General features: G+C 63.4%; 54 protein-coding genes (1 of these 54 running past the window's edge). 24 read left to right on the top strand and 30 right to left on the bottom strand.

The annotated features are described in order from the left end of the window. The first annotated feature begins 73 nt into the window (after positions 1–73). Genes BMX99_RS10060 through BMX99_RS10075 form a run of 4 tightly spaced genes read left to right on the top strand, consistent with a single transcriptional unit; the run spans position 74 to position 4,325 of the window. Positions 74–1,438, top strand: a complete 1,365-nt coding sequence (locus BMX99_RS10060; protein WP_093450778.1) for a glutamine synthetase family protein — start codon at positions 74–76, stop codon at positions 1,436–1,438. A 1-nt stretch (position 1,439) separates the two neighbouring features. Continuing rightward, positions 1,440–1,808: a VOC family protein gene (locus BMX99_RS10065; RefSeq protein WP_093450781.1), complete on the top strand. Its 369-nt coding sequence runs from the start codon at positions 1,440–1,442 to the stop codon at positions 1,806–1,808. Beyond that, positions 1,801–3,183 (top strand): aldehyde dehydrogenase family protein, encoded by a 1,383-nt coding sequence (locus tag BMX99_RS10070; RefSeq protein WP_093450783.1) that lies wholly within the window; start codon positions 1,801–1,803, stop codon positions 3,181–3,183. Before BMX99_RS10065 ends, BMX99_RS10070 begins: the two co-directional genes overlap by 8 nt. Continuing rightward, complete coding sequence (locus BMX99_RS10075) at positions 3,180–4,325, top strand: iron-containing alcohol dehydrogenase (RefSeq protein ID WP_093450785.1); 1,146 nt, start codon at positions 3,180–3,182, stop codon at positions 4,323–4,325. Before BMX99_RS10070 ends, BMX99_RS10075 begins: the two co-directional genes overlap by 4 nt. Positions 4,326–4,715: 390 nt before the next feature. Here BMX99_RS10075 and BMX99_RS10080 read toward each other — a convergent pair whose 3' ends face one another. Together BMX99_RS10080 and BMX99_RS10085 are read right to left on the bottom strand one after the other, a co-directional pair. Then, positions 4,716–5,474: an SDR family NAD(P)-dependent oxidoreductase gene (locus tag BMX99_RS10080; RefSeq protein WP_093450788.1), complete on the bottom strand. Its 759-nt coding sequence runs from the start codon at positions 5,472–5,474 to the stop codon at positions 4,716–4,718. Then, positions 5,474–7,312, bottom strand: coding sequence for a feruloyl-CoA synthase (locus BMX99_RS10085; protein WP_093450790.1), 1,839 nt, complete (start codon positions 7,310–7,312; stop codon positions 5,474–5,476). The genes BMX99_RS10080 and BMX99_RS10085 overlap by 1 nt, the downstream gene beginning before the upstream one ends. A gap of 88 nt (positions 7,313–7,400) precedes the next feature. Here BMX99_RS10085 and BMX99_RS10090 point away from each other — a divergent pair, with 88 nt between their 5' ends. From BMX99_RS10090 to BMX99_RS10105, 4 genes are all read left to right on the top strand, one after another. Continuing rightward, positions 7,401–8,195, top strand: a complete 795-nt coding sequence (locus tag BMX99_RS10090; protein ID WP_093450793.1) for a crotonase/enoyl-CoA hydratase family protein — start codon at positions 7,401–7,403, stop codon at positions 8,193–8,195. Beyond that, a complete protein-coding gene (locus tag BMX99_RS10095; protein WP_093450796.1) occupies positions 8,192–8,671 on the top strand; it encodes a MarR family winged helix-turn-helix transcriptional regulator in 480 nt (159 codons plus the stop codon). Before BMX99_RS10090 ends, BMX99_RS10095 begins: the two co-directional genes overlap by 4 nt. Positions 8,672–8,702: 31 nt before the next feature. Next, positions 8,703–9,584 (top strand): amidohydrolase family protein, encoded by an 882-nt coding sequence (locus tag BMX99_RS10100; protein WP_093450799.1) that lies wholly within the window; start codon positions 8,703–8,705, stop codon positions 9,582–9,584. 267 nt (positions 9,585–9,851) lie between these two features. Then, positions 9,852–10,247, top strand: coding sequence for a hypothetical protein (locus BMX99_RS10105; protein ID WP_093450802.1), 396 nt, complete (start codon positions 9,852–9,854; stop codon positions 10,245–10,247). Between the two features lie 73 nt (positions 10,248–10,320). Here the strand turns inward: BMX99_RS10105 and acuI are convergent, their stop codons facing one another. Beyond that, complete coding sequence (gene acuI, locus BMX99_RS10110) at positions 10,321–11,316, bottom strand: acrylyl-CoA reductase (NADPH) (RefSeq protein WP_093450805.1); 996 nt, start codon at positions 11,314–11,316, stop codon at positions 10,321–10,323. 81 nt (positions 11,317–11,397) lie between these two features. After that, positions 11,398–11,847, bottom strand: a complete 450-nt coding sequence (locus BMX99_RS10115) for a MarR family winged helix-turn-helix transcriptional regulator (protein WP_093450808.1) — start codon at positions 11,845–11,847, stop codon at positions 11,398–11,400. A gap of 106 nt (positions 11,848–11,953) precedes the next feature. Between BMX99_RS10115 and BMX99_RS10120 the strand changes: the two genes are divergently transcribed. Then, positions 11,954–13,816 carry an FAD-dependent monooxygenase gene (locus BMX99_RS10120; RefSeq protein WP_093450811.1) on the top strand — a complete coding sequence of 621 codons (1,863 nt, stop codon included), beginning with the start codon at positions 11,954–11,956 and terminating at the stop codon, positions 13,814–13,816. 22 nt (positions 13,817–13,838) lie between these two features. Here the strand turns inward: BMX99_RS10120 and BMX99_RS10125 are convergent, their stop codons facing one another. Continuing rightward, entirely contained in the window at positions 13,839–14,324 is a 486-nt protein-coding gene (locus tag BMX99_RS10125) for a MarR family winged helix-turn-helix transcriptional regulator (protein ID WP_244525513.1), read from the bottom strand. Between the two features lie 653 nt (positions 14,325–14,977). Here BMX99_RS10125 and BMX99_RS10130 point away from each other — a divergent pair. The 4 genes from BMX99_RS10130 to BMX99_RS10145 all read left to right on the top strand — a co-directional run bounded on the left by BMX99_RS10130 (position 14,978) and on the right by BMX99_RS10145 (position 21,128). Then, positions 14,978–16,723, top strand: coding sequence for an acyl-CoA dehydrogenase family protein (locus tag BMX99_RS10130; protein WP_093451327.1), 1,746 nt, complete (start codon positions 14,978–14,980; stop codon positions 16,721–16,723). Next, positions 16,720–17,937 (top strand): CaiB/BaiF CoA transferase family protein, encoded by a 1,218-nt coding sequence (locus BMX99_RS10135; RefSeq protein ID WP_093450815.1) that lies wholly within the window; start codon positions 16,720–16,722, stop codon positions 17,935–17,937. Before BMX99_RS10130 ends, BMX99_RS10135 begins: the two co-directional genes overlap by 4 nt. A 59-nt stretch (positions 17,938–17,996) precedes the next feature. Next, positions 17,997–19,142 carry a TAXI family TRAP transporter solute-binding subunit gene (locus BMX99_RS10140; protein WP_093450817.1) on the top strand — a complete coding sequence of 382 codons (1,146 nt, stop codon included), beginning with the start codon at positions 17,997–17,999 and terminating at the stop codon, positions 19,140–19,142. A gap of 66 nt (positions 19,143–19,208) precedes the next feature. Further along, complete coding sequence (locus tag BMX99_RS10145) at positions 19,209–21,128, top strand: TRAP transporter permease (protein WP_093450820.1); 1,920 nt, start codon at positions 19,209–19,211, stop codon at positions 21,126–21,128. 66 nt (positions 21,129–21,194) lie between these two features. Here the strand turns inward: BMX99_RS10145 and BMX99_RS10150 are convergent, their stop codons facing one another. After that, positions 21,195–22,118, bottom strand: a complete 924-nt coding sequence (locus tag BMX99_RS10150; protein WP_093450824.1) for a LysR family transcriptional regulator — start codon at positions 22,116–22,118, stop codon at positions 21,195–21,197. A gap of 175 nt (positions 22,119–22,293) precedes the next feature. Here BMX99_RS10150 and BMX99_RS10155 point away from each other — a divergent pair, with 175 nt between their 5' ends. Continuing rightward, positions 22,294–23,244, top strand: coding sequence for a LysR family transcriptional regulator (locus BMX99_RS10155; RefSeq protein ID WP_093450827.1), 951 nt, complete (start codon positions 22,294–22,296; stop codon positions 23,242–23,244). Between the two features lie 56 nt (positions 23,245–23,300). On the opposite strand, the gene BMX99_RS10160 is transcribed toward BMX99_RS10155, so the two are convergent. The 3 genes from BMX99_RS10160 to BMX99_RS10170 are packed head-to-tail and all read right to left on the bottom strand — an operon-like array spanning position 23,301 to position 26,549. Then, the gene (locus BMX99_RS10160; RefSeq protein ID WP_093450830.1) at positions 23,301–24,137 is read right to left on the bottom strand and encodes an HTD2 family dehydratase; all 837 of its coding nucleotides are present in this window, start codon (positions 24,135–24,137) and stop codon (positions 23,301–23,303) included. Positions 24,138–24,197: 60 nt separating this feature from the next. Beyond that, on the bottom strand, positions 24,198–25,364 hold the full coding sequence (locus BMX99_RS10165; RefSeq protein WP_093450833.1) for an acyl-CoA dehydrogenase family protein: 1,167 nt from the start codon (positions 25,362–25,364) through the stop codon (positions 24,198–24,200). Positions 25,365–25,409: 45 nt separating this feature from the next. Next, a complete protein-coding gene (locus BMX99_RS10170; RefSeq protein WP_093450835.1) occupies positions 25,410–26,549 on the bottom strand; it encodes a CaiB/BaiF CoA transferase family protein in 1,140 nt (379 codons plus the stop codon). A gap of 267 nt (positions 26,550–26,816) precedes the next feature. On the opposite strand from BMX99_RS10170, the gene BMX99_RS10175 reads away from it, so the two are divergent. Together BMX99_RS10175 and BMX99_RS10180 are read left to right on the top strand one after the other, a co-directional pair. Further along, entirely contained in the window at positions 26,817–27,626 is an 810-nt protein-coding gene (locus BMX99_RS10175) for an HpcH/HpaI aldolase/citrate lyase family protein (protein WP_093450838.1), read from the top strand. Beyond that, positions 27,623–28,951, top strand: a complete 1,329-nt coding sequence (locus tag BMX99_RS10180; RefSeq protein ID WP_093450841.1) for an MmgE/PrpD family protein — start codon at positions 27,623–27,625, stop codon at positions 28,949–28,951. The genes BMX99_RS10175 and BMX99_RS10180 overlap by 4 nt, the downstream gene beginning before the upstream one ends. A 3-nt stretch (positions 28,952–28,954) precedes the next feature. On the opposite strand, the gene BMX99_RS10185 is transcribed toward BMX99_RS10180, so the two are convergent. Continuing rightward, positions 28,955–30,358 (bottom strand): aminotransferase class V-fold PLP-dependent enzyme, encoded by a 1,404-nt coding sequence (locus BMX99_RS10185; protein WP_093450845.1) that lies wholly within the window; start codon positions 30,356–30,358, stop codon positions 28,955–28,957. A 103-nt stretch (positions 30,359–30,461) separates the two neighbouring features. On the opposite strand from BMX99_RS10185, the gene BMX99_RS10190 reads away from it, so the two are divergent. Continuing rightward, complete coding sequence (locus tag BMX99_RS10190; RefSeq protein WP_093450850.1) at positions 30,462–30,923, top strand: Lrp/AsnC family transcriptional regulator; 462 nt, start codon at positions 30,462–30,464, stop codon at positions 30,921–30,923. 21 nt (positions 30,924–30,944) lie between these two features. Here the strand turns inward: BMX99_RS10190 and BMX99_RS10195 are convergent, their stop codons facing one another. After that, positions 30,945–31,664, bottom strand: coding sequence for an SDR family NAD(P)-dependent oxidoreductase (locus BMX99_RS10195; RefSeq protein WP_093450855.1), 720 nt, complete (start codon positions 31,662–31,664; stop codon positions 30,945–30,947). Positions 31,665–31,703: 39 nt separating this feature from the next. Beyond that, complete coding sequence (locus BMX99_RS10200; protein ID WP_093450861.1) at positions 31,704–32,318, bottom strand: 2-hydroxychromene-2-carboxylate isomerase; 615 nt, start codon at positions 32,316–32,318, stop codon at positions 31,704–31,706. Positions 32,319–32,564: 246 nt separating this feature from the next. Here BMX99_RS10200 and BMX99_RS10205 point away from each other — a divergent pair, with 246 nt between their 5' ends. Together BMX99_RS10205 and BMX99_RS10210 are read left to right on the top strand one after the other, a co-directional pair. Then, positions 32,565–33,056: a winged helix-turn-helix transcriptional regulator gene (locus BMX99_RS10205; RefSeq protein WP_093450864.1), complete on the top strand. Its 492-nt coding sequence runs from the start codon at positions 32,565–32,567 to the stop codon at positions 33,054–33,056. A gap of 120 nt (positions 33,057–33,176) precedes the next feature. Further along, a complete protein-coding gene (locus BMX99_RS10210; RefSeq protein ID WP_093450867.1) occupies positions 33,177–33,653 on the top strand; it encodes a MarR family winged helix-turn-helix transcriptional regulator in 477 nt (158 codons plus the stop codon). A gap of 81 nt (positions 33,654–33,734) precedes the next feature. Here the strand turns inward: BMX99_RS10210 and BMX99_RS10215 are convergent, their stop codons facing one another. The 5 genes from BMX99_RS10215 to BMX99_RS10235 form a co-directional block, all read right to left on the bottom strand. Then, positions 33,735–35,696, bottom strand: a complete 1,962-nt coding sequence (locus BMX99_RS10215; protein WP_170848701.1) for a TonB-dependent receptor plug domain-containing protein — start codon at positions 35,694–35,696, stop codon at positions 33,735–33,737. 185 nt (positions 35,697–35,881) lie between these two features. Beyond that, the gene (locus BMX99_RS10220) at positions 35,882–36,649 is read right to left on the bottom strand and encodes an ABC transporter ATP-binding protein (RefSeq protein ID WP_093450871.1); all 768 of its coding nucleotides are present in this window, start codon (positions 36,647–36,649) and stop codon (positions 35,882–35,884) included. After that, positions 36,649–38,625, bottom strand: coding sequence for a Fe(3+)-hydroxamate ABC transporter permease FhuB (gene fhuB, locus BMX99_RS10225; RefSeq protein WP_280140392.1), 1,977 nt, complete (start codon positions 38,623–38,625; stop codon positions 36,649–36,651). The genes BMX99_RS10220 and fhuB overlap by 1 nt, the downstream gene beginning before the upstream one ends. Continuing rightward, positions 38,622–39,533, bottom strand: a complete 912-nt coding sequence (locus BMX99_RS10230; RefSeq protein ID WP_409371773.1) for an ABC transporter substrate-binding protein — start codon at positions 39,531–39,533, stop codon at positions 38,622–38,624. The genes fhuB and BMX99_RS10230 overlap by 4 nt, the downstream gene beginning before the upstream one ends. Next, positions 39,527–41,638, bottom strand: coding sequence for a TonB-dependent siderophore receptor (locus tag BMX99_RS10235; protein ID WP_093450873.1), 2,112 nt, complete (start codon positions 41,636–41,638; stop codon positions 39,527–39,529). The genes BMX99_RS10230 and BMX99_RS10235 overlap by 7 nt, the downstream gene beginning before the upstream one ends. 403 nt (positions 41,639–42,041) lie before the next feature. On the opposite strand from BMX99_RS10235, the gene BMX99_RS10240 reads away from it, so the two are divergent. Further along, entirely contained in the window at positions 42,042–43,751 is a 1,710-nt protein-coding gene (locus tag BMX99_RS10240; RefSeq protein ID WP_093450875.1) for an ABC transporter ATP-binding protein, read from the top strand. A gap of 744 nt (positions 43,752–44,495) precedes the next feature. On the opposite strand, the gene BMX99_RS10245 is transcribed toward BMX99_RS10240, so the two are convergent. Continuing rightward, a complete protein-coding gene (locus tag BMX99_RS10245) occupies positions 44,496–45,245 on the bottom strand; it encodes a sulfite exporter TauE/SafE family protein (protein WP_093451336.1) in 750 nt (249 codons plus the stop codon). 118 nt (positions 45,246–45,363) lie between these two features. Here BMX99_RS10245 and BMX99_RS10250 point away from each other — a divergent pair, with 118 nt between their 5' ends. Beyond that, entirely contained in the window at positions 45,364–46,035 is a 672-nt protein-coding gene (locus BMX99_RS10250; RefSeq protein ID WP_244525515.1) for a FadR/GntR family transcriptional regulator, read from the top strand. On the opposite strand, the gene BMX99_RS10255 is transcribed toward BMX99_RS10250, so the two are convergent. After that, complete coding sequence (locus tag BMX99_RS10255; protein ID WP_244525516.1) at positions 46,032–46,979, bottom strand: DMT family transporter; 948 nt, start codon at positions 46,977–46,979, stop codon at positions 46,032–46,034. The two genes, BMX99_RS10250 and BMX99_RS10255, sit on opposite strands and share 4 nt — an antisense overlap. A gap of 142 nt (positions 46,980–47,121) precedes the next feature. Further along, the gene (locus BMX99_RS10260; RefSeq protein WP_093450877.1) at positions 47,122–47,532 is read right to left on the bottom strand and encodes an Rrf2 family transcriptional regulator; all 411 of its coding nucleotides are present in this window, start codon (positions 47,530–47,532) and stop codon (positions 47,122–47,124) included. 121 nt (positions 47,533–47,653) lie between these two features. Between BMX99_RS10260 and BMX99_RS10265 the strand changes: the two genes are divergently transcribed. Continuing rightward, on the top strand, positions 47,654–48,355 hold the full coding sequence (locus BMX99_RS10265; RefSeq protein WP_093450880.1) for a 5-formyltetrahydrofolate cyclo-ligase: 702 nt from the start codon (positions 47,654–47,656) through the stop codon (positions 48,353–48,355). Beyond that, the gene (locus tag BMX99_RS10270; RefSeq protein ID WP_212632860.1) at positions 48,348–48,776 is read left to right on the top strand and encodes a PAS domain-containing protein; all 429 of its coding nucleotides are present in this window, start codon (positions 48,348–48,350) and stop codon (positions 48,774–48,776) included. The genes BMX99_RS10265 and BMX99_RS10270 overlap by 8 nt, the downstream gene beginning before the upstream one ends. Positions 48,777–48,925: 149 nt before the next feature. Here the strand turns inward: BMX99_RS10270 and BMX99_RS10275 are convergent, their stop codons facing one another. The 9 genes from BMX99_RS10275 to BMX99_RS10310 all read right to left on the bottom strand — a co-directional run bounded on the left by BMX99_RS10275 (position 48,926) and on the right by BMX99_RS10310 (position 54,479). Continuing rightward, positions 48,926–49,807: a DUF2189 domain-containing protein gene (locus BMX99_RS10275; RefSeq protein WP_212632861.1), complete on the bottom strand. Its 882-nt coding sequence runs from the start codon at positions 49,805–49,807 to the stop codon at positions 48,926–48,928. Beyond that, entirely contained in the window at positions 49,801–49,974 is a 174-nt protein-coding gene (locus BMX99_RS19670) for a hypothetical protein (protein ID WP_170848702.1), read from the bottom strand. Before BMX99_RS19670 ends, BMX99_RS10275 begins: the two co-directional genes overlap by 7 nt. Beyond that, positions 49,964–50,845, bottom strand: a complete 882-nt coding sequence (gene ccoP, locus BMX99_RS10280; protein ID WP_093450884.1) for a cytochrome-c oxidase, cbb3-type subunit III — start codon at positions 50,843–50,845, stop codon at positions 49,964–49,966. The genes BMX99_RS19670 and ccoP overlap by 11 nt, the downstream gene beginning before the upstream one ends. Continuing rightward, complete coding sequence (locus BMX99_RS10285; RefSeq protein ID WP_093450887.1) at positions 50,836–51,006, bottom strand: cbb3-type cytochrome c oxidase subunit 3; 171 nt, start codon at positions 51,004–51,006, stop codon at positions 50,836–50,838. Before BMX99_RS10285 ends, ccoP begins: the two co-directional genes overlap by 10 nt. 4 nt (positions 51,007–51,010) lie before the next feature. Next, positions 51,011–51,787, bottom strand: coding sequence for a cytochrome-c oxidase, cbb3-type subunit II (gene ccoO / locus BMX99_RS10290; protein ID WP_244525517.1), 777 nt, complete (start codon positions 51,785–51,787; stop codon positions 51,011–51,013). Positions 51,788–51,791: 4 nt separating this feature from the next. Beyond that, a complete protein-coding gene (gene ccoN, locus BMX99_RS10295; protein ID WP_093450889.1) occupies positions 51,792–53,444 on the bottom strand; it encodes a cytochrome-c oxidase, cbb3-type subunit I in 1,653 nt (550 codons plus the stop codon). A 1-nt stretch (position 53,445) separates the two neighbouring features. Then, positions 53,446–53,628, bottom strand: a complete 183-nt coding sequence (ccoS, locus tag BMX99_RS10300; protein ID WP_093450891.1) for a cbb3-type cytochrome oxidase assembly protein CcoS — start codon at positions 53,626–53,628, stop codon at positions 53,446–53,448. Between the two features lie 64 nt (positions 53,629–53,692). Next, positions 53,693–54,112, bottom strand: coding sequence for a DUF488 domain-containing protein (locus BMX99_RS10305; protein ID WP_322788139.1), 420 nt, complete (start codon positions 54,110–54,112; stop codon positions 53,693–53,695). Next, entirely contained in the window at positions 54,063–54,479 is a 417-nt protein-coding gene (locus tag BMX99_RS10310; RefSeq protein ID WP_093450896.1) for a group III truncated hemoglobin, read from the bottom strand. Before BMX99_RS10310 ends, BMX99_RS10305 begins: the two co-directional genes overlap by 50 nt. A 189-nt stretch (positions 54,480–54,668) precedes the next feature. Here BMX99_RS10310 and BMX99_RS10315 point away from each other — a divergent pair, with 189 nt between their 5' ends. Then, the gene (locus BMX99_RS10315) at positions 54,669–54,938 is read left to right on the top strand and encodes a DUF6522 family protein (RefSeq protein ID WP_093450898.1); all 270 of its coding nucleotides are present in this window, start codon (positions 54,669–54,671) and stop codon (positions 54,936–54,938) included. A gap of 611 nt (positions 54,939–55,549) precedes the next feature. On the opposite strand, the gene BMX99_RS10320 is transcribed toward BMX99_RS10315, so the two are convergent. Continuing rightward, positions 55,550–55,763 carry the 3' end of a mechanosensitive ion channel family protein gene (locus BMX99_RS10320; protein WP_244525518.1) on the bottom strand. It continues 806 nt past the right edge of the window, so 214 of the gene's 1,020 nt are visible here — the last part of the coding sequence; its start codon lies off the right edge, out of view; it ends in the stop codon at positions 55,550–55,552.

Raw genomic sequence — 55,763 nt, forward strand, 5'->3', positions numbered from 1 at the left:
GCGCGGGCCCTCCTAACGAAACAGCAAGGTGGCCTTTCGGGGCCACCTTGGCGCGTGAAACAAGGGGAAAGACATGCCGGGCAACCTGACATTCGAAACGCTCAAGGAAATGGCCGCGACCGGGGAAATCGACACCGTTCTGGTGGCCCTGGTGGATATGCAGGGCCGCCTGATGGGCAAACGCTTCCACGTGTCGAACTTCATCGAACATTCGGTCGAGGAAACCCATTGCTGCAACTACCTGCTGGCCACCGACCTGGTGATGTCCACGCCCAAGGGGTACAAGGCGACCTCGTGGGAGTCGGGCTATGGCGACTATACGCTGAAGCCTGACCTGTCGACGCTGCGTCTGGTTCCCTGGTTGGAAGGTACCGCGCTGGTGCTGGGCGATCTGGAAGATCACCACACCCATGCCCCCGTCGCCCATTCGCCGCGCGAGATGCTGAAACGCCAGATCGCGCGGCTGAAGGATCTGGGCTTTGACGCCATGATGGCGACCGAGCTGGAGTTCTTCCTGTTCGAGAAAGATTACCGGACCCTGCAGAAGGAAGGCTACCAGGAGCTGGTGCCGCTGTCGGGTCACAACGAAGATTACAACCTGTTCCAGACCACCAAGGAAGAGGGCATGATGCGCCCGCTGCGCAATCATTTGGTCGGTGCCGGCATCCCGGTCGAGAACACCAAGGGCGAGGCCGAGCTGGGCCAGCAGGAGTTGAACATCCGCTACGCCGAAGCGATGGACTGCGCCGACAACCACACGATCGCCAAGCATGCGACCAAGGAAATCGCCTGGGCCAACGGCATCTCGGCCTCGTTCCTGGCGAAATGGGCGTCGGACAAGGTCGGGTCGTCCAGCCACGTGCACATGTCGCTGTGGAAGGGGGCGGAGGCCGCGTTCTTCGACAAGAATGACGAACACGGCATGTCCCCGGTGATGAAGAACTTCTGCGCGGGTCTGATCAAATACGCCCGCGACTACACCTTCTTCCTGGCCCCTTACGTCAACAGCTATAAACGCTTTGCCAAGGGCACCTTTGCGCCGACGAAATCGGTCTGGTCCGTCGACAACCGCACCGCCGCCTTCCGTCTGTGTGGCGAAGGCACCAAGGGCGTGCGCATGGAATGCCGGATCGGCGGGTCGGATCTGAACCCCTACCTGGCACAGGCCGCGCTTCTGGCCGCCGGGATCAAGGGCATCGAAGAGGGGCTGGAACTGGCCCCGCCGACCCGCGGCGATGTCTACGACGCCGAGAACGTCGAAGAAATCCCGACGTCCCTGCGCGAGGCGACCGAGACGCTGAAGAATTCGGCCCTGCTGCGCGAGGCCTTTGGCGATTTCGTCGTGGATCACTATGTCCGCTGCGCCGAATGGGAGCAGGAGGAATACGACCGCATCGTCACCGACTGGGAAATCGAACGCGGGTTCGAACGGGCCTGATATGATCGAACGTATCGACCACCTCGTCCTCACCGTGCGGGACATTGAGGCCTCGGTTGCCTTCTACACCCGCGTGCTGGGGGTCGAGGCCGTGACATTTGCCGGGGGGCGGCGCGCGCTGGCCTTCGGCAATCAGAAGATCAACCTGCAGACCCTGGGCCAGGAACAGCGTAATCACGCCTGTATCGGGTCGGGGGATCTGTGTCTGATCACCAACTGGCCGGTTCAGGACGTGCTTGACCGGCTGGCACAGGAAAACATCGCCGTGGTGGAAGGGCCGGTTGCGAAATCGGGCGCTCTAGGTCCCATCACCTCGGTCTATTTCAATGACCCCGATGGCAATCTGATCGAAGTGAGCCGCTATGACTGACATGTTGCAATGTATCTCTCCGATTGACGGTAGCGTCTTTGCGGAACGCCCTGTCCTGACGCTGGACGAAGGCAAGGCCGCCGCCGCCCGCGCGCGTGACGCGCAGGCCGCCTGGGCCGCGCGCCCCCTGCAGGAGCGGATCGACCTGGTGATGGCCGGTGTCGCCGCCGTCGGCGCGATGAACGACGAAATCGTGCCCGAACTGGCGCATATGATGGGCCGCCCGGTGAAATTCGGCGGTGAATTCGGCGGCTTCAACGAACGCGCCAGCCATATGGCCAAGATCGCCGCCGACAGCCTTGCCGATATCGAGGTGGGCGAGGATGAAACCTTCCGCCGCTATATCCGCCGCGTGCCCTGGGGTGTCGTCTTTGTTGTCGCGCCCTGGAATTATCCCTACATGACCGCCATCAACACGGTCGCCCCGGCGCTGATCGCGGGCAATACCGTGGTGCTGAAACACGCGACCCAGACGCTGCTGGTCGGCGAACGCATGGCAAAGGCTTTCCATTCCGCCGGTGTCCCCGAGGATGTGTTCCAGAACGTCTTCCTGTCGCATGACACGACGAACGAACTGCTCAAGGCGCGCGCCTTCGATTTCGTCAACTTCACCGGATCGGTCGGTGGCGGCCAGGCGATGGAACGCGCGGCGGCGGGCACCTTTGTGCCGGTCTCGACCGAATTGGGCGGCAAGGACCCGGGCTATGTGATGGAGGACGCGGATCTGGACGCGGCGGTCAATACGCTGATGGACGGGGCGCTGTTCAACTCGGGCCAGTGCTGCTGCGGGATCGAACGGATCTACGTGCACGAAAGCCTCTATGACGCCTTTGTGGAAAAGGCCGTCGCCTGGGCGAAAACGTTGAAATTGGGCAATCCGCTGAACGGGGAAACCACCCTGGGCCCCATGGCGCATGTGCGATTTGCACAACTTGTGCGCGACCAGATCGACGCCGCAGTCGCCGCAGGGGCCGTGGCGCATATCCCGACGGACCCGGCCGATGACGGCGGGGCCTATCTGACGCCGCAGGTGCTGACCAATGTGACCCACGACATGGAAGTCATGCGCGAGGAAAGCTTTGGCCCCGTGGTCGGCATCATGAAGGTGTCTTCCGATGACGAGGCCGTGGCGCTGATGAATGACAGCCACTACGGGTTGACCGCGTCGCTCTGGACAGCGGATATCGACCGTGCGGCGGCGATCGGGGACCGGATCGAAACCGGGACCGTCTTCCTCAACCGGGCCGATTACCTGGATCCCGGCTTGTGCTGGACCGGCTGCAAGGATACCGGGCGCGGCGGCGGGCTGTCGGTGATCGGCTATCACAACCTGACCCGTCCGAAATCCTACCACATGAAGAAGGTGACATCATGAGCCTGACCGCCAACTGGTCCTATCCCACGGCCATCCGCTTTGGCGCCGGCCGCATCGCCGAACTGCCCGAGGCCTGCATCGCCGCAGGCATGAAGAACCCCCTGCTGGTGACCGACAAGGGTCTGAAAAGCATGGAGATCACCACCAAGGCGCTGGACATCCTGGACAGTGCCGGCCTGGGGCGTGGCCTTTTTGCCGAGGTCGACCCCAACCCGTCAGAGGTCAACCTGGAGGCCGGGCTGAAGGTCTACCGCGAAGGCGGCCATGACGGTGTCATCGCCTTTGGCGGCGGCTCGGGTCTGGATCTGGGCAAGATGGTCGCCTTCATGGCGGGTCAGTCGCGCCCGGTCTGGGATTTCGAGGATATCGGCGATTGGTGGACCCGCGCCGACCCCGAAGGCATCGCGCCGATCATCGCCGTGCCGACCACCGCCGGCACCGGATCCGAAGTGGGCCGCGCCAGCGTCATCACCAATTCCGAAACCCATGTGAAAAAGATCATCTTCCATCCCAAGGTGCTGCCGACGGTGGTGATCTGCGACCCCGAGCTGACGGTTGGCATGCCCAAGCATATCACCGCCGGCACCGGCCTTGACGCCTTTGCCCATTGCGTCGAGGCGTTTTCCTCGCCGCATTACCACCCGATGAGCCAGGGCATCGCGCTCGAGGGCATGCGCTTGGTCATCGACAACCTGCCGCGCGCCTATGACGACGGCACGGATATCGAGGCGCGGGCGAACATGATGTCCGCCGCCGCCATGGGCGCGACCGCCTTCCAGAAGGGCCTGGGCGCGATCCACGCGATGAGCCACCCGATTGGCGCGGTCTACAACACGCACCACGGCACCACCAACGCGGTCTGCATGCCCGCCGTTCTGGACCTGAACGCGCCGCTGATCCGCGACAGGTTCGACCGGGCCGGGGAATACCTGGGCATTTCCGGCGGCTTCGACGGGTTCCGCAGCTTCGTCGATGATTTCAACGCGCGCTTCCAGATCCCCAAGGGGCTGGGCGAGATGGGCGTTCAGGCTGACCGCATCGACGACCTGGTCGCCATGGCGCTTGAGGATCCGTCCTGCGGCGGCAACCCCGTCGAACTGACGACCGAGAACCTGACGGCGCTGTTCAAAGCGGCGATGTAAGGGGTTTTTGGTTTTCTGATTTCAGGCGGCGCGGGCATGTCCCGCGCCGTTTTTGTTTGCGTTGAGTTTTTCCCGGCCCGGCGGCACGCCGGGCAGCGCCGTCCCGCCCCCCTGGGGCGGCGCTTTTGCGCCCCATGGCTCCGCCCGTGATCAGGCGAAATCGTCCATTGGACGATTTCCGAGAAGCCAGATCACCCCCGCGGGGCGGCGCTGCCCTATGAGAGCAATATCACCGACACCAAGTCATTTTTGCTTCTAAGCATCACTGACATGGCGATTTATCACGCAATTGGACTGGCATGCGCTCACGAAACTGAACTCTCAGGCAAAGAAAAACCGCCCACCCGAGGCTCCGGGCAGGCGGCACAAGAGACACGAAAAACCAGGCCCTTACTTTGGCGCCATACGGATCGCACCATCCAGACGGATGACCTCTCCGTTCATGTATTGCGTCTCGATCAGGAACTTCGCGGCATTGGCGAAATCCGCCGGATCGCCCAGACGCGAGGGGTAGGGGACCTGGTGGCCCAGGCTTTCCTGCACATCCTCGGGCAAAGATGCCAGAAGCGGCGTCTTGAAGATCCCCGGTGCAATCGTGTTCACCCGGATGCCCGACCGCGCAAGTTCCCGCGCCATGGGCAGGGTCATGCCGACGATGCCGCCTTTGGATGCCGAATAGGCCGTCTGGCCGATCTGCCCGTCAAAGGCCGCAACGGATGCGGTGTTGACGATGGCCCCGCGCGCCAGATCCTCGATGGGATCCTTTTCGATCATCTTCGCGGCGGCCAGGCGGGCGACGTTGAACGTGCCGATCAGGTTGACCTTGATCACCGTCTCGAAGTTGGCCAGCGGCATGGGGCCATTCTTGCCAACCATCTTTTCCGGCGGGCCGATGCCGGCGCAGTTCACCACGATGCGCAGCGGGGCCAGGGCGTCGGCGGTGTCGACGGCCTTCTGCACGTCGTCCTCGGATGTGACGTCACCTGCGGCGGCCGCGCCGCCCAGTTCCTGCGCCATGGCCTCGGCGGCGTCAGCGTTCCGGTCCAGCACGGTGACCTTCGCACCGTTTTCAGCCAGCATGCGGGCGACCGCCTGGCCAAGCCCGGATCCGCCACCGGTGACCAGCGCACCATGTCCTTGAATTTTCATCAGCTTTCCTCCCTCTTCGGCGTGATGACATCCACGTCACCCGCCGTGTACAACCTTTCGACCAGATCCGCACGGTGGCGCAGCACCGCACGCTGGTTGACCGAACCCTTGTCCGTCACCTCGCCCTTGTCCAGATCCAGCGGCTGGTCCATCAGAAGAACCGCCGTCACCCGCCCCGAGGAGCCGCCCGCGCTGGCCGCATGGGCCGCCAGCTTCTCGGCCACGGCCTCGTGCACTGCCGGGTGACGGGTCAGCTGATCGGCAGGGGTGTCGGGGGCCAGCAGGGCCAGGCGCGCCATGTCGGGCACCAGCAGCGCGGTCAGCCGTTCACGGTTTTCGCCCGCGATCACCGCGTTCGAGGCCAGCCCGCCCATCTGGTCCACCAGCTTGGCACGCAGGGCCCCGACGGCGACCCAGGTGCCGGTCTGAAGTTTGAAGTTCTCGGCGATGCGGCCGTCGAAGACGAAGCCCTTCCAGGGGTTGCCCTCTTCCGCGAAGCGCAGCGCGTCGCCCAGCATGTAGAATCCTTCGTCGTCAAAGGCCTTGGCGGTCATTTCGGCGTTGCGCCAGTAGCCGGGCGTGACGTTCGGCCCCTTGATCCGCACCTCGAGCTTGCCCTCGGCCGGGACCAGTTTCATGACCACGCCCTGAGAGGGGATGCCCACATTGCCCGGCCCCTCCTGCGGGTCGGTGCAATACAGCGAAAAGGGGGCCGTCTCGGTCGAGCCGAGGCCGGTGGACATCAGCACCTTGTGGCCGACGGTCTGTTCGGCCAGATCCTCGATCCGGGTCCAGGTGTGCTGGGCCAGACCGGCACCGGCGTACATCATGTGCTTGAGATTGCGAAAGAAGCTTTCCCGCAATTGGTCGTCGGTCTCCATCGCGCGGACCAGGGCGTCATAGCCCGCTGGCACGGTCAGGTGCCAGTTGGGAGAGACCTCTCGCAGGTTGCGGATCGTTTCGGCCATGCCGCCCGGCGTCGGCTTGCCGTGATCGATGTAATAGGTGCCGCCGTTATACAGCACCATGTTGAAGACTTTGTTGCCGGCGGCGGTATGGCTCCAGGGCAGCCAGTTGACGACCACGGGCGGCTCGTCCCGCAGGAAGGCGTAGCAATCGGCAACGATTTCCTGATTCGAGGCCAGCATCCGGTTGGTCTGGGTCACCGCCTTGGGCGTGCCGGTGGTGCCAGAGGTGAACAGGAACTTGACCACGCTGTCCGGGCCTGTCGCCGCATGGGCCGCATCCACGTCGCGCGGGGTGGCGGTTGCGTCCGCCCACAGGGTCGTCGGACGGCCCGCCACCTGGCCTTCGGTGGTGAGGACGATGATGTCTTCGGGCAGGGCCTTCAGGATCGCATCCTCAAAGTGGCCAGCCTTTTGCGCAAAGACCGCTCCGGGGGTGATCTGCTGGGCGATGCCGGTCAGCTTGGCATAGTCCGAGGCGACCAGCGAATAGGCCGGGGAAATCGCCGCCGAGGGGATGCCAACATATTGCGCGGCCATGGCAATCACCGCGTGTTCGATGCTGTTCTCCGACAGGATCATCAGCGGCCGTTCCACCGTCAGCCCCTGATCCAGCAGCCATTGCCCGCGTGTCCGCACCTGTGCCGCCAGATCCGCGTAGGTGACCCGCCGCCAATCGTCGCCGTCCCGTTCCGCCATCCATGTGGTGTCGGGCGTCTGCGCGGCCCAATGGTCGATGCGGTCGGTCATACGTGCGGGGTAGTCGGCGATCGGGTCTTCGCGCCAGATCAGCCAGGACCCGTCCGGGCGCTCCTCCCACGCCAGCTGGGGGTCCCACAACTTGGCCTGACGGTAGCCTTCTGCATGTGCCATCCTGGGTCTCCTCCCTCTGCGCCCGAGAATTTCGTTTACAAGGAAACAATTTTCTGGGAAACAATCAATGCGAAAAATGAGGGAAGCCATGTCCGACAGTGAATCCGACAAAGACATCGTCCTTTACGACCTGGATGGAGAGGTCGCGGTCATCACGCTGAACCGGCCCGAGAAACGCAATGCCGTCAGCGACCGGGTGATCAAGGCCCTGGCTGCCGCCGTGGACCGCGCCCAGGAAGAAGCCAAGGCCGCCGTGATCTGCGGCAATGGCAAGCATTTCTGCGCCGGTCTGGACCTGGCGGAACATGTCAAACGCTCTCCGATCGAGGGGGTGCACCATTCGCGCAGCTGGCACGCCGTCTTTGACCGGATCGAAGCGGGCAAGATCCCCTTCTTCAGCGCCCTGCACGGGGCCGTCGTGGGTGGCGGGCTTGAACTGGCGGCGGCGACGCATATTCGGGTGGCTGATGCGACGACCTTCTTCGCGCTGCCCGAAGGCACGCGCGGTATTTTCGTCGGCGGTGGTGCCTCGGTTCGCGTCGGGCGGCTGTGCGGCGTGGCGCGGATGACAGACATGATGCTGACCGGGCGCACCGTCTCGGCCGAGCAGGGGGAGCATTGGAACCTGTGCCAATACGTCGTCGGCGAAGGCGAGGCGAAGGCATTTGCCATCGACCTGGCGCGCAAGGCGGCGCAGAATGCCGAGATGTCGAATTATTCCATCATCCACGCGCTGCCGCGGGTCGGGGACATGTCGCGCGCCGACGGGCTGTTCCTGGAAAGCTTCGTCGCTTCGATGGCCGCCTCCTCTCCGGAAGCCGAGGAGCGCCTGAATGCCTTCCTCAACAAAAGCGCGGCGCGCCTGTCGCATCCCGGCAAGTGAGCCGGGTGCAGCTGGTGGTCGACCGCTCGGACGAGGCCGAGCTGCGGCTGGGCCAACTGGCCGGGTCGCTTGGCTTCCTGTTCCGGGTCGGCCAGCTGGAAGTCTTTGACAATTTCTTCGACCAGCTGGGGAAATCCGGGCTGAAGCCGGGCGAATTCTCGGTCCTCTGGGTGGTGCATCTGAATCCGGGCGTGCGCCAGGGGGCGGTGGCCGAAAAGCTGCGGATCAAGCGGGCGCATATGACCAAGCTGGTGCGCAGCTTCGAAGAAGACGGGCTGATCGAACGCACAATCCCCGAAGGAGACCGCCGTGGGATCGAGCTGAGGCTGACCCGATCCGGCAGCGCTTTTGTCGAGGATCACGCGCAGGAGTTCTTTGACTACGCGCAAAGCGAAACCGACCGGCTTAGCCCCGATGAGGCGGCGCAACTGATTGCCCTGCTACAGAAATTCACCGGGCTGACCCCCGGTTCGTGACGTATGCGCCACGGCGCAGAGGAGGAGAGACATGAATTTTGACGAGTTGATCGCCATCGACATCCACACCCATGCAGAGGAACCCTGCAACCACGGGCGGGACGACGGCTATAACGAATTTCAGGCCGGCATGGCCAAGTATTTCCGCAACCCCGCCGGGGCCGAGGGCATGCTGCCGACCGTGCCACAGACCGCCGAGTATTTCCGTGAACGCAAGATCGGCGCGGTGATCTTCCCCGTGGATGCGGAACGCGAGACGGGGTTCAAACGCTACAGCAACGAAGAAGTCGCCCAGCTCTGTGCCGAGAATGACGACATCCTGATCCCCTTCGCCTCGATCGACCCGCACAAGGGCAAGGCGGGGGTGCGCGAAGTGCGGCGTCTGGTTCGCGATTTCGGCGTGCGCGGGTTCAAGTTCCACCCCACGATGCAGGGCTTCTGGCCGAACGATCACAAGATCGCCTATGAAATGTATCAGGCGATCGAGGAAGAGGGCGCGATTGCCCTATTCCACACCGGGCAGACCGGCGTGGGATCGGGGATGCGCGGCGGCATGGGGATGCGGCTGAAGTATTCGAACCCGGTGCACGTCGATGACGTGGCCGTGGATTTCCCCGACATGAAGATCATCCTGGCGCATCCATCCTTCCCCTGGACCGAGGAAGGCCTGATGGTCGCGACCCACAAGCCGAACGTCTATATCGACATGTCCGGCTGGTCACCCAAGTACTTCCCCGAGATCTTCATCAAGTATGCCAACACGATCCTGAAGAAGAAGATGCTGTTCGGGTCCGATTGGCCCGCGATCACGCCCGACCGCTGGCTGAAGGATTTCGAAGAGATCCCGATCAAGGACGAGGTGCGCCCGCTGATCCTGAAGGAAAACGCCATGCGTCTGCTGGGCGCGGCCTGAGGGATCTGCGCAGCCCGGCCGGTGGATGCGCTGTATCCGTCTGGTCAAGGAATTCGTGAAGGTGGCATAAGATCCGTGAACTTTGCGGATTTGACTGAAACTGCACGTGTAGAACCCCCTGTCGCCCTCGGGCGGCGGGGGTTTGTCTTTTCTGATTTTCTTTTTGCGCGTTAATCGGATGGAAAGGTTCCGGGGCTTTAATCTTTGTTACCGGGACTAGGCCCGGCAGACATTCGGAACAGCACCATGATGCAAACGGAAAGTGCCATGCCACCGGCAGAGGTGGCCCGCGTGAGCCAGGTCGCGCTGTCCCCGACGCAGAAGCAAATCGTGGACAAGATGCTGGCCAGGACCGACACGACCAGTCGCCCTGCGGCCACAAGTTCAGAGGAAACAACAGGCGCGACGGTGGTCAAACTGCCGCTGCGCGACACGGGCCAGGCCCAGGGGCAAAGCGCCCCGCGTGACACGGCCCGCGTGAACCGCCACGCGCCGGGGTGGCCTGACAGCCCGCAGGTTCAGACGCTGGCTTCGATCGTGGCCGAGGTGCTGGCGGATACCGACGACATCCCGCCGGAAGAGGATTTCACCACGATGCTCTTGCAGAAGCTGGAAGAAGCGGGGCTCGATACCTCGCGGCCGATCGTGGATTTCTACGCCTGACGACCAGGGGCCAGGGCGCGGTCCATGCCCCCGGAGCGATCCGGGGACAGGCCTTTGTTGTCGTGGGCTGGCGTCAGGATACAGCAAACACCAGGCGGCCGCGCACCTTGCCGTCGATCAGGTCGGCGGCCAGCTGGTCGACGTTGCGAATGTCGGCCTCTTGGGTGATCTCGGCCAGTTTCGCGCGGTCCAGATGCTTGTCCAGCAGGGCATAGGCGGCTTCGCGACGGGCCTTGGGGGCCATGACGCTGTCGACCCCGGCCAGGGTCACGCCGCGCAGGATAAAGGGCATCACGGTCGCGGGCAGGTCAAAGCCCTGCGCCAGGCCACAGGCGGCGACGGTGCCGTCGTATTTGACCTGCGACAGCACGTTGGCCAGCGTGGTGGAGCCGACGGAATCGACCGCACCGGCGTATAGTTCTTTGTCCAGGGGACGGCCCTTGCCGGAAAGGGTGTTGCGATCGACGATCTCACTTGCGCCCAGGCCGCGCAGATAGGGTTCTTCTTCGGCACGCCCGGTCGAGGCGGCGACGGTGAAGCCCATCGACGACAGCAGCGAAATGGCAAAGGAGCCCACGCCGCCGGATGCGCCGGTGACCAGTACCGTGCCGCTTTCCGGGGTCAGGCCCGCATCCAGCAGGCGCTGCACGCAAAGCGCTGCGGTATAGCCGCCGGTGCCGATGGCCATGCATTCCGCACCGGACAGGCCGGCGGGCTTTTTCAGCAGCCAGTCGGACTTCATCCGGGCATAGGTCGCATAGCCGCCCCAGTGCACCTCTCCGACGCCCCAGCCGTTCATGATGACCTCATCCCCGACGGCGTAGTCGGGGCTGTCCGAGGCCACGACCTCTCCGGCGATGTCGATGCCGGGGACCATGGGAAAGCGACGAACCACGGGGCTTTTGCCGGTGATGGCCAGCGCATCTTTGTAGTTCATCGTCGTGTGGCGCACGCGGATGGTCACATCCCCTTCGGGCAGGTCATCGGTGCTGACCTGGGTCCAGCCGCCAGACTGCTGTTTGGTTTCCTCATCGCGGGTGATGACGTAGGCGTCGAATGTCTCGGACATGATATCTCCTCTTCCTTGTGGAATCGTTAGCGCGATCCCCGTGGCAGGTCGAGTCGATGATCCGGACGCCTGATCGGTCAGCTATTCGGGGGCGAAGGCCGTGGCCTTGGCCGCAAGGGCGATGAACTGGTCGTATTCCTGCGCGGTCAGGCCGGGCAGGATGCGGGCTTGCAGCGCCTCGACCACTGGGGTCATCGCCGCCACCAGCGCCGCGCCCTCATCCGTCAACGTCAGTTCCCGCGCACGCTTGTCGCGGCGGCTGACCTGGCGGGCGATCAGACCCTTCTGTTCCAGCCGGTCGATCACCGACCCCACGGTGGCGCGGTCCTTGGCGATGGCCTCGGCCAGGCGGGCCTGATCGATGCCGTTGTTTTCCCGCAAGGCATCCAGCGCAACGAATTGCACCGGGGTCAGATCGAATCCCGCGGCCCGGGTTTCTTCGGTGAAGACCCGCGTGGACAGCTGGTGAAGCCGCCGGATCAGGTGGCCGGGCAGGGCAGAGCTGCGGGTTTTGATCGGGGTATCGTTCATCGTGCTCAGGGGTTTAGCAGATGATGATATCTAGGCATATCATTTTTCTTGACCGGGCGGGGTGCTGTTATTTAGTAAGTGTACATATCAAATAGGAGGATCCCCCATGCAGTACCACCTGAACGGTTTCAAGCCCGGCGATCCGACCCTTCACGATGCCGCTCCAGGGCGCAGCCTGGATGCGCCGATGCCTGCCGAACTGGACGTGCTGATCGTGGGGTGCGGACCCGCAGGGCTGACCCTGGCGGCGCAGCTGGCGGGGTTTTCGGACATCACGACCCGTATCGTCGAACGCAAGCCCGGCCCGATCGAGCGGGGGCAGGCCGACGGGATCTCCTGCCGGTCGATGGAGATGTTCAACGCCTTCGGTTTCGCCCACACGATCCTGGCGCAAGGCCATGATGTGCGGGAAACGACCTTCTGGAAGACCGGCGATCAGAAGCTGGAACGCATCGGCCGCGTCCAGGATGTTCAGGACGGGCTGTCCGAGATGCCGCACATGATCATGAACCAGGCCCGCGTGCATGACATGTACCTGGAGATCATGCGCAAATCGCCCTCGCGTCTGGTGCCGGACTACGGGACCGAGATCGCGGACCTGACCGTGGACGACACCGGCGACCACCCCGTCCGCGTCACCCTGCGCCATGTCGACACGCGCGAGGAACAGCAGATCCGCGCCCGCTATGTCGTGGGCTGCGACGGGGCGCGCAGCACCGTGCGCAAGGCGATCGGGCGAGAGCTGGTCGGCGACAGCGCCAACAAGGCCTGGGGGGTGATGGACGTGCTCTGCACCACCGATTTTCCCGACATCCGCAACAAGACGCTGATCCAGTCGGTGACCCAGGGCAACCTGCTGATCATCCCGCGCGAGGGCGGCTACCTGGTGCGCTTCTACATCGAGATGGACAAGCTGGCCGAAGGCGAACGTGTCGCTGGCCGCAACATCCAGGTCGAAGAGCTGATCGCCGCCGCACAGCGCATTTTTGCGCCCTATGTACTTGATGTGAAAGACGTGGTCTGGTGGTCGGTCTATGAGATCGGCCAACGGCTGACAGATGCTTTCGATGACGCCCGCGACGGCGCGCAGCCGCGTGTTTTTATCGCCGGCGACGCCTGTCACACCCATTCGCCCAAGGCCGGGCAGGGGATGAATGTCTCGATGGGGGATGCCTTCAACCTGGGCTGGAAACTGGTCAGTGTGCTGACCGGGCGCGCCGCACCTGAGCTTCTGAAAAGCTATTCGCAGGAACGTCAGGCGGTGGCGCAGGACCTAATCGACTTTGACCGGGAATGGTCGCGGATCATGTCCGAACGCCCCTCGGGAGAGGAAGGCGAGACGCCCAAATTCCAGAAGTATTTCATCGAGCACGGCCGCTATACGGCAGGCATGTCAGTCACTTATCCGCCCTCGGCCCTGACCGGCGATGCCAGGCATCAGGCACTGGCCCCGGGGTTCGAGATCGGCACGCGGTTCCATTCCGCCCCGGTCATCCGGCTGGCCGATGCCAAGCCGCTGCACCTGGGCCACGTGGTCCAGGCCGACGCGCGTTGGCGGGTCTTTGCCTTTGCCGGGGCGGGCGATCGCGGCGGTCCGGATGGTGGCATCGCCCGGCTTTGCGCGGCACTCGGGGCCCCGGGGTCCTGTCTGACCCGCAGCCTGCGCGCGGGCGAGGATATTGATCGTCTCATCGATCTGCGCGCGGTGTTTCAGCCAGGTTTCCGGGATCTGGCGCTGGAAGAGATGCCCGCGCTTCTGACCCCGGCCAAGGGGCGGTTCGGCCTGAAAGACTACGAAAAGATCTTCTGCGCGGATCCCGCGGCGGACATCTTTGACATGCGCGGCATCGACCGGAAGGTCGGTGCGCTGGTCGTGGTGCGACCCGACCAATATGTTGCGAATGTGCTGCCACTGGATGCGGTCGAGGATCTGAACCGCTTTTTCCAAGGGGTATTTCTGTCCGCTTGATCTTGCAAAGGTTGCAAAATCGTCAGTCGGTTTCTGCCAGAAGCTTTGCAAGGCCGGCCTCAAGCTGGGCGAAGGCGGGGCCAAGCCGCTCCTCGATCTGGGCCTGATGGGCGCGGGCCATGGGCAGAATCCGCGCCATCAAGGCGTGGCCCTCCGGGGTAAGGGCCAGGATCACCAGGCGGCGGTCTTCGGGGTTTTCACGACGCTCGATCAGCCCGGCCTCGCGCAGGCGTTTTGCCGCGCGCGACACTTCGTATTTCTCCATGGCGACACGGGCTTCGATATCCCGGACCGAGACTTTGCCTGAATGCGCCAGATGCACCATCACCCGCCACTCGGGGATCGTGATGCCGAAGCGGTCGCGATACTGGCGGGCCAGTTCGTCGCTGGTGCGTTTGGCGGCCACCGCCAGCCGATAGGGCGTAAAGGCGAACAAATCGAACTCGGGCAGCGGCGGCAGGTCGGTTGAGGGCGTGTCGGTCATGGGGTCCGGGGCTGTCTGAAACATCTTCTCGGGGCAGGGCCCAGGGTTGGGCCCAAGGGTGGCAGGAACATCATTGCAGGTGCAATGGCTATTTGCGCTATTGGGGCAATTCGACCCGGGTGCCGATCAGCCTTGGCCTTGGTTGGCGTTGACCTTGTCGGGGCGGTCGGGGTCGGGTTCGAAATCCTCAATCACAACGTGGTCGGGGGGTAGGACCCAAGACGAAGGCACTGCTGCCGGACCGTTCGATCGGATTAAGAGGGTGCGCGCACGCGGTTTTCATCCTGTAGTAATAGCGCAGGGCGGCGAAGTCGGGCTTCTGGCTCTCTGGGCAAGCGGTAAAACAGGTGAGACTGCGTTAGCCGTGCCCTTCCCGAAATCGGTCGTTGTGCCGTTTCCAATTGCGGTCGGAAGTCGCCGTCGTCGGCGAAAATGAATGTGTCCGGTGAAGGGTTGGAGCCTGTACTTCATCCATTTTCCTCGTTTCTGGGATGTCCCATTTTCAACATTATAACCGTCGCTCGAGGTTTCTGCCGGATCTTACGGTACAGGGGGCGGGGTGCGCGACGATGAGGCGGTGATACCTGAATTGCTATCATTCAATTTGAATATAGTATTTTATTTGCGATCATTGGAGGAGTAGCACAACCGGATAGCCGTTGATGAAGGAGGAGACGATGGCCGGTTCCGTGCACAGAAATATTCCGGACAGCTATGGGTCCAATGCCTACCGGGTAGATCCCGCCATGGCCGCGCTGCTGTCGGTCTACCTGACAGATGATGCCCTGTCTCTTGCCGCTCCGCAACTGGATCGACTTGGCGCGCTGGTCGGGTCCGACCTTGAAAAGCTCGCTCTCTCGGCTGACAAGAACCCGCCGACCCTGGCGATCCGGTCGCGCAACGGGGCCTCGGATGAGAAGATCACCAAGCACCCCGACTTCCAGGAGCTTGAGCGCTACGCCTTTTCCGAATTCGGCCTGGCCGCCATGTCGCATCGCGGCGGCGTCTTCGGGTCGGCCGACAAGCTTCCTCCGCTGGTGAAATACGCGCTGGTCTATCTTTTCGTCCAGGCCGAGTTCGGGCTGATGTGCCCGCTGTCGATGACCGACAGCCTGACGCGCACGCTGGTGAAATTCGGCGATCCCGACCTGGTGGCGCGCTATTTCGATCAGCTGACCAGCCAGGACATGGACGACCTGTTCCAGGGCGCGATGTTCATGACCGAACAGGCCGCAGGGTCGGACGTGGGTGCAATCGACACGACCGCCGAACTGGTTGACGGCGACTGGAAACTTCATGGCGACAAGTGGTTCTGTTCGAACCCCGACGCCGCGCTTGCGATGGTCCTGGCCCGCCCCGAAGGGGGCGATACGGGCACCAAGGGCCTTTCGCTGTTCCTGCTGCCGCGCATCCTCCCGGATGGCAGCAGGAACGCTTATTCGATCCTGCGTCTCAAGGACAAGATGGGCACCAAGTCCATGGCCAGCGGTGAGATTTCGCTGAACGGGGCCACCGCCTACCTGGTCGGTGAACCGGGGCAGGGCTTCAAGCAGATGACCGACATGATCAACATGTCCCGCCTGGCCAATGGCGTGCGCAGCGCCGGCATGATGCGCCGGTCGGTGAACGAGGCGATGTTCATTGCCCGCAACCGCACCGCCTTTGGCAGCCGCCTTGCGGATCTGCCGCTGATGAAGGTGCAGCTGGCCAAGATGCTGACCACCGCCGAACAGGGGCGCAGCATGGTCTTCCACGCGGCCCGGGCGCTGCAGGCGGCCGATGCGGGCGACGCGCGCATGGCCAAGGTCCTGCGCATCCTGACGCCGCTGATCAAGTTCCGCACCTGCCGCGATGCCCGCAAGGTCGCCGGCGACGCGATGGAGGTGCGCGGCGGCTGCGGCTATATCGAGGAATGGTCCGACGCCCGGGTGCTGCGCGACAGCCACCTTGGGTCGATCTGGGAAGGCACGTCGAACATTGTTGCCCTGGACGTGGCCCGCGCCGCCCGGCGCGAAGGCGCGCTGGATGCGCTGTCGGACTACGTGCGCGACATCGCTGGCGAGGCGATCACGCAAGGGATCGACGAGACCCGCCCCGCGCTGGAAGCCTTTGAACGCGCTGCCAAGCTGCTAAGCGAGGTCGCCGCCGACCGCGCCCGCGAAGGTGACACCCGTCAGGCGGTCACCGGCGTCTACAACGCGACCTCGGCCGTTGTCATGTGCTGGGAAGCCGGGCAATTGCGCCAGGCCGGGCACAACGCGGCCTCGGACCGGGCGTCGCTGGCCAGCGCCGTCGTGGCGCACAAGCTGACGGCCCGCGATCCGCTGGCCTCGGTCTCGGCAGATCAGGCGGCGGCGGACGCCCTGCTTGACCGCGCCTTTGACGATCAGGGCGCACCGATCCTGAAGGTGGCTGCGGAATGACCACGGCACAAGAACAGACCCCCGGCAGCCAGGGCGCGCTGACCGGGTTGAAGGTGATCGACCTCAGCCGCGTTCTGGGCGGGCCCTTCGCGGGCCAGATCCTGGGCGATCACGGCGCTGACGTCATCAAGGTCGAACCCCCCGCAGGAGACGAGACCCGGGCCTGGGGCCCGCCCTTCCGGGACGAAACGGCGTCGTATTTCCTTGGCCTCAACCGCAACAAGCGCGGCATCGCGCTGGATCTGCGGCGGGACGAAGGCCGGGACGCGCTGCTGCGGCTGCTCGACGGGGCGGACGTTCTGCTGGAAAACTTCAAGACCGGCACGATGGAGAAATGGGGTCTGGGCTACGACGTGCTGTCGCAGAAGTTCCCCGGGCTGATCCATTGCCGTGTCACCGGTTTCGGCGCGGATGGCCCCATGGGCGGCATGCCCGGCTATGACGCCATCCTCCAGGCCATGGGCGGCATCATGAGCGTCAACGGCACGCCTGACAGCGGCCCGACCCGGGTCGGGCTGCCGGTTGTCGACATGGTCACCGGTCTGAACGCGGTGCTGGCGATCACCATGGCGCTGCATCACCGGCACGCCACGGGGCAGGGGCAGTTCGTCGAAGCCGCCCTCTTCGATTCCGCAATTTCGCTGTTGCATCCCCATGCGGCGAATTATGCCCTTTCGGGGCGGGTGCCTGCCTTGACGGGCAACGATCACCCGAATATCTCGCCTTACTCAACCTTCCGGACGGCAACGCGAGACGTCTACTTCGCCGTCGGAAATGATCGTCAATTCAGCAAGTTGTGTTCCGAGATCGGGGCCGAAGACCTGCCCCTTGATCCGCGCTTTTCCACCAACGGGAAGCGCGTGGAAAATCGTGTTGCCTTGACCCAGGCGCTAGAGGCCGCGCTGGCCGAAACCGACGGGGCAGAGCTGGCCGACAGGCTGATCCGCGCCGGGGTTCCGGCAGGTCCGGTGCTGAACGTCGAAGAGGCCCTGGCCCATCCGCACACCCACCACCGGGAGATGCGGGTCGAGATTGACGAATACCAGGGGCTCGGTGCTCCGGCCAAGTTGTCGGGCACTGCTGCCACCTTCCGTCGCAAGCCACCGGGCTTCGCCGAACACACCGAGGAGGTGTTGCGCGAGGCCGGCTACGACGAAGAGGACATCCGGGCGCTGCGCGATTTGGGCGTGGCCCCGACCAAACCGTCGGCCTGACCATGGCCGGCTGAACCAGGAAGGCGCCCCATCCGGTGCGTCAAAGGGAGGAAAACACCATGTTCCGATCCATCTTCACGCGCGGTGCCGCGGTGCTGGGCCTTGTGGCCTGTGGCGTCGCTGCTGGCACGGCGGCCTCGGCCCAGGAGGCCACGCTGCCCAAGTCGATGCTCTGGTCGACCTATGACGTCGGCTCCAGCGGCTATGTCGAAGCGGCGGCCATCGCCGATGCCTTCGGCAAGGAATTCGGCACCCGCGTCCGCATCATGCCCTCGGGCACCTCGATCGGGCGTCTGCTGCCGCTGCGCACCGGCCGGGTCCAGTACGGCTGGCTGGCCAACGAAGTCTTCTTCGCGACCGAGGCCGTGCACGACTTTGCCACCCAGGAATGGGGTCCCCAGGATCTGCGCATCGTCGCGGGCCGTCCCTCGACCTTCGGGATGGCGGTTGCGGCCGACAGCGGCATCACCTCGATCCAGGACCTGCGCGGCAAGCGCGTGCCCCAGATCAAGGCGAACCCGTCGATCAACATCAAGATCGAGGCCATGCTGGCCTTCGGCGGCCTGACCTGGGACGACGTCCAGGTCGTTGAAATGCCGTCCTACGGTGCCATGCTGACCGCCCTGGTCGATGGTGTGGTGGATGCGGTCGGGTCGACCCCGACGGCGGCAACCCTGTACGAGATGGAATCCTCGTCGCACGGGATCGCCTGGCTGCCGCTGGCTGCCGACGATGCCGAAGGCTGGGCCAACATCACCAAGGTCGCCAGCTTCTTCGGGCCGACCGACGCCACCGCCGGTGCCGGCCTGAGCGAAGAGGCCTCTTCGCCCATGATCTCGGTCCGCTACCCGATGATCACGGTCTATGCCAACGCGGACGAAGACGAAGTCTACAACTTCGTCAAGGCACTGGATGAAACCTACGACATCTACGCCTCGGCCACCGCGGCGACCCCCGCCTGGGACATCAAGGGCGCAGGCGTGCCGCCGGCAGATGCCCCCTTCCACCCCGGCGCGGTCCGCTATCTGACGGAAATCGGTGTCTGGACCGAAGAAGCCGACGCCTGGAACGCCAAGCGCGTCGAGCGCCTGGAGCAGGTCAAGGAAGCCTGGAACGCCGCCTTCGACGCGGCCGCAGAACAAGGCCTGTCCGACAAGGACTGGCCCGCACACTGGGAAAAGTATCGCAGCGAGATGCTGAACTGATCCGGTTCCCTTCAACGCACGGCCTGATCGGGCCGTGCGTTTCCACTTCTGTCGACAGGTGTCCACATGACTGACGTCACCTCTTCCGGGTCCGCCGAGCCGCGGGCCGTTTCCATTTTTGCAGACCGGGGCCGGCTGGCCGTTGTCGCGCTTGGCGTGCTTGGCCTTTGCGCGATCATCCTGCAGACCTTCAACATCCAGGTCGCGGGGCTGTTTCCCCTGCTGGCCAACCGCTTCTACTATCTCGTCATCGGCCTGTACCTGGCCGCGTCCTTCCTGATCTTCCCGCTGGCCGGGCGTGGCACGCCGGTGCGGCTGATCGATGCGCTGACCGCCGTGCTTAGCCTGGGCTGCGGGCTCTACCTGTGTTCCGTCGGCGAAAGCATCCTGACCCAGGGCTGGGACATCATCCCGCCGCAGCAGGCCGCGATCGTGTCTGGCGTGACCATCGCCCTGTCGCTTGAGGCCGTGCGCCGTATCGGCGGCACCATCCTTCTGGTGATCTGCGGCACCTTTGCCGCCTATCCGCTGTTTGCCGATGCGATGCCGGGCTTCCTGTGGGGGCCGTCCTTCGCGCTTAACGAAACCGTGGCCTCGCTGGTCATGGGGGCCGAGGGCGTGATCGGCATTCCGCTGCGCGTCGTCGCCGACACGCTGGTCGGCTTCATCATCTTCGGATCCGCGCTGAACATCATGGGCGGCGGGCAGTTCTTCATGGACTTCGCCAATGCGCTGATGGGTCGGACCCGGGGTGGCCCGGCCAAGGTGGCGATCCTGTCCTCGGGGCTGTTCGGGTCGCTGTCGGGCAGCGTGATTTCCAACGTGCTGACCACCGGTCGCCTGACCATTCCGGCCATGCAGCGCACCGGCTATCCCGCGCGCTACGCGGCGGCGGTCGAGGCCTGCGCCTCGACCGGGGGTACGCTGATGCCGCCGGTGATGGGGGCCGTGGCCTTCATCATGGCGTCCTTCCTGGATACCTCCTACACCACGATCATGGTCGCGGCGGTGGTGCCGTCGGTGCTGTATTACCTGACGCTGTTCTTCCAGGTCGACCTATACGCGGCGCGCACCAACATGCAGACGACCGTGGCCGAGGGGCAGCCGACCGTCGTCGAAGCCCTGCGCGACGGCTGGCATCATGTGCTGGCGCTGATCGCGCTGGTCACGCTGCTGTTCACCGTCAGCCCCGGGCGTGCGGCCTATTACGCAACGGCGCTGATGCTGGTCATGGCGCTGGTGCGGCACCGCAAGCTGCCGACCTGGGAAGGTGTCTGCGTGATGATCGAGGACATCACGATCAACATCGCCTACCTGATCGGCACGCTCTGCGGCATCGGCCTGGTCATCGGCGCGCTGTCGATCACCGGCGTGGGCGGAGCCTTCTCGCGCGAGCTGATCCAATACGGCGGCGGCAGCCCCTTCCTGCTGCTGGTGCTGGGGGCGATCACCTCGTTCATCCTGGGCATGGGGATGACGGTCAGCGCCTGCTACATCTTCCTGGCGACGCTGCTGGCCCCGGCGCTGGTGGACCTTGGCTTCTCTCCGATCGGGTCGCACCTGTTCGTGCTGTACTGGGGGATGCTGTCCTACATCACGCCGCCGGTTGCTCTGGCCTCGATCGCTGCTGCGCAGATCTCGGGGGCCAAGGGGATGGAGGCGGGCTTCACCTCCATGCGGCTGGGCATCGTTCTGTTCGTTCTGCCCTTCCTCTTCGTCTATCAGCCTGCGCTGATCCTCGACGGGGCGCTGGTGGATGTCGTCCTGTCGGTCGGCACCGCGGTGGTTGGCCTGGCTCTCGTCAGTTGTGCGCTTGAAGGCTACCTGTACGGTGTCGGCCGGATCGGCATGCTGGCGCGCGTCGCGGTCGGTGTGGGCGCGCTGATGATCGTCGTGCCCGTCCGCACAGTCGAGCTGGGCGGGATTGCCGTCATGGTGGTCACGGTGCTGATCCTGCTGGCGAAAAGGCGCAGGCAACTGGCCTGAGCCCCAAGGCAATCACAAACACAAAGGACGGCCGTCGGGCCGCCCTTTTGCGTTTGAAAGGGGCGTTCAGACCTCGGGGACCCATTCCAGGGGCTGCATCTGCCCCATCTCGGTCGCCTTCACGAAGCGCAGGAATTCGCGGACCACTTCGTTGCCGGAATTCTGGTGGAAGATCATCGACACGCGATGTTCGGCCTCGGTGCCGTCGATTTCCACGTAGACTACGTCACCGTAATCCATCCGCGCCAGCGACTGCGGCACCAGCGCGACGCCCATGCCTTGGCTGACCAGGGTAACGACGGTGAACCAGTTGCGCAGCCGGTAGCCGTCGTAGGGGGCCATCCCGCCTTCGGCCAGCACTTCTGCGATGCGGTCATAGTTCGACTGCGCATAGGCCCGTTCGAACACCAGGACCTTTTCGCCCGCCAGCTGCGGCACCTTGATCTTGCCGCGACCGGCCAGGCGGTGACCGCGAGGCAGGCAGCAGACCAGGCGTTCTGTTTCCAGAAGGTGGCTGTCGATCTCGTCGGGCAGGGGGGCATCGTGGATAAAGCCAACGTCGAGTTCGTGCCCGGTGATCAGGTCGATCTGTCCGGCGGAATTGGTTTCCTGCAGGACCAGTTCGACCTTGGGATAGGCCTCCTGGAACTGGCTGAGGATCTCGGGCAGGCGACGGAACAGCATCGAGGGCACGAAGCCCACGCTTAACGTGCCCGATGTGCCCTTGGCCGTCTGTGCCGCGATGGTTTCAGCCTGGTGCAACTGGTGCAGCAGCCGCGCGGCATGTCGGGCAAAGACCGCCCCGGCCTCGGTCAGGCGCACGGACCGGTTGGACCGGATCATCAGCGCGAAGCCCAGGGTTTCCTCCAGCTGGCGCAGGCTGGCGCTCAGCGGCGGCTGAGAGATGTTCAGCTTGCGCGCGGCATTGCCAAAATGCAGCTCTTCCGAGAGGGCGACGAAATATTCCAGCTGTCTGAAGGTAATGGCCATGCGGTTAGATGATACCAATATCCGTATCGGTCAATAGCGCATTGCTATCGTGATCCCTGCCGGGCGGGCCTGTCCGGGGCGCGAATGGCGGTGGACGCCCGGGCCCCCTGCGGTAAAGCTGATGCAAAGTCGCGGGGGCTGCACCCGGGACGGGCACGACACAGGACTTGCGACCATGGACATCCGCCAGCTGCGCTATTTCATCGCGATCGCCGATTCCGGGTCGCTGTCGGAGGCGGCGCAAAAGCTGAACCTGGCGCAGCCGTCGCTGTCGCAGCACCTGGCCAACATGGAGCAGGAGCTGGGCGTGCCGCTGGTCATCCGGTCCCCGCGCGGGTCGGTCCTGACCCAGGAAGGGCAGGTGCTTCTGACCCACGCGCAGGACATCTGCGCCCGCATGACCCGCTGCCTGGCCGAGATGCGCGAACTGTCGCAAGAGATCTCGGGCGTGGTGCGTTTCGGCATGCCGCCGTCGTCCTCGATGGTGATGTCGGTGCCCCTGGCGGAAACCGTGCGGGTCGAGCTTCCCAAGGTCCGCCTGCGCGCCAGCGAGGCGATGAGCGGCTTCATCCGCACTTGGATCGAGGATGAGACGGTCGAGATCGGCATGCTCTACACCCTGCAGGGGGCCGAGCATTTCGTCTCGACCCATGTGCTGGACGAACAGTTGTATTTCTTCTCCGCCCCCGATGCCTGGCCGCTGTCGACCGAACCGGGCGCGCCGGTGCCGCTGCGGGACCTGGAGCAGATCGAACTGGTGTTGCCGGGCGATCGCCACGGGCTGCGCCGGATCGTCGACCAAGCCGCCGACAGTGCCGGGGTGGCGCTGAACGTGGTCACCGAACTGGATGCGATGACCCAGATCAAGGAACTGGTGGCCCGTGGGTCGGGCTTTTCGATCTTTGCGCCGGCGGCCTGCCACGACTTTGTCGAAAGCGGGCGGCTGGTCAACGCGCCGATCGTGGATCCGGTGATCTCGCGCCCCGTTTACCTGGCGCGCAACCCGAAGGTGGCCCAGACCCGCGCCTGCGCCGCCATCGAACAGCTGACGCTGAAGGTGGCGGCGGACCTGGTGGCGCGGGGGATCTGGGACGGGCGGCTGGCCTTTGATCCCGATCAGCTGTGATCAGGCCTGAATAGGCTGGCCCGAGTGATCAGGTCCAAGTGATCAGGCCCGAATAATCAGGCGGTGGCCGTGGCCGTCATGGTGACCACGTCGCGGGACATGTCGCGCACCCGCAGCTCCAGCCCCTCGGGTGTCTTGCGACCCTCGACCTGAACGGGGGTGTTCGCGGTCAGCGGTGAGAGCCCGCGATAGCGGAACTGCGCCGGAACCTCGCCCAGCATTTCGGTGGCCAGGTGCTGCATCCAGGTGGACTGGATCGGGCCGTGGACCACCAGGCCGGCATAGCCTTCGACCCCGGTGGCATAGGCGGGATCATAGTGGATGCGGTGGCCGTTGAAGGTCATGGCGGAATAGCGGAACAGCAGGGTCGCGTCGGGCGTGGTCGCCCGCACCACGGCATCTTGCCAGGGCTCGGCCTGCGGCGGGGTGGGGGCGGGCTGTGACGGATCGTGGTCTTCGCGGTAGACGATGTCGTGCACCTCTTCCACGCGCAGATCGCCATCCACCAGATAGCGGTGATCCAGCGTGACGAATCCCAGCCGGCCGCTGCGGCCTTCCTTGTACTTCACATCCCGCACCTTCGTGTCACGGCGTACCGTTTCGCTTTCGTGGATGCCGCCGTGCCATGTGATCGAGCCCCCGGCCCACATGCGGCGGGGCAGGCCGAGATCGGGCAGGAACAGCCCCAGCCGGGGGTGGGCGTCGCGGCCCAGATCCTCGGCCGGATAGATCTCGGGGGCGAGGATCCATTGCAGGCCGGGAATGTCCGGCCCCTTGCACAGCATCGGCCCCATGGTGGCGCGGTATTCGGCGGCCAGGCGGGCGGTCAGCGTGTCGGTGACGCTGCGGCTGTGGCCGATCCAGTCGCGGATCGTGGCGTCGGGTGTGTCCATCGTCGTCTCCTTCGGACGGGCCGGGGTTTTGGGCCTGTGGTTGCTGGAACACTGGCGCGGTCAGAACGACCGCGGCATGTCCAGCACGTGTTCGGCCACGTAGCTGAGGATCAGGTTGGTCGAAATCGGGGCCACCTGGTACAGCCGCGTTTCCCGGAACTTGCGTTCGATGTCGTATTCCTCGGCAAAGCCGAAGCCGCCATGCGACTGAAGACAGGCATTCGCCGCCTCCCACGACGCATCCGCCGCCAGCATCTTGGCCATGTTGGCCTGGGCACCGCAGTCTTCGTGGGCATCGAACCGGCGGCAGGCCTCGAACCGCATCAGGTTGGCGGCCTCGATGTTCACGTAGGATTTGGCGATCGGGAATTGCACGCCCTGGTTCTGGCCGATGGGGCGGCCAAAGACGGTGCGTTCACCGACGTAGGCCGCGGCCTTTTCCACGAACCAATAGCCGTCGCCGATGCATTCCGCGGCGATCAGCGTGCGTTCGGCGTTCAGCCCGTCCAGGATGTAGCGGAAGCCATAGCCTTCTTCGCCGATCAGGTTTTCTTCGGGAATTTCAAGGTTGTCGAAGAAGACCTCGTAGGTTTCGTGGCCGACCATGTTGCGGATCGGGCGGATCTCCATGCCGTTGCCGATGGCCTGTTTCAGATCGACGATGAAGATCGACATGCCCAGGGACTTGCGCTTCACCTGGTCCAGCGGCGTGGTGCGGGCCAGCAGGATCATCAGGTCGGAATGTTCGATCCGGCTGATCCAGACTTTCTGGCCGTTGACCACGTAACGGTCGCCCTGCTTCCTGGCGACGGTCTTGATCTTGGTGGTGTCCGTGCCGGTGGTGGGTTCGGTCACGGCCATGGATTGCAGGCGCAGGTCTCCGCTGGCGATGCCGGGCAGGTACTTGGCCTTCTGCGCGTCCGACCCGTGCCGCAGCAGGGTGCCCATGTTGTACATCTGGCCGTGGCAATGGCCGGCATTGCCGCCGCCCCGGTTGATTTCCTCCATCACGATCGAGGCCTCGGTCAGGCCAAGTCCCGCACCGCCGAATTCCTCGGGGATCATGGCGGCCAGCCAGCCGTCGCGGGTCAGCGCGTCGATGAATTCGACCGGGTAGGTTTCGTTGCGCGCATGGGTGCGGTGGTATTCGCCGGGGAACTGGGCGCAAAGCGCACGCAGGGCGTCGCGAAGTTCGTCATGGTCGGAAGAGGCGCTGGTCGGGATCATGGTGTTGGTCCTTATGAATAGGGTCGCGGCGGGCGGTATCGGGTGTCAGTCGGAAGAGGGTGTGGCGGTGAATTCCGCGCGCACCGCATCGGTATGGGCCCCGAGGGCGGGGACGGGGCCGAACTCGGGCAATGCCCCGTCCACCACCGCGCCGGGCGACAGCAGCCGCACGGGGCCAGAGGGCGTGTCGACCTCGACATAGCGGTTCTGGGGGTGGGCGGCCAAATCCTCCATCGTGCTGACGCGGCCATTGGCGATGCCGACCTGGTGCATCTTCTCGGACAGGGCATCGCGGGGGCTTGCCGCAAAGATCCCGGCGATCAGATCATCCAGCACCGCGCGGTTGGCGACCCGGTTGGAATTGCTGTCGAACCGCGGATCGGTGGCGATCTCGGGGCGTTCCAGCACGCCGTCGCAGAACTTGACCCATTCGCGTTCGTTCTGGATCGACAGCAGCACCAGCTTGCCGTCCGATCCGGGGAAGGCCCCGTAGGGCGCGATGGTGGGATGGCTTAGCCCGGCGCGGGCCGGTTCCTTGCCGCCATAGGCATATTGCAGGTAGGGCACGTTCATCCAGTCGGCCAGCGCGTGGAACAGGCTGACCGAGATATGCCGCCCCTTACCGGTGATGCCGCGCGCGATCAGTGCCTGAAGCACCGCCTGATGCGCCGTCATCCCGCAGGCGATGTCGCAGACGGAAACACCGACGCGGGCCGATCCCGCAGGGTTCCCGGTGATCGAGGACAGCCCGCTTTCGGCCTGCACCAACAGGTCATAGGCCTTGAGCTTGGCATAGGGGCCTTCGTCGCCATAGCCCGAGATCGACACGGTGATCAGCCGGGGGTGTTTGCGGCGCAGGTCCTCGGGGGCATAGCCCAGGCGGTCGATGGCACCGGGGGCCAGGTTCTGGACAAAGACATCGGCCTTTTCCAGCGCCCCTTCGAACACCTTGCGGTCGGCATCCTCGCGCAGGTCGAGGCAGACGGATTCCTTGCCCCGGTTCAGCCAGACGAAATAGGCGCTTTCGCCGTGCACAAGGTGGTCATAGGCGCGGGCAAAATCGCCCTCGGCGCGTTCGATCTTGAGCACGCGGGCCCCGGCCTCGGCCAGGCGGCCGGTCAGGTAGGGGGCGGCGACGGCCTGTTCGATGGAGACGACAAGAAGGCCATCCAGATCCTTTGCCATGAGGTGTCCTTTTCCTGCGGGTTCAATCTGCGTTCCGGTCGCGGCCAATGGGCGGTGCCCTGATGCGCCATCATGGGCGGTCAGGGGCTACGGCCGAGAGGGTCAGGGGCAGGTTAGACCATGGGCGGGCGATTGCGGGAAATACGAAGTGTCGAAGATAGGTATAGGAAAAACATATACCCCTTGCGTCGCGGTCTTGGGTATTGTCCCCACCTATTGCCTCTGGCCCGCGCGGGCCCCTTGAAGTGACGCAAAGAAAGTGACGTGATGGACAAGATCGCCTTCCCCCTGTTCCTGCCCGGCCTGCGGATGGACCGTTTTGACAAGGCGGCCTCGGCCGGGGCCGATGCGGTGATCCTGGATCTTGAGGACGCGGTGGCCGCCGCCCAGAAGGACGAAGCGCGGGCGGCCATCGTGGCGCATATGGCTGACGCCCGGCCCGGGATGCCGGTCATCCTTCGGATCAATGCCAGCGACACCGACTGGCATGCCGCAGATCTGAAGGCCTGCGCCGCGCTGCCACTGGCCGGGGTCATGCTGGCCAAGGCCGAACGGGCCGAGGATTGCATCCGCGTGGCCAAGGCCACGGGCAAGCCGGTGATCGCGCTGATCGAAACGGCCCTTGGGCTGCACAACGCGGTTGCGATCGCCGGGGCCTCGGTGCGGATCGCCTTTGGCTCGATCGACTATGCGGCTGACCTGGGGATGGCGCATGCGCGCGACAGTCTTCTGGCGGCGCGGTCGGCGCTGGTTCTGGCGGCCCGGCTGGGCGGGCAGGTGGCCCCCTGGGACGGGGTGACCACCGATCTGAAGGACGCGCAGGTCATCACCGGCGATGCCCGGCATGCCCTTCAGCTGGGCTTTGGCGGCAAGCTGCTGATCCATCCGTCGCAGATCGCCCCGGCGCGGCAGGGCTTTGCCCCCGCCGCAGATGACATCGCCTGGGCGCGCCGCGTCGTGGCGGCGGCACAGGTCGACGGGTCGGCGGTGAAACTGGATGGCGCGATGGTGGACGCGCCGGTGATCAAGCGGGCGCAGGCGATCCTGGCCCGCGCCAGGGCGGAGGACGTGGCATGAGCCTGACCGATCAGATCGTCGACCTGGCCCATCTGCCCGCCAACCAGATCCCCGAGGGTGCACGCGCCAAGGCGCAGCTTTCGCTGCTGGACTGGATGGTCTGCGGCTGGGCCGGGCGGGATGAACCGCTTTCGGGCAAGCTGCGCGACCTGGCCGCGCTCGAAGGCGGACGCCCTGTCGCCCATGTCTTCGGTGGTGCGCCGGGGGCGATGCAGGTGCCCGCGCGGATGGCGGCGCTGGTCAATGGCGCGGTCAGCCATGCGCTGGATTATGACGACACGCATTTCGCCCATGTCGGGCATCTGTCAGTCGGGATCTACCCCGCCGCCCTGGCCGTGGCCGAGGAGCTGGACGCCTCTCAGGCCCAGCTGGTCGAGGCCTTCGTGATCGGGGCCGAGGCCGCGATCCGCATCGGCGTGGCCCTGGGGGCGGCGCATTACAATCGTGGCTTTCACCAGACCGCCACCGCCGGGGCCTTTGGCGCAACCGTTGCGGCGGCGCGGCTCTATGGGCTGGACGCGGATCAGACCCGCGCGGCCATCGGGCTGTGTGCGACCCGTGCCTCGGGGCTGCGGTCGCAGTTCGGCACCATGGGCAAACCCTATAACGCGGGGATCGCGGCCTCGACCGGGGTGGAATGCGCGCAATTGGCGCGGCTTGGCATGACCTCGGCCCTGGATGGGCTGACCGGGCCGCAGGGGTTCCTGGACACCCATAGCGACGCGACCCATGTGGGGGACGCCTTTGACCTGCCGCCTGCGCAGGGGTTCCTGTTCGATGACAACAAGTACAAGTTCCACGCCTGCTGCCACGGCACCCACGCGATGATAGAAGGGCTGCTGGCCGTCAGGCCCGCAGGGCTGACGCTGGACGACGTGGCCGGGGTAACCCTGCTGACCAGCCCGCGCTGGCTGAGCGTTTGTGACAAGAAAGCCCCGACCACGGGGCTGGAGGTCAAGTTCAGCTATGCCTGGCTGGCGGGCATGGCGCTGCGCGGCGATGAGACCGGGGATGACCGGGCCTATAGCGATGCCCTGGCGCAGGATCCCGCGCTGGCGGATTTCGCCAGCCGGGTCGAGGTCACGGGCGATGCAGGGGTGACGGATCTGCAGGCGCGCGGACAGATCACCCTGCGCGATGGCGAGGTGCTGGACTATGCCCACGACCTGGCCGCGCCGCTGCCCGGGAAGCTGTTGCGCGACAAGCTGCTGCGCAAGGCGCAGGCGGCGATCGGGCCCATGGGCCCCGCCTTTGCCGATCACCTGGCGTCCCCCGGCGGGACCAGCGCCCGCGCGATCGGGGCGCTGATTGCCGAAGGCGCGTGACGCTCAGGCCGGTTCGGCCAGGCGCGCAGGGGATGTCGCGGCGATCTCGGCCACCGCCGACAGGATCGCATCGACCTTGTCGTCGCAAAGAAGCGCGCTGAGGTTGAAGCGGGTGAAGCCCGGGCGCGCCGTGTCGTCGCCCGCGCTGATCCGGGTGCGGATCGCGTCGCTGTCCGCCCGCGACAGCCCCAGAAGCCGGTGCCCATAGGGCCCGGCGCAGGCACAGCCGCTGCGGGTCTGGATGCCGTAGCGGTCCGACAGGATCCGCGTGACATCCCCGAAATGCGGGGCATTCTCGCCGGTCAGCCAGAAGGACAGGATCGGCAGGGCACGGGTGCCCGGCGCACAGGATTGCCCGGCAAAGCGTGCCCCCGGCATCGCGGCAAAGGCCTGTTCGGCGCGGGCGCGCAGGGCGGCGTGGCGGCGGTCCAGCCAGTCCTGGCCCATGGCCTCTTTGACCAGCACGGCAAGGGCGGCGCGTATGTCTCCGATGACATTGGGCGTGCCGGCCTCTTCCCGCATTTCCAGCGAGGTGGCGTAGTCATGCCCCCAGGGCGAGACAAAGCGCACCGTGCCACCCCCGGGCCAGGTCGGGCGGGCCCCCTGAACCACGTCGCGCCGGATCATCAGCACGCCCGAGGCCGCGGGGCCGCCGATGAATTTGTGCGGCGAAAAGACCACGACATCCATGGCGTGATCCGTGCCGGGGGCCATGTCGATGCCGATATAGGGCGCACCACCGGCGTAATCCCAGACCGCCAGCGCGCCATGGCGTTTCAGCAGCCGGGTGACGGCGGTGGTGTCCGTCAGGATGCCGCTGATGTTCGACGCGGCCGAGAAAGTGCCGATCACCGGCCGTCCGGAAGCCGCGTTCAGGACCTGTTCAAGATGCGCCAGGTCCACACCGCCGCCGGGGGCTTCCAAGGTCTCGATCACCTCGGCCCCGGTTTCGCGCCAGGGCAGGATGTTCGAATGATGCTCATACGGTCCATGCACCACCAGCGGCTTGGCACCGGCGGCGACCATTTCGGGCAGGCCCAGTAGGTGCACCGCGCGGTTGATGCCGGCCGTGGCCCCGGCGCCAGTGAAGATCGTGGCGAAGCTGTCGTCGGCCCCGCAATGGCGGGCGATGACGGCGCGGGCCTCGCGCCGCAGGCGGGTCATCAGCGCGCCGCAATAGGAGCCTTCGGTATGCGAATTGGCGTAATAGGGCAGGACATGCGTCATCACCGCATCCTCGACCTGCCGCAGGGCCCGCCCCGAGGCGGTGTAATCGGCATAGATCAGGGGGAGCGGGCCGTCGGGGCCGGGCAGGGTCAGCCCGTCGCCGATCAGCCCGGCACGCAGCCGTTCGATCCGGTCCGGGGTGGTCATCTGATCTGCAAAAGCGGTGAAAAAGTCGGTCATCTTGCGCCTGTTCCTTCGTTTGAAGGGAAAATGGTCGAAGATCGGCGCGGTTTTCTCACAAATATCGTTGTCTGATGGGCATATTTTGGGTCAAATGACGCGCATGAGCGTGAAACTTGACGAAATTGATCGACGGATCCTGCGGGCGCTGCAAAAGGACGCCACCCTGTCGCAGCGCGACCTGGCGGACCGCGTGGGGCTTAGCCAGAATGCCTGCTGGCGGCGGGTGAACCGGCTGAAGGACGAAAAGGTCATCGCGGGCTATACCGTGCGGCTGGATCGCGATGCGGTGGACCTTGGGCTGACCGTCTTCGTGCTGATCCGCACGCGGCAGCATTCGGCGGACTGGCTGAAAAACTTCCGGCGCGAGGTCTCGACCATCCCCAATGTCATCGACATGTTCCGGATCGCGGGGGACTACGACTATATCCTGAAGGTGCAGGTGGCGGACATGAACGGGTTCGATCAGGTCTACCAGCGCATGATCGCCTCGGTCGATCTGGACACCGTGACATCGCTGATCACGATGGAGGCGATCGCGGAAGACCGGGATCTTCCGCTTTGATCGCAGTGGCCTAGCAGGGGGCTACCAGGCCTCGCCCATGGGGCGGATCTGGGTTTCGAAGGTCCAGGCATCGCGCGGCTGCTTCCACAGCTGGATATAGGTCTGCGCGACCGAGGCCGGGTCCATCAGCACCCGGTCCTTGCCGGACTCGGCCATGCGTTCGCGGACCCAGGCGGTGTCGACACCGGAATCGATCACCAGATGGGCGACGTGAATGCCCTGGGGCATCAATTCGCGCGCGGCGGATTCCGCCAGCGCCCGCAGGCCGAACTTGGCGCTGGCGAAGGCGGCAAAGCCCTTGCCGCCGCGCAGGCCCGCCGTGGCCCCGGTGAAGAAGATGCAGCCCCGATTGCGTGGCAGCATGGTCTTCGCGGCTTCGCGCCCGGTAAGGAACCCGGCATAGCAGGCCATTTCCCAGACCTTGCGGAAGACCCGTTCGGTGGTTTCGGTGAAGGGAAAGTTCACATTGGCCCCGATGTTGAAAATGCAGACCTCAAGCGGGGCGGTGGCCTCGGCCTCGGCGATGAACTGGATGACCGCGTCTTCGTTGCGGGCGTCTAGGGTGCGGGCCTCGATCCTGCCGCCCATGGCCTCGATCTCGGCCACCAGGGGGGCCAGCTTGTCGCCATTGCGGCGACCGGCGAAGATGGTGAAGCCTTCGGCGGCAAAGGCCTTGCAGATCTCGGCCCCGATGTAATCTCCGGCCCCGATGACGGCGACGGTCTGGTTGCGGTGGTCCATGGGATGGTTCCTTTTCGCGGTGCGGTCGTTTTGGGCCGGTCAGAGGCTGGCCAGGTGGTCTTCCAAGTCGCGCAGGCGGTCCTTGCCAAAGTAGATTTCGCCGCCCACGTGGAAGGTGGGGCTGCCGAAATCGCCCATTTCGACGGCGCGGTTGGTGGTCGCAAGAAGGGCGTCCTTGACGGGCTGCGTTTCCGCCAGCGCAAAGATGGCGGCCCCGTCCAGCCCGGCGGCGGTGACGGTGGCAATCGCCGTCTCAGGATCGCCCATGTCCACCTGATCTTCCCACATGGCGGTGAAAACGGCGGCGACATAGGCGTCGAAGACCCCCATCTGCTGCGCCGCGACCGCCCCGCGCATCAGGCGCAGGGTGTTGACCGGAAAGGCCGGGTTCCAGGCAAAGCGGGTCAGCCCGTGGCGGCGGATAAAGCGATCCCGCTCGATCGCCTCGTATTCCAGGCGGTTGCGGATGCCGGCAAAGGCCTCGGCCGGGGATCGGTTGTTGGTGGCCCGGAAGACACCGCCCAGCAGCACGGGGATCAGGTTCAGTTCGGCCCCCTGGCGGGCGGCGATCCCGGGCAGGACCTTGTAGGCCAGGTAGGCATTGGGACTGCCGAAATCGAAGTGGAATTCGATCGCTTTTGCGGTCTGGGTCATTGGGTCACCTTTCGATCTGCCCTGCCTTCCCTTTGGGACGCGGGGTCTGGTCATCAGTTTCAAGGGCAGGGCACCGGGCCGCAGGCCGCCATCCGCCGGATGTCCGGCCGGGCGTGCGGGGTTTGATGATATCCTCCCTCGACCGATCCGCGCTGAGTCGGTTCTGAAATCGAACTTAATTTTGACATCAGCCCCCGGTCAAGTTTATTCCTGACACAGACCTGCCCCTGATCGTGGAGAGCGCGGATGAAATGGGATGAGCTGGCCGAGGAAAGTTGTTCGATGGCGCGGACCCTGTCGGTGATCGGAGACCGCTGGACTTTGTTGATCCTGCGGGATTGTTTCCTGGGGGTGCGCCGGTTTGATGCCTTCCAGGACCGGCTGGGGGTGACGCGCGGCATCCTGTCGGACCGGTTGAAGCAGCTGACCGAGGCGGGGGTGCTGAAAAAGATCGCCTACCAGGACCGCCCGCCGCGCCATGAATACAAGCTGACTGCCAAGGGGCTGGATCTGTATCCGGTGGTGCTGTCGATCGTGCACTGGGGGGACCGGCACATGGCCGGCGACGCGGGCCGCCCCGTGTTGCATCGCCACCAGAGCTGCGGGCATCTGTTCGACCCGGTGCTCAGCTGTTCCGAATGCGGCGACCCCCTGCGCCCGCAAGAGGTTGATGTGCTGCCCGGACCGGGCCGCACAGATGACCGTCACCTGCCGGTGACGGCGCGGCGGTCCGGCTAGGGCCATAACGGGCAAGTCCTTGCGCAGCCGCGCAAATGGCCGGAAAAGGGCGCGGAATTCACTGGTCAGCACCGGTGCCAGGGTGCAGTCTGACCAGACCTTTGGCTTAGGACAGGTGACATGTCGGTTTCGCAGGTGCCCGCGACAGATCCGTTTCACGACGATCCCGATCCCGAAACGGGCTACAACCGGCTGTGGATCAACCTGCTTCGGGTGCAGCGCAGCACCATGGCCCGCGTCGCCCGCGAATTGCGCGCACATGGCATCGGCGATCCGCTTTGGAGCGAGATCCTGGTGCAGCTTGACCGGGCGGGCGAGGCGGGCATCGTCATGTCCGAGCTGGAACAGCGCCTGATGTGCCCGCAATATTCGCTGTCGCGTCACATCGCCCGGATGGAAGAATTGGGCTATGTCCGGGGGGCAGGGGCCAAGGGGCCGGGCCGCGCAAAGAAGGTGACGCTGACACCCGAAGGCCGCGCCAAGATGGACGAGATCGACCCGATCTTCAGCCACATCATGCAGCAGGAATTCAGCACTCGGCTTAGCACCGAAGAAGCCTATGACATGGTGCGGTACCTGATCCGGCTTTATCCGTAGCCGCGCCTGACCGGCCACGCGGTGTGCGCAAATGAAAACACCGGCCCGCCTGGGGCCGGTGCAAAGGTCACGCGGACAGGATCAGAACTGGAAGACGGCGACGACCGAAATCGTGCGGCCCGGTTCTTTCAGCGTATCGATGCTTTGGAAATCGCCGCCATAGGTGGTGCGGTCGGCATAGGTCACGTCGAAGAGGTTGCTGATCTCGCCCCGGATGGTGAGGTTCTTCATCGACGGCGGCACGTATTCCGCAAAGACGTTCACGACCTGATAGCCGGGGAAGTCGCGGTTGCCAAAGCTGCCGCCGCCGGTCTTGGGCAGGGCCGCGTCGATGCCGCCGCCGACCTTCAGGCCCTGGATTCCGGTGTCCTGTTCGACCTCGAAGGCAAAGACCGTTCCGATCGGCGCGCCGAAGTCCAGCGTGGTATAGCTGTCCTCTTCCTGGCCGTTGATCGACACCTTGCTGTGCGACATGGTCACACGGGCAAAGCCGCTGTCCCAGCCATAGGTGGCACCGAGGTTGAAGCCCCGGCTTTCGAAGTCGGAATTCCGGGTCGCGCCATAGGTCGAGGTCCGGGCGTTCTTGAATTGCGATACGAACAGCTCACCCCCCAGTTTCAGCCCGCCGACCTCGTAGTCGAAGCCCAGTGTGGCGTTGTTCGCGCGGGACGGGCGCAGCCCGGTGTAATCCCAAGCGGGGTTGAAGGTGTAGTTGTCCTCGATATCCAGACCGCCGAAGACGGTGGACAGGCCCCCGCGGAGCGACAGCGCCTGGGTCAGCTGGAAGGTGGCCGAGGCATTCGCCGAAAGCCCCTGATTGGTGATCTGCTGGCCGCCGGTTCCGGTAAAGCGCTGGCGGTCGTACCGCGCCCCGAACGACAGGTCGAGCCGGTCGGTCGCCGCCAGACGCACCTGGGCAAAGACGCCGATATTGCGCGACCGTTCCGTGACATCCGCCGGAGAGCTGGAGGTCGGCGGGCTGTAGTAGTTGCCCGTCGTGTCCTGGTAATCCAGGCCGGCGACGATGGTGCTGGCCCCGTCCAGGTGGAAGGTGTTCTGCAGCGTCATCGAATAAGTGCCGGTGGTGCCGTTGCTGTCTTCGTTCAGCGGCCGGTTCACGGCGTTTTCGGAATAACCCAGGGTCAGCTTGGGATCCCAAAGCCCGTCGGCCAGCACGTTTTCATATGTGAAGGAATAGCTGCGGCGCAGGGTGTTGAACTGGTACAGCGGCTGGGCCGACCCGCCCTGACCGCCAAAGTTGGGGCGGAACTGGCGCAGTTCGTTGTCGCGCAGGTGCTGGGCCGAGAGTTCGAAGCGGTGGCCCTCTTGCGCCTCATAGGCGACCTTGCCCAGGGTGCTCAGCATATTCGCGCCGGACCCGACCTGAGCCGTGCCCGCGCCGGTGGTGTAATCGTCGCCCGAGGCGCGTTTGACATAGCCCAGCCAGGAGAACCCGTTGTACTGGCCCGCAAGGGTCAGCGCGCCCTGGGCGGTGTTGCCATTGTCGGCATAGGACAGGCGCAGGTTGCCGCCGACGGCCTGGCCATCGGTCAGGATATCCTCGGCATCGACGGTTTCGAAGACGACCGATCCGGCCAGGGCAAAGGGCCCCGCATCCGCAGGAGAGATCGTCGCATCCGCCCGCACCTGTTTCAGCAGGCCCGGATCGATGGCGTTCGAGGTCACGTGGTGGAAGGCGCGGTTGTTCTGTGCCGCTCCGTCGATCGACACGCCAAGGTTCAGCATGTCGACGCCGTTGATAAAGATCTTCTGGGCGATCGGAATGCCGCCCCCGACCGAGACCGAGGCGATGCCGGCAAAGACATCCTTCAGATCGCCGGTGCGCGCGCGCTCAAGTTCGAAGTCGGACACATACATCGACGTGGCGCGGTCGGCGGCCTGACCGTGGATGTCGCGCTGCTGCACCACCAGCGGGTCCAGCTGGAAGACCTCGGCCTGGGTGGTGGTGGCGATGACAGCGGCCACGCTGCCCATGAGAATGGATTTGGTCCCGCGCAAAAGCGCGCCTGTTCTGTGCCGCATGATGTCCCCCGGCGTCTTTTCGATTGTCGGCTGGGAAAATCCTGGCTGTGGGGTCTGACTAGTTCACGGGCCCTTATCATGCAAGTGCATGTATTGTGTCGGAAAGGCGCTTTTGCAGGTCTTTTCGCGGCTTTTTGGCCGGGTGCCCTGCCAGCGGGCCGCGTCCCGCCGTGGTGCCCTTTCGTTTAGGCGGGCACGGCGACCTGCGAGCCGTCGGGGCGGGCCAGGATCTCCATCTGCAAGGCATAGATGTCGTGCAGCGCAGCAGGCGTCATCAGGTCGTCGGGCGTGCCCTGCAGGGCGACGCGACCGCCCTTCAGCGCGACGATGTGGTCGCAATAGCGGGCCGCCATGTTCACGTCATGCAGCACGATCACCGCGCTGCGGTTCTGGCTGTGACACATGTGGCGCACCAGTTGCAGCACCTCGACCGCATGGGCGATGTCCAGGGCCGAGATCGGTTCGTCCAGCAGCAGGGTCGAGGCCTGTTGCGCCACCATCATCGCCAGCCAGACGCGCTGACGCTCGCCCCCCGACAGCGTATCGACAAGGCGGTCGGCAAAGCGGGTGACGCCGCATTCCTGCATGGCGCCCGCGACCGCCGCCTCGTCCTGCGGGCCAAAGCGGCCAAGCGCGCCGTGCCAGGGATAGCGGCCCAGGGCGACCAGTTCGCGCACCAACATCCCCTCGGCCGGGGGGGTGGTCTGCGGCAGGAAGGCCAGGCGGCGGGCATAGTCGCGGGCGGACCAGTCGGGCAGGGGGCGATCCTCGAACCGGATGTCTCCGGTCGCGGGGATCTGGCGGGCCAGCGCCTTGAGCAGGGTGGACTTGCCCGATCCGTTGTGGCCGATCAGGGCGATCATCCGGCCTGCTGGCAGGTTCAGCGAAACCTCGTGCAGCAGGCGGCGGCCGGGGACGTCCACGGTCAGATTATTCAGGGAAAACAGGGTCATCACTTCGACCTCATCAGCAGCCACAACAGCCAGGGCGCGCCGATCAGTGACGCGAACAGGCCAAGCGGCAGTTCATAGGGAAAGCCGGCCATGCGGGCGCCGAAGTCGGCGGTCAGCATCAGCAGGGCACCGATCAGGGCGGCTCCGCTTAGATGGTGTTCGGGGCGGGCCAGGCCAAGGCGGCGGGCCATATGCGGGGCCATCAGCCCGACAAAGCTGAGCGGTCCGACAAGGATCGTCGCGGCCCCGGTGGCGATGCCCGCCAGCACGATCAGCAGTAGCCGGGCGAGGCGCAGCGGCAGGCCAAGCGCGCCCGCGACCCCGGTACCAAGCGGCAACAGCGCCAGCCAGCGCCGTCCGCCCAGGGCCGCCAGCCACAGCGCCAGCGCCACGGCGCCCAGCCCAAGCGCACCGGGCAGGGTGACGGCGGCCGAGGATCCGCTGAGCCAGGCCAGGATCACCCAGCTTTTGGCGTCCCCCGCCGCCATGATCGCCGACAGCACCGCCGAGGCGAAGGCCGACACGGCAATGCCCGCCAGCAGGATGCGTTCGGTCGGCATGTCGCGGCGCAGCACGTAAAGCGCGACCAGCAGAAGGGCCACGACCCCGCCCGCGATTGTGCCCCCGTACAGCAGCGCCGCGCCGGGGCCTGTCACCAGGTAGATCACCGCCGCAAAGCCAAGCGACGCCCCGCCCGAGACGCCCAGCACCTCGGGCGAGGCCAGCGGATTGGCGGTCAGCCGTTGCAGCACCGCGCCCGCCAGCGCCAGCGCGGCCCCTGCTGCCGCCGCCGCGATCAGGCGGGGCAGGCGCATGGGCAGGAAGTCGGCAAAGCTCTGGGCGTCCAGGATGGCCCAGCCGCCGGGCACGCGGCCGATCCAGACCAGCACCAGCGCCAGGACCACCAGCGCGGCCACCAGCGCGCCCAACAGCGGCAGCGGGCGGGACAGGCGCGGGGCGGGGCCTTCGGCGGCCTCGGTCCCCGGCGGGGTGGACCCGCGCAGGCGCGGCAGCAGCCAGATCAGAAGCGGGCCGCCGATCAGGCCCGTCAGGGCACCGGTCGGGAACATCTCTCCTCCTGCGCCGGCCAGGGTCAGGACCAGCCCGTCGCAAAGCGACAGGATCAGCGCGCCGATCAGCGGCGACAGCGCCAGGCGCTGCGGGATGGTGCGGGCGCCCAGGGTCCGGGCCAGGGCGGGGGCGGCCAGGCCGACAAAGCCGATCAGCCCCAGTTCCGCCGAGACACCGGCGGCCAGCACAACCGCGACACAGACCGCCGCGAGCCGCACGGCGGCGACGTTCACGCCCAGACCCGCCGCCCCGGCGATGCCAAGCGACAGCACCCGCAGCGGGCGGGCCAGCAGGGCGGCGGCCAGGGCTCCGACGGCCAGCAGCAGGGCCAGGGTGGCAACGCCGCTCCAATCCTGTTGGACGAGCGATCCGCCGTTCCAGATCACCAGCGACAGCAGGTATTGCCCCTGTGACAGGGTGACGGCGGTGGCAATGGCGCTGGCGGTCATGCCGACCAGCATGCCGGTGATCACCATGGTGACCGGCGCAAAGGCGCGGCGCGCGCCCACGGCCAGCACCAGCGCGGTGGCCAGACCGGCCCCGGACAGGGCGATCGGCCAGCGGCCCAGGGCCAGCAGGTCAGGGGCCAGGATCGTCGCCAGCACCAGCGCCAGCTGCGCGCCCGAGGAAATTCCAAGCGTCGTGGGATCGGCCACCGGGTTGCGCAGCACGATCTGTAAAAGCGCACCCGACAGCCCAAGCGCCGCCCCGGCCAGCAGGGCGATCACCCCGCGCGGCAGGGTGCCGAAGGCCAGAAGGATCTGATCGACGCTCATCCCGTCGGCGTCCAAGGGCAGGGCGGGCCAGAGGCCCGGGGGCAGCTGCATCACCGCATAGCGGCCGGTCAGCGCAAGGGCCAGGGCGGCGGTCAGCGCCAGCAGAAGGGGAAGGCGGGCGCGGGTCACAGGCGCACCTTTGGGCTGGTCAGCAGCGCATGGCGCAGCAGCCGGGCAAAGCGCAGGGCCGAGGGCAAGCCGCCGAAGGCGTTGACCTCGGGCAGTTGATACAGCCGCCCCTCGGCGACCTGGGGCAGCGCCTGCCACAGCCGCGACCGGGACAGGGCGCGGCGTGCCTGCACGGGGACATCACCGACGATGACGATGCGGGCCTCGGGCAGGCTGGCCAGGCGTTCGATCGGAACCGGCGCGAGAAAGCTGAAGCGGGTGCGGCCTTCCCAGGCGTTCTCCAGCCCAAGTCGCGCAGCGGTCGAGCCGAAAAGGCTGTCAAACCCAAAGGCGCGCAGGTGGCGGGCATCGCCGATGTTGATCAGGCACAGCGGCCGGTCCGCATGGGCGGAGATGTCACGAGCGATGGTGTCAAAGCTGTCCTGCGCGCGGGCCTCGGCGCGAATGGCGGACCCGGGATCGTCGACCCGTTCGGCCAGGCCGTGCAGGGCGGCCAGAACCTTGGCCAGGGGCGCTTCTCCCTGAACATAGAAGGGCAGGTTCAGCACCGGGGCCAGCTGGGCAAGCCGCGCCTCGTACCGGGTGTAATAGGGCGAGGTCAGGATCAGGTCGGGGCGGACCAGCTGAAGCAGTTCGAAATTCGGGGCACCGCGCAGGCCCAGATCAACCACGCTGTCGGGGATCTCGGGTTCGGGCGTGTCCTGGCTGTAGCGGATCAATTCGCAGGCGGCGACGGGCATGTGGCCGATGGCGATGGCGGTCTCGAGCATCGCCCAGTCGATGGCCGCCAGACGCGGGGAAGGCTTGGCAGAGGCCCGCAAAGGGAAACCCGCCGCCAGTGCAAGACTGGCGGCGGTCAGAAAGGCGCGTCGCGAGGGCACGCTGAACGCGCGGTCAGGGATCACCACTTGTAGCTGATCTTGGCCGTGATGGTGCGGCCTTCGCCGTAGTAGCAGCCAAAGCTGCCGCAGTTCGCCAGGTAGACCTTGTCAAAGACGTTACCCACGTTCAGCGAGGCGTCGAACTTGTCCGTGGAATAGCCCACGCCCAGGTCGAACAGCGTCACGCCGGCCAGCGAATAGGTGTTGGCCAGATCGCCCTTGCGCGACCCGATGAACCGCGCACCGCCGCCCAGGCGGAAGCCGCTGTCAAAGGTCTGGTCCAGCCAGATCCCGGACATGTGGCGCGGCGCGTTCGGCATTTCGTTGCCGTTGTTGGAGCCGCCGTTTTCCACCACGCGGGTGCGGTTGTAGGCATAGCTGGCGCGCAGGTTCAGACCGCGGGTCAGCTCGGCCACGGTTTCCAGTTCGAACCCGTAGGATTTGACCTTGCCGATCTGCTGACGGCCCAGGGCACCGCCCAGGTTGATCGTCAGGTTTTCCTGCTGCAGGTCGTAGACCGAGGCCGTCACCAGACCGCGATAGCCGGTCGGTTCGTATTTGACGCCGGCCTCCCACTGACGGGCGGTCAGCGGCTTCAGCGTGTTGCCGCTGCCGTCGACGCCGATTTCGGGATCGAACGAGGTCGAGTAGTTCAGGTAGGCCAAGGTGCCTTCCGCGATCTCGTACCCAAGGCCGGCGCGGCCGGTCAGCGCGGTGTCGGACTGATCCACGACGCCGTTGCCGGCGAAGTTGGTGTAGGTCGTGCCTTCCTGTTTCGACCAGTCATAGCGCAGCGCAAGCGAGGCGCGCAGGCGGCCCATCTCGATCTCGTCCTGGGCGTAGACACCGACCTGCGTCTGGGTGATCGCCGGGGTGCTGGTGTACCAGGCCGTGCCGTTCGGATGTGTGCCATAGGTCGGGTTGGCCCAGGTCAGGTTGCCCACGCCACCTGTGGTCGAGTTGTAGAACTCGGTCACCGTGTCGGCCTTGAAGCGGCGGATGTCGATGCCAAACAGCAGCTCGTGCACGACGTCGCCGGTCTGGACTTCGCCGGCCAGGCGGGTGTCCAGGCTGATGCCGGTGTTATGCTCGACCTGGCGGTTGGCCCCGCGGGTGATCTCGGTCCCGCCATTGGCGGTGCCGTTCACGTAGTGGCCATAGTATTCCCAGTCGAATTTCTCGTAGCGGAAGCTCTGGCTCAGGGTCCATCCGCTTTCCAGCTCGTGATTGACTTCGAAGCCCAGGTTGAAAATGCGGCGGTCGCTGCGATCCCAGCCCGGTTCGCCGGTGTTCAGCTGACGCAGGTAGTCGTCGTTGCCCTGACCGGTCAGCGCAAAGGGCACACCGGCCGGAGAGATCGGCGAATCCTTGGTGTAGGACGCGATGACGTCGATTGTGGTGTAATCCGACGGGCGGTAGCGGGCGGCAAGGCCCAGGTAGCCACGGTCGTTGCCCAGGTCCTTGATCTGCGTGTTCTGATCCTTGCCGATGCCGGTCACGCGGAACGACAGGTCGTCGGTGACGGCGGTGTTGAAGTCGAAGAACACCTGTTTGGAGCCGTTGTTGTCAAAGCCCAGGCCGACCTCACCAAAGTCGAAATCCTGTGCCCGCTTCTGCACCTGGTTGATGATCCCGGCCGGGGATCCCGCCCCATAGAGAGAGGAGCTGGGGCCGCGCAGAACCTCGACCTGCTGCAGGGCATAGGTTTCATAGGCGGGCGCACCCATGTAGCGCAGCTGGCGCAGGCCGTTGACGTATTGCGACCCACGGGCCTCGAACCCGCGCACGGTCGGGCTGTCAAAGCGGGGGTCCATGCCATAGGGCTCGCCCAGCACGCCGGCGGTGTAGTTCAGCGCTTGACCAAGGGTCTGGGCGTTCTGGTCTTCGATCTGCTGTGCGGTCACGACGGACACGGACTGCGGCGTCTTGGCCAGCGGCGTGTCGGATTTCGTGGCGGATTGGTTGTACTCGGCCACGTAGCCTTCGGCTTGGGTCGAGGTGTCGGTCGTGGCGGTCACGATAATCGTGTTGAGGTCTACAACCTCTTGATTTTCCTGCGCCATCAAGGGCGAGGCAGCAAGGGTAAGTGTGCTTGCCCCGGCCATGAGGGCGGTGCGGCGGGCGTGTGTCATGGGAGCCTTTCGATTTTTTGCGGCGCGTACCTGACTAAAACAATCGGACATGTCAACGGGGCCACCCCATGCCACCGAAAGAACTTGAGTAAAAGAATAAACTATATATGAGAGGCAAATATTTTGCCGGGCTGCACTGCGTGGCACCGATGCCACAGAATCCGCCGTCGAGAGGTCACTGCCCATAGATCGGGTCCCGTTAATTGGGGCGAGATGATTCGCGCCGATTCCCGGCAAAGTTGCGGTCGCGACGGGGCAAGGGACCTGTTGGCACGGCCCGATCAAACCGCAAACCCGGCGTGACCGGGCCGGGGCTTGTTCCCGCACCAACCGGGTGCGAGGGCAGGCCAGATGCGGGTTCAAAGACCGCCCCGCCGGGGCGCAAGACCAGGAAGGAACGGCCATGCTGCGCCAGTTTTTCGATTATTACCGCCCATGGAAGGCGTTGTTCTGGCTGGATTTCGGCTGTGCTGTGCTGTCAGGCCTGCTGGAACTGGCCTTTCCGCTGGCGGTGCAGGCCTTCATCGACCGGCTGCTGCCCTCGGGCGATCTTCCGGTGACGATCCTGGCGGCCGTGGGTCTTCTGGTGATCTACGTCGTGAACGCGGGGCTGATGGCGGTGGTGATCTACTGGGGCCACATGCTGGGCATCAATATCGAGACCGAGATGCGCCGCCGCGCCTTCGATCACCTTCAGCGCCTGTCGTTCAGCTATTTCGACCGGGTGCGCACCGGCAAGCTGGTGGCGCGGGTGACCCGCGACCTGGAAGAGATCGGCGAGGTCGCGCATCACGGCCCCGAAGATCTGTTCATCGCGGTGATGACCTTTGTCGGGGCCTTCCTTCTGATGCTGACCATCGATCTGGAGCTTGCCCTGATCACCGCCGCCATCGTGCCCGCCTGCGTAGTGATCGTGACGGTCTACGGTGGCCGCATGACCCGCACCTGGCGCGAAATCTACGCCCGCGTCGCCGCCTTCAACGTCCGGCTGGAAGAAAACGTCGGCGGCATGCGCGTGGTCCAGGCCTTCGCCAACGAGGATCATGAAACCGCGCTGTTTGCCAAGGACAACGCCGCCTATCGCAGCACCAAGCTGGCGGCTTACAAGGTCATGGCGGCCTCGTCTTCGCTGAACTACATGGGCATGCGGCTGATCCAGGTGATCGTCATGGTGGCTGGCGCGATCTTCGTGCTGAACGGGTCGCTGACCACCGGCGGCTTCGTGGCCTTCCTGTTGCTGGTCGGGGTTTTCTTCCGCCCGCTGGACAAGATCGCCGCCGTGATCGAGGTCTATCCCCGCGGCATCGCTGGGTTCCGCCGCTATCTGGACCTGATGCAGACGCAGCCCGACGTGGCCGACAGGCCCGATGCGGTTCCGGCCCCGGCCTTCCGTGGCGCGGTGACGTTTGAGAACGTGCACTTCAATTACGGCGATGACCGCCCGGTGATCCGCGACATCAACCTGCATGTCGGCGCAGGCGAGACGATGGCTTTCGTCGGTCCTTCGGGGGCGGGCAAGACCTCGCTTCTGTCGCTGGTGCCGCGGTTCTACGAACCCGGTGAGGGGCGCATCCTGATCGACGGACAGGACGTGCGGGACATGACGCTGCGCACGCTGCGGCGGCAGATCGGCATCGTCAGCCAGGATGTCTACCTGTTCGGCGGCACCCTGCGGGAAAACATCGCCTATGGCCGTCTGGGGGCCAGCGAGGAGGAGATCCTGGAAGCCGCCGACCGCGCCCAGCTGGCCGGGATGATCGCCGATCTGCCCGAAGGGCTGGACACCATCGTCGGTGAACGTGGCGTGATGCTGTCGGGCGGGCAGAAACAGCGGGTCGCCATCGCGCGCGCCTTCCTGAAGAACCCGCCAATCCTGATCCTGGACGAGGCGACGAGCGCGCTGGATACCGCGACCGAACGCCTGATCCAAGGGGCCCTGACGGATCTGTCGCGCGACCGCACGACGCTTGTCATCGCGCACCGCCTGGGCACGATCCGCGACGCCGACCGCATCGCGGTGATGGAGGCCGGGCGCATCATCGAGATCGGCACCGACGCCGAACTGCGCGCCGCTGCGGGGCGCTATGCCAGCCTGGCGGAGGCCTCGGTCTAGCGGGGCGGGCGGGCTAGCCCCGGAGGATGCTGCCAGAAATTCAACGAAAGAAAGTCCTCCGATCACAAGATCGGGGGGGTGCTATGGCAAAAGCAACAATCCGGGCGAGATGCCCAGGCGATGCGATCGGCTTGTCTTCAGGAGAACTGGCTGGGGTGGTAGGATTCTACTCTAACTTATTGATAATCATATAAATAATAGCAAACACAAGTATATGGTGTCAAGTGCCCGACGCCGGAAGCGACATAGTGTTTCATCCAGTGTCCCTCCACGTGGCCCCTTTGATCGTCGCAACCAGACCGGCCGTGCCGATGAGCCACCGTAGCTGTTATCGTGGTGCATATCACGGGCGGCCTGCGTGTTTCGGACAAGCCTCGCGACCTCGCGCGCACCGGTGAATGCCGCCATTGGGTCAAAGCCGTAGGATCGTGGTTCGCGCCCGATTGAGGTCGCGGGCGTTGGTGGGCACGTTTGCCATGCCCTGTCGTCAGATATTGGTGCTGCCGTTCCCGGCAAGCTTTCGCGGAGGTCACAAGTCTCGACAATTTTGCCGTTCTCGAACCGAAGGATATCGACATCCGTCTGGCCAAGGTCCTCAGCCGACGGGGGGGCTTTATGGGGCACAGTGTATCGGCTGACCAGTGAGCGAAGTATCTTCTGCGAATTCCGTTCACCGATCTTCGAAACCAAGGTGATCAAGACGCGGTGCTGCTTTCTCCCTCAGCCATACTCGTAAGCTCCAACCTATTGTAAAAAGAAAACAATGGTCATCGTAATTCCGACCACGGTGATGAAAGCTCTGAGTAGAGTAGGATTTCTTATTCGCCGTGACATAGTTGCACCGAGGTAACCGCCGGATGCACAAGCGAGGCCCAAAACAAGCGCGTGCTGCCACGCGATCAAACCCGCGCCGATGTAGACGATGACCGAGACGAGCGAGAGAATTGAGGACACCAGGTTCTTGAGGCCGTTCATTTCGTTCAAGTTGGTAAGCCCGATCAGCCCCATCGCAGCGAGTAACAATATCCCGACGCCTCCGTTGAAGTAGCCACCGTATGTTGCGACGAGAAGCAGAACAATCGTCGCAGCGCCAAGACCTGTCTTGGCGCGACCGCGCCTTCGCATGGAGGCCGTGATACGAGGGCCAAGGGCAAAGATCACAGTTGCGAAAGCCAGTAGCCAAGGAACAATCCCCTCGAAAACGGTTCCGGGTGTAGCAAGCAGAAGGGCTGCGCCCAAGCCGCCGCCAAGGGATGCGATGGCAATGACCATGAGCAAGGGAAGGCTGTCGCTGGCATGAATATCATCTCTGAAGGCCCAGGCGCTGCTAATGTAACCAGGCAGCGCTGCCAGTGTCGCCGTCGCGTTAGCCATGATGGGAGGAATGCCTGCCCACACCAAAGCTGGAAAAGAGAGAAATGTGCCCCCGCCGGCAACGGCGTTCAAAGCCCCGGCTGCCAGGCCAGCGATGATTAGGACCAGAGTTGTGAGCATGGGGTAGTTTCCGAGAACGAGAATCACGAGACGGGTGTTGCCTATTTGTGTTTTGGTCTGCAAATTGGTCTGTGGGGATATCATGATACGGTGGACTAAAGACGCGGCGCTGACCCGGATGCGCGAACTGATAGAAACAGCCGCGCCGCACCCGGGCGACCAGCTTCCCACTGAACGAGCCCTTGCCTCTATGCTTGGAAGTAGCCGACAAACGGTTAGATTCGCGCTGGCTCGGCTCGAAACAGAAGGCGAGGTCTGGCGTAAGGTCGGCAAGGGCACCTTTCGCGGGCGAGCTCCTCTGGGACATCCCGTGCGGGAAACGGTGCTTCTCCATGCCGTCTCGCCCGAGCAGCTGATGAAGGCGAGGCTGATGATTGAGCCTGCCATCGCTGCGGAGGCCGCGCGCTGTGCTACCCGGGCAGATGCCCGCTATCTGGAAAAGCTGGTGGACGCGGGGCGTGCCGTGGCGACTCGCTCAGTTGCTGAGGCGGCGGATGCCAGGTTTCATCACGGTGTCGCCGAAGTCGCTGCAAACCCAATACTCGTCGGGCTTCTCGACCACCTTGCTGACGCTCGCCGGAGAGCCGCCTGGCAGAGAGAATGGGACCAGACCTATAGGCGGCTTGGTGTTGGTGAGTTTGTTGGGTTACACAGCGAGCAGCATTCTCAGGTGGTGCAGAACATCTTTGATCGCGATCCGGATTCTGCCGAAAGATCGATGCGCGACCATCTGGAAACCATCGCCACTGCTATGCGTCGCGGTAGCGATGGAACCGGTGTGTTGCCTTAACGCTCACTTGGGCGGGTGGCCGCGCCGTCTACGCCGCGAACACGTTCGCGATAGAACACGTATGCTCCCGATGTGAGAATGATCGCCGTTCCGAATAGGGTCATTCCATCAGGGACTTCATTGAAGAACAGGTAGCCAACCGCAGTTGCCCCTACGATCTCAAGATACTGGAACGGCGCGAGAAGGCTCGCCTCGACTTTGCTGAATGCGAAGGTGATCATCATGAAGGTCACAAGAGCAAGCGCACCCGCAGAAGCCAATGCCCACGGCCCCCATTCAGGAAGGGTGGCGAGGCCTGTTGTGTCAATATCGAGCCCCTGCGCCAGCAAGACCGCAAGCAGCGAAAGACCTCCTGCGATCATCGAAGCACCAAACTGGAAGCTTAGCGCGGATCTTGTTCGCGTGGATTTTCGCATGACGATCATGTTCATGGCATAGGCGAGCGCTGCCAGTAGCGGCAGTAGAACGACCGGGCCGAAGGTGGCGAAATTCGGCCGTATCACCACAAGAGCGCCGATGAGGCCAACGCCTACAGCGGCATAGCGACGCCATCCGGGAACCTCTCCCAGAAAAGGACCTGCGAGTAGCGTGAGCAGCAATGGCTCTACGAAAAAGATGGCGATGGCCGTCGCGATCGGCATCGATGCAAAGGCGGTGATCAAAGATAGTGTCACTGTCAAGATCAGGCACGCGGACAACAGCGATCCGAGCGATAGGATCGAACCACGAAAATGACGGCGTAGTAACACGGCTCCTGGCAAGAAGAATGCCGCTTGGGCGACCGTTCGCCATACGGTCACCTCGAAGGGGGCGGCATAGGCTGTCAGTGATTTTGAGATCGCATCCCCGATTGGCAGGAACACCATAGCGAGGCACATCGCGAGCATACCGAGGCGCTTATCCATATCGATTTCGCGTGTGGAAACAGCATCTAAAAAAGCCATGAAAAACCTCCTCTGCATCGGCAACGATGCGCGAACAGGTCCGGGCGTCCAGGACGGTCTGAATGGGAAACGGGATGACGCCATCACCCCGTGAGGCGGACTTATTGCTTCGGCCTTGGTGGGTCAATGGCCGTCGTCAATGTCACTCAATCGGAGTGAGGGCGATATCCGCGAGTGTTGACCGGTTCAGGTTGTCGATAAAGCCCATTTCCGCCACCCGGAGCCGTGACTTCAAGCGGCACCCTCCATCTATTGTGCAATCGCCACCCGAAGGCTCAAAACACTCGACCAGAGCCTGACCTTCTTCCAGTAGCCGGACGATGTCACCCAATCGGATCTCCTCTGGTGGTCGGGCAAGCCTTGCTCCTCCGCCGCCGCCACGTCGTGTCTGAACCAACCCGGCACCCGCGAGCTTTTGCATGATCTTGGTCAGATGGTTGCGCGAGAGTTGGAACTCCTGAGCGAGCTCAGCGGTGGAGAACGCGCGCTCCGGAGCACTGCCCATCCGCATCAGCATGCGCAGCCCATAATCGGTGAAAGAGGTCAAACGCATCCTACATCCATGAATTGGTATTTTAGGTGTCTATTCGAGTCATCCACGCTAATATATGTATCAGATCAGTTGAATGCGACCATCTGTGCCGTGTGGCATTTGGATTTTTAAGGAAATCACGATGACTGATGACTTTGAAGGCTTCAAGTGTGTCGGCGGTTTCTCTTCTCCCCCATGCTTGGCAGGAGAAGTCGCACCGGACTACTTCGATCCCTTGGCTGTGGACCCGCAACAGGCGCGAGATGTGGCCAGATGGCGTGTAGCCGAGCGCAAGCGCCTTCTGAATGAGCGAAAGGCAATGCGCTCACAGAACAAGCAATACGTAGCGGAAGCCCTCACTACTCATCTTACCGAGCTGCTTGCAGAACAGCGTTCTACGGCAACCGACAAAATCGTAAGCCTATTTTGGCCGATTAAAGGCGAGCCGGACCTGCGCTTGCTCATGCATGATCTGCATGGGCAGGGCTGGCAGATTGCTTTGCCTGTCGTTGTCCGGAAGGCCGGGCCGCTCGTCTTCAGGGAATGGTGTCCGACTACGCGCATGACGAGAGGGCGCTGGAATATACCGGTTCCATCAGCCTCCGAACCTGAGCTGCACCCTCAGATCGTCATCGCACCCTTGGTTGGCTGGGACGCTGAAGGCTATCGTTTGGGATACGGCGGGGGATATTTCGACCGGACCCTCGGTGCCACACTGCCTAAGCCATTGAGTATTGGCGTTGGGTTCTCCTCGGCACATGTCTCCACAATTTTCCCCCAACCACATGACATACCTCTCGACGCGATCATAACTGAGGCAGGAAGGGAGTTCGAACGTGAGTGAAGAGAAGCAGGCATTGGCAAGCGCTCTCATTGAAGGAATGCCGGACGCACTCGTCGTTTCCGACAGGGATGGTATCATTCGCTTCTGGAACGAGGGTGCTGAGCGGATCTTCGACTTCGCAGCGTCGGAGGCAATTGGTCAGTCACTCGACATCATTACGCCGGAAAGGCTTCGTGCCCGTCATTGGGAAGGCTATGAGCAAACAATGAAGACAGGTCGGACACGTTATGGTGCCGGCGACCTTCTGTCGGTTCCCGCGACCCGTAAGGACGGCGTTCAGATATCGGTTCAGTTCTCGATTATGCCGATTTTCGATAACGACGGGCAAATAAAAATGATCGCCGCTATAATGCGAGATGTGACTGGTGAATTCGAGGAGCGGAAGGCGCTTCGTAATGCTTTGCGAGCTGTCAAAAATTGAACGCAATAAATTACGACAGGTTCAAAAGTTCATGACGTTCGGGTGTAAGTTAGTGCGAGGCTACCGCGCCGTAAGATCTCCGAGACGTTACCCGGGAACTGCGGCTGATGCTTTTTTGGCGAAGGGCTCCCAAAAAGCAGGTGGAGCACTCACGCCGGTCGCACGAACATTCGATCATCATCATGCTCCACTTCTTCGCGACCTCGTATCTCACGATAGCTGTGCCAGGTAGCGTGTCCAAGGAGTGGGAAGATGATGATCAGAGCAAGCCCAAATGTGAGAACGGATGCGGCGAACAACACGACCACGATCGCACCCCACGCCAGCATCACTGACAAATTATTCCAGACCATAGCCATGCTGATGCCAAGTGCTGACATAGCATCTGTTCGTTCGGTCAAGAGCATGGGAAAAGCGAAGGCACTAATGGCGAAAGCGAAAGCTGCGAATAGTGCACCGACGATACACCCCACCATCAGCAGGCTCCATCCGATCGGAGTGAGAAACAACATTGGTAGGATTTCCATTATGCCGGGGAAAGCGACCATGCCGAAGAACAGCGCATAGATCAAAACGGCGGCGCGCATCCAAAGTAGGAAGAGCCCGAGTAGCAAAACTCCCATCATGAAGCCAGCACGAGCCGACCGTGGTCGGACAAGGAGCATCCCTGCGAACCTCGTTGTGTCACCTACCTCCAACCTTCGGCTCTTTTCGTATAGGCCGCTGGCGATGAGTGGTCCGAGCACCATGAAACCAGAAAGAGCAGGAAGCAGCGCATAGTCGAAGTCCAGCTGGAAAAGGCACCAGACCACGAGCGCTGATAAAAGGAACACTCCGAAACCATATGCGAGACTGGGGATTGGATTGGTCCACAGGTCGCGCCACCCGGAACTGACCCATGAAAAAGCAGTGCGCCAAGGCAGATTGCGGGCATGGCTGCTCTGGCGTGGCAAAGGTGGAACGACTTTAGGGATCATTCCCGCATCGTGTGGATTGTCAGGCGGAGGAGGGGCAAGCTTGTCGCTCAGCATGACGGTTTTGCCGCGCGATACGTCGCGGCACCTTCTGTCTCAGCGGCAATGCATGCGGGCTGCGACGCCAGTGAAACCTTCAAAAGATGGGTGTTGGCAAGGACGAAGACCGAAATGATCGTCAGTGCACCGAGTGTGAGCCACATTCGTGTCCTGTCAGTCGTCATGGTGCGTCTCCTTCAGTTGACCAAGGTAGATGGTCAGTATGCGCCGCTCCGTTTCGCTCAGGCGCTGTTCCCAAGCCGGCATCCAGCCTTGGCGGCCGTGGAAAATCGTATTAAAAATCGATTTTTCATCTCCGCCGTAGATCCAGTGCTCGTCTGTCAGATCGGGTGCCCCGAGGTCCTGAGACCCTGTGCCATCCTCGCCGTGACAGCTGGCGCAATTTTCCTCAAAGAGTGTGGCACCAGCAGCGAGCCGGTCCGCATTGATTTCTTCAGCTGGTCGGGACAGAGATTGCACGTAGTCGGCGGCAATGCGGATCTGTTCACGGTCTAATAGGCCATCTCGCCCAAATGCCATCATCTGTGAAAAACGAGATTCAGGGTGTGGCGCATTGATGCCAACCCGGAGGGTTTCCAGAACCGTCTCATCGTCCGCTCCCCAGAGCCAGGCTTGATCCACGAGAGAGGGGTAGCCGGGACCGCCCTGAGCCTGCGCACCGTGGCACGCTGCACAGTTGTCACCGAATAGGGCAGGGGCGGTTCGCTGGACATGAGCCATCAAGGTGGGGTCGGACCTGACCTCGTCCAGCGTCAACGAAGTTATGGGATCAGACCAGGAGGAGCGCTTGGCATCTGCTGCGGCGACTCGCGCTTCGACCTGTTGCCGTTGGTCCACGCCCAGAAGACCTTTGGTGTAGGTGTTTACCGTCGGCCAGGCGGGCATTAGGACCCAGTAGAACAACGCCCATACATGGGTCACAATGATGAAGAACCAGATCGCACGCGGCACGCGTGTATTGAGTTCGGTTATCCCGTTCCACTCGTGTCCCGTAGTCTGGTGGCCGGTCAACGGATCGCGTTCTTTCACCGACATGGTCCGTCCTCATCGTCAAGGATACTGTTGGCGGCTCTCTCGAAGCGTTTGCCAAGAGAAGGCCAGAATGCGTAAGCTGCGATGCCGATCGAGAGGGTGAGTAGATAGAATAATCCGAAGGACTTGGCGATGACACTTGTCAGGTCGTGGGTGATATCCATTGTGTCAATCTCCTTCCAGAGATCGGGTTTGCGAGGGCAAATCAGTCAGGCCGCCAAGGATCTGCAAATACGCGACGAGCGCATCCATCTCGGTAACGCGATCACGGCGGCCGTCAAAGAACCGCACGTTGGTGTCATCACCGAAACGCTGGAAAACCCCGTCGGCTGCCTCTGTTTCGGGACGGGCTTGGCCGCGTGCATCAATTGCCGCGTTGTCTATTTGATCCTCGGTGTATGGCACGCCGACTCTGCGTAGAGCATGCAGTCGAGCAGGAAGGCTCTCAACATCGAGCTCGTTCTCGAGAAGGAAAGCGTATTGCGGCATCACAGATTCCGGCACGACTGCCCGCGGATTGATAAGATGCTGGACCTGCCATTCGTCCGAAAATTTCTCACCGACGCGGGCCAGATCCGGGCCGGTGCGTTTGGAGCCCCAGAGCATGGGATGGTCATACTGTGACTCAACGGCCAGGGAATACGGGCCGTATCGATCCACCTCGTCCTGGAGCGTTCGGATCATTTGACTATGGCAAGCATAGCACCCTTCTCGGATGTATATGTCGCGCCCAGCCTGTTCGAGAGGCGTATATAGCCGCATGTCCGGTGCTGCTTCGACAGTTTCGTCGATCGTGAACAACGGCGCAATTTCAACAAACCCTCCGACGCCAGCCGCAAGAATGATACCGACCGTTAACGCCATCGAGTGCCGCTCGGCGCGGTAGTGGGTTCGAGCTTGGAACTCGAACATTCGGGCGAAAGGAGAAAGGATTTTGCGAAACATTCGATTACTCCGCGACCGGCACGGCCGGTTCCGTGGCTTCCGATGGCGTTGGGTAGTCTCCTTCAGTTCGCTTTTGCGGGACATTACGGATTGTCAGGTAGACATTGATCGCCGCGAGGATTGCCCCTGCCAGAAATAGAGCACCACCAGCAGCACGGGCAACGTAGTAGGGATGCATAGCAACCAACGTGTCTGTGAAGGAGTAGGTAAGCGTCCCGCTTTCAGTGTAGGTGCGCCACATCAGCCCCTGGGTTATGCCACTGTTCCACATCGCGAAGACGTAAATGACCGTTCCTGCCAATGCGAGCCAGAAGTGCCATTCTACCAATTTCCAAGAATACATGGTTTCACGCTGCCAGAGGGTCGGCACAACTGCGTAAATTGAACCGAAAGTGATTAGCGCGACCCAACCCATTGCACCAGCGTGAACATGGCCGACTGTCCAGTCGGTGTAGTGCGACAGAGAGTTGACTGCACGGACGGCCATGAACGAGCCTTCGAACGTCGACAGGCCGTAGAACACCGCAGCGACCATCATAAAGCGCAGCGTGGCGTCGTCTCGCACCTTGTGCCAAGCCCCATTGAGCGTCATCAGTGCATTTCCTGCGCTGGCCCAGCTGGGCACGAGCAGCATGACCGAGAAGGTCATGCCAAGGGTCTGCACCCACTGCGGAAGAGCGGTGTAGTGCAGATGATGCGACCCTGCCCAGATATAGAAGAAAGTGATGCCCCAGAATGAGAGGATCGATAGCCGGTAGGAATAGATCGGCCGCTCAGCCCGTTTTGGCAAAAAGTAGTAGAGCATTCCCAGAAAGCCGGCTGTCAGGAAGAAGGCCACGGCGTTGTGACCATACCACCATTGAGTCATCGCATCCTGGACACCTGCAAAGGCGGAATAGCTCTTGGCGCCGGCGAAACTGGCAGGCACAGCAAGGTTGTTGACGATATGCAAGACTGCCACAACGAGTATGAAAGCCAGATAATACCAGTTGGCGACGTAGATGTGCGGCTCATTCCGTCGCGCGAGGGTTCTGATATAAAGCACGAAGTAGATGACCCAGACCACGACGAGCCAAAGGTCCGCATACCATTCGGGCTCGGCGTATTCCTTGGATTGAGTGACGCCCATGAGGTAGCCTGAAGCTGCTATCACGCAAAAAAGGTTGAAGCCGAGAAGAACGAACCAAGGAGCGACATGGCCAGCAAGTCTTGCGCGACTGGTGCGTTGCATGACGTGAAACGATGTCGCGATCAAAGCGTTGCCACCGAAGCCGAAGATTACACCAGACGTGTGCACTGGCCTGATACGCCCGAAGCTTGACCATGCTGCATCGAAGCGAAGGTCAGGCCAGGCCAACTGCGCTGCGACCCAGACTCCCATGCCCATCCCGATGACCGCCCATCCAAGCGATATTAGCAGACCCACGCGCGTCGGGTCGTCGTAGTAATTTTCGGCTCTATCCTCGAGCGGTTCAGGGTCCTGTATTACACGAAGAACAGCAAGAAATACGATCGCGCCCGCGAACATTACGATGGCACCGTGCGGTCCCATTGGGTCGCCGCTACCGGCGGCCGCCATCAGCAAACCTGCTAAAATGACCGCAATCGAAATGGCAAGCGCCAACTGTCTTTCCGCGATTGTGAGGCGTTGCAGCATCCTATAGTTTCTCCTCGTCCGGGCGTGCCGTCGGCAGAAGAGGGCGGTCTTCGCTTTGAAGTATTCGCTGTGCATCGCCCTGTGGGTCGTCGTATTGCCCGTTGTTCAGCGTCCAGAAGAAAGTCAGTAAACCGACGGCTCCCATCGCCATCGTCAACGGGATGAGCAGGTAGAGAATTGTCATACTGGTGCTCCTTTCCTTCGCCCTGACGCAAAGCGATCGGGCAATGCGCTCGACTGCGGTCTTGTCACACGTCAGTGCTTTTCAGCCGTTGCGTAAGATATTCCCGAAGAACCACAGCCTGATTGTGATCGCGGTCTTTTGCAGCGTAGAGCAGAATGACCGGTCCTTTTCGACACCAGTCCAGGCACTCGCCTACTGCGTCTCGGTTATCTGCGAGTTCATGGAGGTAGCGATTTCGAAATTCGCCCCACTTTTCCCGGTCGTGGTCGAACCACTTCCTTAGGTTTGCGCTCGGGGCTACATTCTTGATCCAGGCATCGATCGAGAGTTCGTCCTTCGAAACACCTCGCGGCCATATGCCATCGACCAATAGACGTGCACATGAGTTGTCTACTGGTGTATCGTAAACACGCTCTATCGAAATTCTTGCGGTTTCAACCATTGTCAGCTCGCGAAAGGCTGGGCACGCCATCACGATCGGCATCTTGGATGGCCATATTCAGAGATCGTGCTATCCGCTCGGCCCGTTCTATGACGTGCGCGGCCCCGGCGGGTGGACAGACTTCTACTGCGGTTTCGCGGAAAAGGCTGAGCCAGCGTTCAAAGTGGCTCCAGCGGACTGGGAGCCCGATGTGCTTGGGAACCGGCGCGCCATGGTAGCGCCCCGTCATCAGGGCTACTGATGACCAGAACGCTGTCATTCGGTCGAGGTGTGGTTCCCAATCGACAATGCGACTTTCGAAGATGGGACCCAGTTGGGCGTCGGATCTGACCTTCGCGTAGAACGCTTGAACAAGTTCGTGCAAGACCGCTTCGTCCAGTCCAGTTTCGGCGTGAAGTCGGGCCGTCATGGCTGGTCGCATCGATGGGACAGGGGATGTCTGTGCATGTGCCATCCAAATGCATCCTTGATTGCCTTTGCCTTAACGGAGTATGTGCTTTAATAGGTATTGTAAATACCAATTTGTTGGCGCAGGCCGAGGCGAAAGCGCACAGGCGGATCCTCTCTGAGCCGGAGTGTGGTGCAAGCGAGGCTGGAAATGAGTGAAGTGTCGTTGTCCGCAGAAGGATATGTGGTTGATGCGCAGCTTTTGGCGCATGCTTTTGGGGTGTCGTTAGAGGCGGTGCGGGCCGAGATGCGTGATGGAATGATCACCAGCCGTTGCGAGACCGGTGTCGGCACAGACGAGGGACGTTCCAGGATGACGTTCTACCGAGGTGACCGGGCATTCCGCATCGTCGTTTCAACGGATGGAACGGTGTTGTCGAGAAGCACCTTTCCAGTCGTGCCGTCCAGGGGCGAACAGTGAACCTTGTTGACAACCCGACTTTCAGATTGAAGCATGTCCGTCATGATCAAGTTTGAGATCATTTTTCGGTTTCTGCTTCTGAACCGCCCGTAACCCCGGGCGGTCTGTGTTGTTCTGATCTGAACGACCACCCGGGGATTTCTCAAGAACCTCCACTGAGAAACCGGGGTTTTGCGCCCCGAGCGGGGACGCAAATGACACTTCCGATACACGTTACGAATTCCCTAAGATCGCAGAACGTTGATACTTCTCGTCGAGAAGAGGACGTCTGGCTCACAGTAACCGACCAGTTTAATATCAGGCAGTTTTTGGCTTTTGCCGATACAGGGCGCATCACATATCCTTGCCAGCTGATCCAATTGCTACGTCGAAAGCTGTCGGTCGCGCGTTGCGCCGACAATCCTGCACCTGGAAATTTGGCAACCATTGGTAGGCAAGTCAGATATAGTTTGGATGGCTTGCGTGTTTGCAACGGCCTCCTGGCTGTCGGCCTTATAAGTTCAGTTGGTGAGGTTCCGATCCACTCTATGGCGGGAGCAACGCTGATAGGTATGTCCGTCGGTCAATCCGCGACATTTTTGGGTTCGAGCGGGGTTACTCGAACAATAACCCTAATCGAAGTCTCCAGCTGCCATCTGAGGTCGACGAGTGCATAGCTTTGGTTTTTCGCCATGCGATGCTTCTGATCGCGCTTTCTGGCTTTGGTTGACCTTGAATAGTTTGGTCAGCTCTGTCGTAAGCGCGACACCGCTTTCAAAATCCTCCGATGAACCAGCTAACTCGACATTCATAGATGGAGCCGGCACTCTTGCTCGCCTCAAGACC

The organism is Pseudooceanicola nitratireducens (assembly GCF_900109195.1).
Classification (GTDB): Bacteria; Pseudomonadota; Alphaproteobacteria; order Rhodobacterales; family Rhodobacteraceae; genus Pseudooceanicola; species Pseudooceanicola nitratireducens.

Excerpts from the sequence above, each read along its gene's own strand:
- BMX99_RS10235 (WP_093450873.1), bottom strand. The coding sequence starts at position 41,638 with ATGACACACGCCCGCCGCACCGCCCTCATGGCCGGGGCAAGCACACTT.
- ccoN (WP_093450889.1), bottom strand. The coding sequence starts at position 53,444 with ATGCTGCAACGCCTCACAATCGCGGAAAGACAGTTGGCGCTTGCCATT.
- BMX99_RS10165 (WP_093450833.1), bottom strand. The coding sequence starts at position 25,364 with ATGATCCCGACCAGCGCCTCTTCCGACCATGACGAACTTCGCGACGCC.
- BMX99_RS10150 (WP_093450824.1), bottom strand. The coding sequence starts at position 22,118 with ATGGCCATTACCTTCAGACAGCTGGAATATTTCGTCGCCCTCTCGGAA.
- BMX99_RS10245 (WP_093451336.1), bottom strand. The coding sequence starts at position 45,245 with ATGCTCACAACTCTGGTCCTAATCATCGCTGGCCTGGCAGCCGGGGCT.
- BMX99_RS10115 (WP_093450808.1), bottom strand. The coding sequence starts at position 11,847 with ATGAACGATACCCCGATCAAAACCCGCAGCTCTGCCCTGCCCGGCCAC.
- BMX99_RS10080 (WP_093450788.1), bottom strand. The coding sequence starts at position 5,474 with ATGAAAATTCAAGGACATGGTGCGCTGGTCACCGGTGGCGGATCCGGG.
- acuI (WP_093450805.1), bottom strand. The coding sequence starts at position 11,316 with ATGTCCGAGACATTCGACGCCTACGTCATCACCCGCGATGAGGAAACC.
- BMX99_RS10275 (WP_212632861.1), bottom strand. The coding sequence starts at position 49,807 with ATGCTGAGCGACAAGCTTGCCCCTCCTCCGCCTGACAATCCACACGAT.
- BMX99_RS10075 (WP_093450785.1), top strand. The coding sequence starts at position 3,180 with ATGAGCCTGACCGCCAACTGGTCCTATCCCACGGCCATCCGCTTTGGC.
- BMX99_RS10190 (WP_093450850.1), top strand. The coding sequence starts at position 30,462 with ATGAGCGTGAAACTTGACGAAATTGATCGACGGATCCTGCGGGCGCTG.
- BMX99_RS10145 (WP_093450820.1), top strand. The coding sequence starts at position 19,209 with ATGACTGACGTCACCTCTTCCGGGTCCGCCGAGCCGCGGGCCGTTTCC.
- BMX99_RS10250 (WP_244525515.1), top strand. The coding sequence starts at position 45,364 with ATGCGCGAACTGATAGAAACAGCCGCGCCGCACCCGGGCGACCAGCTT.
- BMX99_RS10240 (WP_093450875.1), top strand. The coding sequence starts at position 42,042 with ATGCTGCGCCAGTTTTTCGATTATTACCGCCCATGGAAGGCGTTGTTC.
- BMX99_RS10070 (WP_093450783.1), top strand. The coding sequence starts at position 1,801 with ATGACTGACATGTTGCAATGTATCTCTCCGATTGACGGTAGCGTCTTT.
- BMX99_RS10155 (WP_093450827.1), top strand. The coding sequence starts at position 22,294 with ATGGACATCCGCCAGCTGCGCTATTTCATCGCGATCGCCGATTCCGGG.
- BMX99_RS10285 (WP_093450887.1), bottom strand. The coding sequence starts at position 51,006 with ATGGATATCACCCACGACCTGACAAGTGTCATCGCCAAGTCCTTCGGA.
- BMX99_RS10215 (WP_170848701.1), bottom strand. The coding sequence starts at position 35,696 with ATGCGGCACAGAACAGGCGCGCTTTTGCGCGGGACCAAATCCATTCTC.
- BMX99_RS10130 (WP_093451327.1), top strand. The coding sequence starts at position 14,978 with ATGGCCGGTTCCGTGCACAGAAATATTCCGGACAGCTATGGGTCCAAT.
- BMX99_RS10125 (WP_244525513.1), bottom strand. The coding sequence starts at position 14,324 with ATGTTTCAGACAGCCCCGGACCCCATGACCGACACGCCCTCAACCGAC.
- ccoO (WP_244525517.1), bottom strand. The coding sequence starts at position 51,787 with ATGTTTCGCAAAATCCTTTCTCCTTTCGCCCGAATGTTCGAGTTCCAA.
- BMX99_RS10160 (WP_093450830.1), bottom strand. The coding sequence starts at position 24,137 with ATGGACACACCCGACGCCACGATCCGCGACTGGATCGGCCACAGCCGC.
- BMX99_RS10265 (WP_093450880.1), top strand. The coding sequence starts at position 47,654 with ATGACTGATGACTTTGAAGGCTTCAAGTGTGTCGGCGGTTTCTCTTCT.
- ccoP (WP_093450884.1), bottom strand. The coding sequence starts at position 50,845 with ATGTCGGTGAAAGAACGCGATCCGTTGACCGGCCACCAGACTACGGGA.
- BMX99_RS10100 (WP_093450799.1), top strand. The coding sequence starts at position 8,703 with ATGAATTTTGACGAGTTGATCGCCATCGACATCCACACCCATGCAGAG.
- BMX99_RS10205 (WP_093450864.1), top strand. The coding sequence starts at position 32,565 with ATGAAATGGGATGAGCTGGCCGAGGAAAGTTGTTCGATGGCGCGGACC.
- ccoS (WP_093450891.1), bottom strand. The coding sequence starts at position 53,628 with ATGACAATTCTCTACCTGCTCATCCCGTTGACGATGGCGATGGGAGCC.
- BMX99_RS10180 (WP_093450841.1), top strand. The coding sequence starts at position 27,623 with ATGAGCCTGACCGATCAGATCGTCGACCTGGCCCATCTGCCCGCCAAC.
- BMX99_RS10315 (WP_093450898.1), top strand. The coding sequence starts at position 54,669 with ATGAGTGAAGTGTCGTTGTCCGCAGAAGGATATGTGGTTGATGCGCAG.
- BMX99_RS10170 (WP_093450835.1), bottom strand. The coding sequence starts at position 26,549 with ATGGCAAAGGATCTGGATGGCCTTCTTGTCGTCTCCATCGAACAGGCC.
- BMX99_RS10220 (WP_093450871.1), bottom strand. The coding sequence starts at position 36,649 with ATGACCCTGTTTTCCCTGAATAATCTGACCGTGGACGTCCCCGGCCGC.
- BMX99_RS10210 (WP_093450867.1), top strand. The coding sequence starts at position 33,177 with ATGTCGGTTTCGCAGGTGCCCGCGACAGATCCGTTTCACGACGATCCC.
- BMX99_RS10255 (WP_244525516.1), bottom strand. The coding sequence starts at position 46,979 with ATGGCTTTTTTAGATGCTGTTTCCACACGCGAAATCGATATGGATAAG.
- BMX99_RS10185 (WP_093450845.1), bottom strand. The coding sequence starts at position 30,358 with ATGACCGACTTTTTCACCGCTTTTGCAGATCAGATGACCACCCCGGAC.
- BMX99_RS10120 (WP_093450811.1), top strand. The coding sequence starts at position 11,954 with ATGCAGTACCACCTGAACGGTTTCAAGCCCGGCGATCCGACCCTTCAC.
- BMX99_RS10065 (WP_093450781.1), top strand. The coding sequence starts at position 1,440 with ATGATCGAACGTATCGACCACCTCGTCCTCACCGTGCGGGACATTGAG.
- BMX99_RS10175 (WP_093450838.1), top strand. The coding sequence starts at position 26,817 with ATGGACAAGATCGCCTTCCCCCTGTTCCTGCCCGGCCTGCGGATGGAC.
- BMX99_RS10060 (WP_093450778.1), top strand. The coding sequence starts at position 74 with ATGCCGGGCAACCTGACATTCGAAACGCTCAAGGAAATGGCCGCGACC.
- BMX99_RS10135 (WP_093450815.1), top strand. The coding sequence starts at position 16,720 with ATGACCACGGCACAAGAACAGACCCCCGGCAGCCAGGGCGCGCTGACC.
- BMX99_RS10200 (WP_093450861.1), bottom strand. The coding sequence starts at position 32,318 with ATGACCCAGACCGCAAAAGCGATCGAATTCCACTTCGATTTCGGCAGT.
- BMX99_RS10310 (WP_093450896.1), bottom strand. The coding sequence starts at position 54,479 with ATGACGGCCCGACTTCACGCCGAAACTGGACTGGACGAAGCGGTCTTG.
- BMX99_RS10195 (WP_093450855.1), bottom strand. The coding sequence starts at position 31,664 with ATGGACCACCGCAACCAGACCGTCGCCGTCATCGGGGCCGGAGATTAC.
- BMX99_RS10085 (WP_093450790.1), bottom strand. The coding sequence starts at position 7,312 with ATGGCACATGCAGAAGGCTACCGTCAGGCCAAGTTGTGGGACCCCCAG.
- BMX99_RS10305 (WP_322788139.1), bottom strand. The coding sequence starts at position 54,112 with ATGCCGATCGTGATGGCGTGCCCAGCCTTTCGCGAGCTGACAATGGTT.
- BMX99_RS10090 (WP_093450793.1), top strand. The coding sequence starts at position 7,401 with ATGTCCGACAGTGAATCCGACAAAGACATCGTCCTTTACGACCTGGAT.
- BMX99_RS19670 (WP_170848702.1), bottom strand. The coding sequence starts at position 49,974 with ATGACGACTGACAGGACACGAATGTGGCTCACACTCGGTGCACTGACG.
- BMX99_RS10105 (WP_093450802.1), top strand. The coding sequence starts at position 9,852 with ATGCCACCGGCAGAGGTGGCCCGCGTGAGCCAGGTCGCGCTGTCCCCG.
- BMX99_RS10140 (WP_093450817.1), top strand. The coding sequence starts at position 17,997 with ATGTTCCGATCCATCTTCACGCGCGGTGCCGCGGTGCTGGGCCTTGTG.
- BMX99_RS10260 (WP_093450877.1), bottom strand. The coding sequence starts at position 47,532 with ATGCGTTTGACCTCTTTCACCGATTATGGGCTGCGCATGCTGATGCGG.